We start from the raw sequence: 55,925 nt of genomic DNA on the forward strand, positions 1-55,925 counted from the left end.
TGTTACCCATGCATGATCGTTCCTCGATCATTGCGGGCCAATTATGACCATCGCTGGCCGAACGAGGGGGGACCGAAGCCCCGCGCCCTGATCTCGGCACCGCCTCAACCTCCTGGCATGTGTTGCCAGCCGGCTAACAGGCGCCAAATATTCTTCGCGGCGCGTAGGGCTTCGATTGACGCGCCGAGATGTCCGCCTTTTGATTGCAATAGCGCGGCACCGCCGCCACCCGCCGCCGCCTGCTCGCCGAGGCACTGGCGCCGGCCGTTGCGCGCGAGATGGAGGCGGCGGAATGAGCGCGCTACTCGAAAACGCGGTTCTCACGATTCAGCTCGGGCTTGGCAGCTGGCCAACATTTCGCCGAGAGCTTAATCGATCATCGGCCAACCCTCTGGGGTGGCCAGGAAGCAGACACGGCCCGTCGCCGATCCCTTTGTCCCCCCAAGGCCAATCGTTGGGGCGCCGCGATGCGACGACGAATCCTTGTGGCCTACCGATTCCGTTGGGTTGACTCAAGATTGCAGGTTTGATTGCCTGATCGTCCAAGTATGGGGGGGTGATCATGCTTAAATGCTTGCGTCTACCACGAGCCGCCGTTTTGAGTACGGCGATCGGTTTGTCTGTTCTCGCCGCGGTGCCAGCGGGAGCCTTGGCCGACGAAATATTCACCTACACAGGCAATTCGCTGTCTGCGATAGGCCGTGTGGGGGATTACATCACTGCCTCAGTTACATTGAGTTGCACCACATGCTCGGCCGGAACCCAATACAACTATGGGACGGGCAACGACACCATCTCTGTTTTTACGTTGTCCGTCTTTGACGCCTCTAATATTTTACTATTGTCACTAACATCCACTCAGACACCGGATATTCATTCGCAAGGATTTATATCGTTAGATGCGGCAGGGCAGATAGCGACTTGGGATCTATCAATTCAACAAACAGTTCCAAATGCATCTCCCACGCTTCTTTATGGGCTTTTCACCAACGGGGCGGTCCAGGGTGGGGCGCAGGACCAGTTCGCTTGCTTTAACAATGTGACGTGCCATTTTGACGAGTTAAGTAATACGCCTGGATCGTGGTCATCGCCCGCGATAATTCCCGTTCCCGGTCCAAGCGTGGGTACTGGCCTGCCCGGGCTAATTATTGCAGGCGGCGTCGTTCTCGGCTGGTGGCGACGCAAGCGGAAGACTGCGGCGGCGACTTGAGCGCGTAGTGACGCCAGCGAAATCAGAACTCCCGGTTCATAGCGAGATGCTTCCGGCGAAGCCAGACCCTTCAAGACCCATCCGAACGGATATCCCGGCTTAGACTACCTTTTGTGCTTCGGGATTTTCGCATATTTCGAAATGGCGCGAGATTGCCTATCCGGCAGGTCGCACGGTCGTGGGCCGCCTCACGAGAGGCCGTGCATTGCTTTTGTTGATTGCAACGATCTCATTGGGCCAAGTTTCCAACGGGGCAGGTAAGCCACTCCCATTTGCCGTTTCGAACGTTCGTGGCGAACTGGCAAAAGATGGTGCAGTGCGTTTCCTCGAATGTCTGATAGACGAGACATCCCCGAGCGATCAGCAGATGCGTACCGGCCTGTATGCCAGTCTTATCAATTGGGATAGTTGGTCCCGCGACCGCATTAGAGCCGATATTACTAGCATTTGGATAAATAGTGGCCCCGCCCATGATCGACTGATTCAAGAGGCACGAGGTCCGCAATTCTATGTCAACAGCGGGCCACTGCTTACTTTCCGGCCAAACGTGCGGGCCAGTGATTTTTTTGTCCAACTCTATCGATGTGAGAGACAGGGTTGTTTTGGAGTTGAGGGCCGGGAATCTTCCAACGTTTTGGTATGTCGCGATAACGAGGGGGCCATCGTCAGCGTCAATCGGCTTAAGGAAATCGACGGACATTGGACCCAGCCACGCGCGGTTGGAAGCCTCCATTGTTGCACGGTAAATTTTATTGGCATCAACAGCCGCATTGGCCTGTCGCTGAGTTTCTTTGAAGGCACAAAAAGCAGTGTAAGCGCCAAGTACAACAAATAGGAGCGTGGCAACGGCTATTCCAACGCTGCTCCAGAGTGCCCAAACTTGATGGCGCCAATAGCGGCGCTCATCAGCCTGATAATCGCTATTGTTTGCATAGCAGTGTGGATACTGGGATTGAGAAGGGACGATCGAATTCTTATCGTCCCATCCGTAGTCGGGTTCATTTTCGGGAACGGAATTTTCTTCGCTTGGCTCCTTTTTTGGTTCTTCAGCCAACGTCATTGCTCCGAATATCGCGAGGCCTATCAAGAATTTCCGTATGTCACGTTGTCTGAGAACGTCTTCGCCGCCCCGGGGATCGACGTCTCAGCAACGCGCTATCGCTGCTCCAAAGATATCAGCGTTCTCCCTGTTGTTGTGCCGGAATTGAAACTCCGCAACATATATAACGGCATGTACTTCTTGCTGACCTTGTGGAAGGTGCCGACAACGCCGCGCGAACCAGACACCTGGTGATCGGGTTCTCCCGCTGCGTACTTCAACATGCGGCATCAATACCGTCCGACTCGGGGATCGGAAGCCGCCCCCACCGACTGCGTTGGTCGCTTGCTGAAAGCTGTCAATCAGTCTTGGCGGGTTTTCGGGTCTGGTGAGCCTGATTTGGGGACTTACTTGGGGACCAAACGTTACTCGCCTTCACAATGTTCTATAAAATCAGATGCTTGGCAAGATGACTGGCGGAGCCGGAGGGATTCGAACCCTCGATAGGGCTTTACAACCCTATAACGGTTTAGCAAACCGCCGCCTTCAGCCACTCGGCCACAGCTCCGTTGCGGCGGATATGCCCGAGGAGGGCGCAAGCCGCAAGCAGCAGATTCCAGATCGCCCGATTCCGACGCTGTTCGACTTTGTCGGTGCGTCGGATTTCGGCTTCAGGTGAGGTTTGCGTGCCTTTTGTGCAACAGCTTTTGGAAATCATCCCTTCGGAACCCTGCCGGAGGCCGCCTTTATATTGCGCGCGCCGGGAGCTTCGGTAATTTCCTCGTCGCGACGGAGGGGGGCACCTGAAGTCGTCCCGTTCTTAGGTGGTTCGCTGGAATTTTCCGCTTTCGAGCGGAAGGGGCGAGGGCGCTAAGATGCTGAGCAGTGTCCCGGGGGGACATATCTGGGGACATGGGGGACCTGCTCAGCACCCACGGGCACAGGCGCCAGCGGACCTCGCTTGAGAAGCCCCTTCTCTTCATCACCATGAAGTTCCTTAACGTCACGCCTCGCTCGATGCGGCGTACGATCTCACTTCAGGATGATCAGTTCCCTAACCGCGGCGGCAGATTCCACGAAGTTTGGGGGGCATTCGTCGGCTGCAAGCTTGAGTAGGCGCTGGGCCTCCTTCCGGTTTTTATTCAAGAGCGCAAATTCGCCGGTATAGAAATTGGCCTCGCAGGTCTGTGCCTGCTTGGTCTTCGGATCGGTGTCGAAGGCCGCGGCGAAGGTCTGTTCGGCGTTGGCTTCGCCGAGGAAGTGGTGGATCACCGGCGCCGGCCACACCGTCATATCCAACTGCTTGGCCGCCTCCGCCAGATGGCTAGGCGCGCCGTTGCGCCGCTCGGCGAGATCGCGCCAGAGCGCGGCATAGGCATCCTTCGGGTTGATTTCGAGAGCCTTCCTGAAATCGGCCGCAGCGTCCGCAGTACGGCCGCCAACGACGTAATACGCAACACCCCGATTGAAGTAGGCCGCACCATTTTCGGCATCGAGACGGATCGATTTCGTGAAGTCTTCGATTGCCGCCGGACTATTGCCGAGAATGTTGGACAGACGGCCGCGGGTGAAGTAAGCCGGGGCATAGTTGGGATCGAGCCGAAGCGACTCGTTCATGTCGGCCATAGCCCCGCTCAAATCGCCTTTGCTCCTGTACAAGTCGCCGCGCGAGAACAGTGCCAGCGCATAAGTTGGGTCGAGACTGATCGCCTCATTCAGATCGGCAAGGGCACGATCGAGGTCGCCCTTGTTCCTGTAGAGGTTGCCTCGGGCCGCATAGGCCCAGGCGCTTTTGGGATCGAGGCGAAGGGCGGCATCGAAATCGCCAAGAGCGTGCTCGGGATCGGATTTGCTCAAATAGGCATTGCCTCGATTAAGGTAAGCGCCGAGGTTGCCGCTGTAGAGACGGATGGCTTCGCTGCAGTCCGACAAGGCACGGTCGAAATCCTGCTTGGTCCACCACCATCCGCATCGGCTGCTCAGCGCGGCCGAGCGGTCCTGTGCGTTCGCCTTGGGATCCTTGATCACACGGTCACAAGCCGCGATGCTTTCGCTGGCCTTTCCCAACTGCCCAACAAATTTGCAAGCTTCGAGATCATTTTGGCTGTCGGCCCGCGCCGGACCCGACAGGGCTATCAGTACGGCGAAACTTGCGAGGAGCACCGAAATACGCATCTTCCCTCCAGTCCTGGCCCCCGCCAGTTGGTTACGGTCCTGACTACCTACGTCGTCAGGCAAGCGATCGGCAATATCCTTGAAGAGAGCCGGCGAGGACCATCAAACATCACTTCGGCGTCGGCGTGTGCATGCCGAAGATGGCGTCATTTTGCATTTGCAGAGGAGGCAGACCCTGGCTGGCGTGAAATCCGCCACCTGCAGGGATGCGCTTGCTTCAATTCGAGGCAGGGCTGGGGAAGCTTGGAATTTTGGTCGACGACGCAAACGTTACGGCAAGTAGTGGTTCTCGCGATGCATGGATTTCTCACTCGCGAGTTTTATCGCCTCTACCATACATTGTAACATAGTATTTTTTCCCTCATTATAAGAAAAAAATATTCGCCCACTTTGCGCAGCGGTAATTATGTAGTGAAATATTTTGGGAGTCAGAGGCATAGATACTATTTCGGCTTGACCGAAGGTATTTTTGATCAGCCGTATTTGCAGATTTGCAACACCTTTAAGAAAAAGGACCATCACAGCTTTTTACAAGCCAAGTTTAAATTGCCTTTGCTTGGTTAACCGGCAACTCTCGCGACATGAATAGGCATTGGATTCGCCGCGCGGGGACGTAGCCGGCGAGACTTTGCGGCGAATTTTTGGGGGGCCCGGAAGGACAAGACGGGCTCGAATTTCACAGGACTTGTTAGGGGGACCACATGAGATCGAACATCAAGGCTCTTCTTGCAGCAGCAGGTGTGGCCGCCTTCGCGTTCTCGCCGGCAAACGCGTATGAAGCATTATACCCGGGCTGGTCTCAGAAGCCGGGCGCACTGATTGGCTCCAGCGCCGGCGTGCCGCCGCCGGGCATCTACATGATCAACCAGGTGTTCACCTATCAGACCAACCTGTCAGGTCCCGGCACCCAGAACATCCCGCTTGGTAACCATAACGCCGTCCAGGCTGCAGTCGACGTGCAGGCCTTCCTTTTCGTTCCCGGTTGGACCTTCCTCGGTGGGAACTACGACTTTATCATCGGGCAGCCGTTCGAAATGTTTAGCATAGGCGGGCCGCTCAGCGTCATCAACCCGGCCGTTCCAAGCGCCAATAGTGGGGTTGTACGCACCTTCATCATCAATGAATTGAGCTGGACCAAGATAGCGGGTACCGGCTTTGGGGTGAAGACCGGCTTGAATATGTATGTTCCGACCGGCACCATTCAGGGCCCGACTGGCCTCGCCAACGTCGGCGCACCTTTCACGACTTTCAACCCCGAATTGTTCCTTTCATATTTAGGGGGCGGCTGGAATCTCACCTCTGCTATGTTTCTTGAGATCAACACCGCGAACACCCGAACCAACTACACCACCGGTGACATTTTCCATGCAGACCTAACCGCCACCTATACCCTCGGAAAGTGGACGTTCGGGCCTGTCGGCTATTACGTCGCGCAGGTTTCAAACGACAAGTGCCCGATCGGCGTCTGCACCGCCTTCTATCCGGCGGGCACTTTGGGGAATGCCTCGAGGTTCCAACTGTTCGCCGTCGGCGGCCTGATCGAATACAACTTCGGTCCGGCGAGCTTTTCGGTGTGGGCGACGCAGGAGGTCTTTGCGAAGGCCTCTAACTCGGCCGCCGCGGCGCTGGGGGCCACGACCGACGTCTCTCTGATCACCCGGGGTATGACGGTCTTTGGAACGCTGAGCTATGCACTGTGGAATCCGACGCCGCCGGCGGCGGCGCCAATGATCCACAAGTAGGAACTGACGCATAAGTTCTAAAGCAACGAAAAGCCCCCTTTCGACACGATGTCGGAAGGGGGATTTTATTTGGCCAGATCGTCACCTAAGTCGGAAGCAGCGCAACGGCAGGTCGATAGTGAAACAACTCTTTTCGATTGAGGCACTTGTTACCGACCGCCCCGCCAGAGTCCCGCCCAAGGTTTCCGTCGCTCGAGACACTGCAAGATGAATAGGATCTGACAAGCTTGCCGCCACAGCGTGGCCTCATAGCGGCTCAACCGATCGAGCGGATAGGTCGGCAGGTTTGACAGATGGACAAAGGAGCGCGTGACCTTGTCAAATTGATCAGCCGGCACCGTGGTCGATTGTAAGCCAATATCGACACCGCCCGCGCGGTCAATCTCATTCTGTCGCGTTTCGTCTTCGGTCCCGACCGTATCCCGGTACATGCCGTCGACGACATTAGGGCGCTTTTGATACGCCTTTCTTTGCTGCCGGCATTGCAGCAGTTGTCGGGCCTGGATCTTGAACAGGCCGCTCTCGATCGCGGTAGCGCGACGCAGCCGCCATAACATGCTCGCCAATCTGAGCACCAGTTCTCTCTCGACCGCCGATTGCGCGTCATAGTCGGCCGTAATGGCCATTTCGAAGGCCGCATAGTCTTCGGCATCTTCCAGCGCATCGATCACCGTTTCCGCGGTGAGCCCATGACGAACGGCATTTTGTCGCGACGTTCCCTTGCCTTCCTCGGTCACAGGTCCGGTGCTGTGCTGCGCATTGCGGCGGTTGGCTTGGATTTGCCGGAACGATGTCATTCTGCGTCCGGGCCAAGAATTGGCTTCGTTTCGTCAATTTGAAGCCGGACGACCGCGCCGGAATTGCTTCCGTTGACGTTGGCCGGCCGTTCGATGTCGGCTGCGAGCCCTGTCGTTGGCGTTGCCGCATGCGTCATTGCCCACAGGCTCGCGGCAATGACCAGAGGATCGATTCCCTGTTTCTGCCACCAGGCGCGCTCGTTGCCCCGCCGGTGAAGTTCGCGATGGTGCAGCCTGCAGATAGGAACGGTGAAGCGGTCGCTGACCTTCCGCCCCATCGCGCGCTGCTCGGCAAACTTGATGTGGTGGGGATCCGACGGGGTGCGGCCGCAGACGAGGCAAGGCTGAGCGGCTACGAGCCTCAGATGCTCGCGATCGCGTTCGCGCACGGGCTTGCTGATGACCGTGACCGTCTGCTCGGCAGGATCGACCTGTGATGGCTGGTTGCCCTGCCCATTGGCATCCTGATGTTTGGGTGCGGTCAGCCCAAATTTCTCGAGCTGGTTCAGCCTGGTGGTGAAGGCATCCTCGATCGCTTGGGCGTCCGCCTTTGAAAGCTGGTTTTTCAGGGGCAGGCCATTGTGGGCCCAGCTGGCGAGAACCCCGGTGTCTTCGAGCTGCTCAATCTCTGAGGCCAGCCGCCGACGTAGATCAGCCGATGCTTCAGCCGACAAAGTTGGTGGCCTCGACCTTTCCGATCGGGCTCGCTTTTCCGCAGCGTGCAGCGGCCGGCCAGCGGCTTGCGTGCCTCCACCTTCCTGACAGGGCCTCAGCGGTCGATCTTGGGAGCCGGATAGGCCACCTGCTGGCAAAATGTCGGGCGCATCGAGGTCATCCTCGCCGGCAATCCCCACCAGGGTGAACAGGGCATAGCGGCGGGCGTAGGTGAGGGCGGCCCCTAACCGATGCGGCGCGGCCGTTTCGCTGACCGGGCAGACCGGCCAGTCGGAGGAGACCCATTCGCCGGAGGCGTGGACCAGCGTGGTGGTCAGCCGGATCAGGCCGCTCTTGCCGTCGATGGCGGTGGCCTGCACGGTGGCGATCTCGTGCTGGCCCAGACATTTGCGGACCAAATCGAGCCCCGACGACAGCGACGCATAGCGAAAGCTCCGCACCGCCTCGCGTGGGAAGGGGGAGACGATGGTTGCGGTCAAGGATTTTTCCGGGTTTTGGATCTCGGCTTGCGCCTTGGCCAGCGCTGCCGCGAGCGCTCCGATGCTTTCACTAGAGCGTTGCATGGCTGGCCTCCGCTGCTAGAACCTCGAAACTGATGGCGCCGGATTTTGATCGTTTGGCCCGCAGCCCATGACCTGAGGCCTCTCTGGCGTCCTCAGGCACTAAGGCCTTCAGTTCAGCCTTGGCGCGGCCATGGTCAACCGCCGCGTCGTGGGTCACCCGGTAGAGGTTTGCAAACTCCGCCCACGCGTTCGACCCGCTCATGTCGACGGTCCTCACAGCTTCAACCCTCGGCCGAGGTGGTTCGACGCCGAAGAGGTGAGGGGGCTCACCGCTTTCGACACAACGCCAGAATTTCCGTTCTGCGGTCAGCAGCAGGTGCTGGTAGAGCGGATCGGCTGAAATCGCGATCTCCACCCATTTGCCGCCGCCGGTGATGATGGACAGCACCGCCGTCCGCGACGCCGTGACCCACATATTGTGCTGCAACTGCGCCATGTGTTTTTCGGCAGCCGCTTCCTCCGAAAAATTCCACGGCAGCATGAACTTGGCTTCGAACACGGCGCCGGTGGCCTCAATCCTGCCGTCGAGGGTTGCTGCCATCCAGCGGTGTACGGCATGAAACACCTGCCGCTGTACCTCCGTGACGGCGTGGCCGGTGTTCTTTTCGTACCAGCGCCGGTTCAGATGCTCGGTAACGCTGCCGAGCTGGACCAGGAGGTCGCCCGAAAGGTCCTCGGGTTCGACCTCGCCGCGCTTCTCCCGCCAAAGACGGACCAGCGCCGCCTCGTCCTCGCCCATGATGGTCCGGGCGTCGGAGCCGCCAATAAAAGAGCGACGATTGCGGGAATCGGGTATCTCATCTGCCGAAGTCATTTTTTTGCAAACACCCTAAAGTAACACGCCCTTCGTCATCAACAATAATTATTGATACTCGAATGGTTAGGCCATGTCAACAATATTTGTTGATATTCCGATGACGCCGGCCCAGTCACGAGCCGCTCGAGCTTTATTGGAGATCAATCAGTCAATCCTCGCCCAAAACGCGGGATTAGGCCTTTCTACAGTTGTCGATTTTGAAAGGGAGCGGCGACAGGTTTCGGAGGATGCGGTACTCGCAATGAAGGCCGCACTTGAACGAGCGGGAGTTATTTTTATCGAAAAAAACGGGGGTGGGGAGGGCGTCCGGCTTCGAAGGCCAAGTCGAAGTCATGGCATGAAACGGAAATAGGTTCCGCTGCGATTCCGCCGCAGTCCAGAACACCGACGTGCTCGTTGAGTTAAGCTGCGATACCTGCTTGTGGCCCCTGCAAATAATCCTGCCGCTCCTTAAGCCAGTGAAGCGATTGAGCATTTGCACGCGCAGCAAAAAAGCGCCCCTCCTGCAAATGGCTAAAAGCCCGCTGCCAAAGAGAAATAGAGGAGCACCGGCTTCATTGCCCTATAGAAAGCTATTTTTGCAAAACGAAGCCAATTTTCTGCTTTGGAATCATGTTGGTAGGTTTTTCAGCCCGCTGATACATTGACGAGACTCGGCCATGTCGGGTCCGGGCAACTTAAAGCTCTCAGGTGACTCCCGTACGAAACGGGATCATCCGACTTCCGGTTTCTTTGCGATCCCGCCACGGCAATGACCGGCTGAAAGAGGCTGCACAATCCTCGGCAAGCGCTGGCCACCGGTCACGCGACTGTTCGCTACGGGCGAACAAGACCGCATAGCATGCATGCCTGCTGATGTCGGCTGCGTGAACTCAAGCTACCCGCTCAGACAGGTGCTGGTACCGCGAAGTCGATGACCGGTCCGAGCGGCACCACACCTGTCGGATTGATGTTCGTATGGCTCTCGTAGTAGTGCCGCCGAATGTGGTCGAGGTTAACCGTCTCCGCAACTTTTGGCAGGCTGTAGATATCTCGGGTAAAGCGCCAGAGCGCCGGATAATCGGCGATGCGCCTCAGGTTGCACTTGAAATGCCCATGGTACACGGCATCGAACCGCACCAGCGTGGTGAACAGCCGTATATCGGCTTCGGTGAGCCGGTCGCCAGTCAGGAAGCGTGTTTTTGAGAGCCGCCCCTCCAGCCAATCGAGCGCCTCAAACAGCGTCACGGCGGCTTCTTCATAGGCGGTCTGCGTGGTGGCAAAGCCAGCGCGGTATACGCCATTGTTGACTTCCCTGTAGATGCGCTCATTGAGCGCGTCTATCTCCGCTCGCAAGGGCGCAGGGTAGTAGTCGTCCGATGCCGCCCCAATGCCGTTGAAGGCGCTGTTGAACATTCGGATGATCTCGGAGGATTCGTTGTTGACGATGGTGCGACGCACCTTGTCCCAAAGGACCGGCACCGTAACGCGACCGGTGTAGTGCGGATCCGCCGCAACATAGATCTGGCTCAGTGTTTCCGCGCCGTTGATCGGATCGCCCGTCACGCATGGGCCAGGAGTGAAGGTCCAGCCGCGCTCGCGCATGTGCCAGTGCACCACCGAAAGCGAGATGGCGCTTTCCAGTCCCTTCAGCCGCCGCATGATCAGCGTCCGGTGCGCCCAGGGACAGGCCAAGCTGACATAGAGGTGATAGCGTCCCGGTTCGGCCGGAAAGCCACCCGCCCCGGTCGGACCTGCCGCGCCATCGTTTGTCACCCAATTGCGAAAGGTGCTGGGTTTGCGCTCAAAGCGGCCGCCAGTACCCGTTGTATCGTACCAGACGTCGCGCCACTCGCCGTCGACCAGCATTCCCATCTCAAGTCTCTTGCTTCGTCAGGTTGCCGCCGGGGAAAATCCACCGCTCGAGCCCATTCTAGATCATGATGCGATTGGTTGCATCATGATCTCATCTCTTTGTTCAAGCATGATCTCCACGCAAGCGCCTTCCGCGTTTGTTGGCTAAGGGAAAACCGGTTTCCAAAGCGCTGACGCATAGCTTTTAACACGACAAGATTCCCCCTTTCGAGGATGTCGGAAGGGGGATTTTTCGTGGCCAAAGCTGTGCAATCATTTCGCCCGAATTAATGCTGAGCACATGGACGCCCCGCCGGCTAATTTCCGGTGACAGGACCGCATCGAGCCCCCATCTATTTCCTCGGGATTTCAGCACCCATGTAGCCGAACAGAAATCCCGCCACCTTTCGCATCTGGATCTCCTCGCTGCCCTCGGTGATGCGGTAGCGGCGGTGGTGGCGATAGATGTGCTCGAACGGCTTGTGACGTGAATAGCCCATGCCGCCATGGACCTGCATGGCGCGATCGGCGGCTTCACAGCACAGGCGGTTTGCCCAATAATTGCACATTGAGACCTTATCGGAGAGCGTTCGCTCGATCTGCTGTTCGCTGAGCTCGTCCATCTCGCAGGCCGTCTTGCGGATCAAAAGGCGCAACATTTCGGCTTGGGTCGCGAGCTCGACCAGCGGGAACTGGATCGCCTGGTTTTCAGCCAGCGGCCGGCCGAAGGGTTTGCGCTCGCGTGCGTATTTGACACTTTCCTTGATACAATAGACCGCAGCACCCAGCGAACTCGCCGCTTGGCGAATCCGGTTCTCATGGACGAAGCACTGTGCGAGCGACAGTCCACTTCCAACCTCGCCGAATAGGGCATCCTCTGCCACGAACACGTCGGTAAAGCTGACGCGCGGATGATCGGTTGGCATGTTGAAGGTCCACAGATACTCCTCGACCCTGACGCCGGCGCTATTCGCCGGCACCAGAAAACAGGTGATGCCGCGCGCATCGCCGTCCTTGCCTGAGGTGCGCGCGAATAGTGCGCAATGCGTGGCGGTGTGCATGCCGGTCGTCCACATCTTCTCTCCGTTGATGAGCCAGCCTTTGAAGTTGCCGCGCGTGGCCGGAATTGCCCGCGTCTCCATATGAGTGGCGTCCGAGCCGTGATATGGCTCGGTTAAGCCGAACGTTATGCGGTACTTTCCGGTAATCGAGCCGTTGATCATCTCCTTCTGGTCCTCGCGGCCGTAGCGGTCGAGCATAGTCACGATGGGAAAATTGCCGACGATGGAATGCTCGTTCTGCAGATCGTTGTGCAGGCCCAGGCCCTTGGATGCAAAATGCTCGCGGATCACGGCCATCCAGAGGTTGGAGCCGTCCTTGCCGCCATAACGCTTGGACAAAGCAAAGCGCAGATGACCGGCGGCATCGGCGAGGTCCTTGGCCTTGCGCAGCAGCGCTTCCCATTCGGGTCGGGGCAGTCCGCCGCCCTCGTAATCCGTGCGAGCCCATTCGCGCCGATAGTCGAAGAACCGAATGTTGTCGTCGGTTTCCTCCAGCGGCTTGATTTCGCGCTCGATAAATCGGTCGAGTTCCTCGAGATAGGCGGCAAGACTGGGCGGCAGCGAAAAATCCAAGGCGGTCTCCCACGAAGCATGAGAAGGGGTTTTCGTTCAGATTAATTTTAGGCGAGAAGCCGACGCGTGAGTCAAGTAGTGTCCCGGTTCTGACATTCGTATCCTATCGCGGCGAGTTCGTTTACGAATGTCAGAACCAAAGGGACGCTAGAGCTCCGATTCCGAAGTTCGCAAGCTAACGCGGCGACCTCTGATGCGAACTTCGGAATCAAAGGAGCTCTAGCAACTTTTTAATTCTAGTGCGGCTCTGAATTTGAAGTTCCTATCACGAACTTGCCGCGATACCGATAGCAAGTTCAAATTCGCCGCACTAGCAAATATTGGATTCTAGTGTGGCTCTGACTCTGACGTTCCTTTGACGAGGTCGCAGCAAAAATGAAAGGAACGTCAGAGTCGCCACACTGGCGCCTTGCGCGTTTCGATGATACCGGGTGGTCGTAGCGGATAAAGTGCCGATTTTCCTCGTTGCGGTTGCGGAAACCGGGGCGGGAGCAAAATGGAGCTGAAATTTACCCGAATGAAGCGTAAGGGCGCTATCACCATGGTGATGCCATCGGCCCGCTCTGCCGGCGGCCCGCCGCCAGTCGAGAGAGGATGATGGAGGAAAAACTCGCTCGTGGCGTTGGCTCCTGGTTTCCCGGTGCGATTGGAGTCGCCGATGCAGAGAAACTTTCCGGCGGGGCCAGTCAGGAAACCTGGCGCTTCGACATCGTGCATCCGGAAGGGAACTTCGGTGCGATTCTGCGTCGGGCGCCCAAGGGCTATGGCGCGGCACCGTCCCGCGCGGCGGGACTCAATGCTGAAGCCAAACTTATGCAGCTGGCGTTCGACGCTGGCTTACCGTCACCACGAGTGCTGCATGTGCTGACGACCGAGGATAACCTCGGTACGGGCTTCATCATGCAGCGGGTGGATGGCGAGACCATCGCGCGCAAGATTTTGCGCGAGGAGGAATTTGCCGACGCGAGGCCGAGAATAGCCCATCAGCTCGGCCGTGTGCTCGCCGGCATTCACAGTTTGCCGGACACGCAATTGCCTGAGCTGCGCCGCATGACTGCCGCGAAGGAGCTCGATGAATTCGAGCGCGACTATCGAAGCCTGAACTGGCCGAAGCCCGTGTTCGAACTGGCGCTACGCTGGCTACGCGACAACGATCCCGGGGTGTCCACGGAGGTGACCTTGGTGCATGGCGATTTCCGAAACGGCAATCTCGTCATCGACCGCGACGGAGTTCGGGCGGTGCTGGATTGGGAGCTCGCGCACCTTGGCGATCCCATGGAGGATCTCGGCTGGGTCTGCGTCAACTCCTGGCGTTTCGGCGAGATCGACAAGCCGGTCGGCGGCTTCGGCTCGCGCGAGGAGCTGTTCGCGGGCTACGAGGCGGCCGGTCGCCGCGTCTATCCTGCGCGGGTGAGTTTTTGGGAAGTTATGGGCACGCTGCGCTGGGGCCTGATGTGCGGCGGTATGATGCAGCGTTTCCGCGAGGGTCCGGATCATTCCATGGAACGCGCGATGATCGGACGCCGCGCGTCCGAAACAGAAATCGATTTGCTGAGGCTATTGGCTTCGCGCGGACATTGACCATGCAGGATGAACCGACACCGATCGAGCTGACCAGGGCAGTCGCCGATTTCCTACGCAACGAAATCACTCCGATTATTTCAGGCCACCATGCTTTCAAGCTGCGGGTCGCGATCAATATCCTCGATCTTGCGACGCGGCAATTGATGTTGGAAAAGGACAGCGACAGGGAGGAAGTGGAGCGGTTGACCAATCTGCTGGGAATGAAGGGCACGGTGATGGAACTCAACCGCGTGCTGGCCGAGCGGATTGCGAAGGGCGAGTTAGATCTCAGGACCTCCGGGCTCGCCGCGCATCTTTGGCAGACGACGATGGAGAAGCTTGCTGTCGATCAGCCGAACTACGCATCTTACAAGCGGGAGCTCGCAAGGGACAAGGGCGCATAGTGTCTTTCTCCGGGTGCTGGTTTTTCCGCCGTGCGTAAGACTTTTCGTACCCGAACCGAAGAGCCTTACTCGATCTTGCCGCGATGCAGGTCGGCCTCGATCTGCAGCCGCGTTCCGCCGCCGAAGCGCGCACGATAGACCTGCAGATTCTCCATGATCCGCTGCACGTAATTTCGTGTTTCGGAGAAGGGGATCAGTTCGACCCAGTCGACCACGTCGACTTCTGGATCGCGCGGATCGCCGTAACGGTCGATCCATTTCTTCACGCTGCCGCGCCCGGCATTGTAGGCGGCAAAGGTCATGACGTAGGAGCCGCGGTAATCCTCGATCAAACCGCCAAGCTCGGCCGCTCCCAGTGCTGCGTTGTAGACCGGATCGGTTTTCAGTCGGCGGAGATCGAAGGTGGCGCCATATTTCTTGCAGACATATTGGCCGGCGTCCGGCGTCACCTGCATCAAGCCGTAAGCCTGCGCCGGCGACACCACGGACGGATTGAAGGCGCTCTCCTGGCGCGCGATGGCATAGATGATGCTCTGCTCGACCTCGGGACCAATCGATCTGAACGGCGGAATTCCGGTCACCGGATAGGCATAAAAATCGAATGGCAACCCGCGATTGAGCGCGGCCTTGCCCAACAACAGCATGGCACGCGCATCGCTATTGCGTGACGCCAGCTGGCCCAGTCCCACCAGTGCATCGGGATCGCCGTTTTCGCCCATGTCGGCAAAAATGGGAATCGCGATTTCACCTTCGTCGAGTTCATAGAGCAGTTGCACTGCGCGGACGATCTCGAGCCGTTCCACCGCGCGGCCGCGCGCTGTCGGCGCGTCGTTCAATTCGAGCTGCGGCAAGCCGAGTTTTGCTCGCGCCAATTGGCCGTAGTAACTGGTCGATTGTTCCGCGGCCGCAGCGTAGGCGGCGCGCGCTTCCTGCGAACGGCCCGCGGCTTGGGCGGCGCGGCCCTGCCAATAACCGGCGCGTGCCAGCGTGGTAGGGTTGGCGCTGCCTACGCCGATGCGCGCGAAATGCTGCGCCGCGGTCGAGGGGTCATTGAGCAGGCGCAGCGCGATCCAGCCGGCGGTGAACTCCTGTTCGGTCTTGTAGATGTCGCGGCTCGGCAGTGCGGCGTCGCGTGCAACGAGATAGGCGGTGCGATGATCGCCGACATCGATCAGCTTGCGCGAGATCAGCCGTCGCTCGATCCACCATTCATCGAGGTTGTAAAGGCGGTTGGGGTCCTTCGGCACGCTCATCATGAGCTGCGCGGACTCGGCGGTTTTTTCTTCGCGACGCAGCAGCTGGATCTTGCTGAAGATGTAGCCGGGATCGCTGTGCAGCTCGTGCGGAACCGCCTCGAGCAGGGCACGGGTGTTGGGCGCCTTGCGGTACGCCGCGATACGCGCTCTGGCGAGCGCAACATAGGCGCCGCCGAGCCGCTTGGCGGCCCGCATCGCCGCGTCATGCTCGCTGCCGTAAAGCAGAGAATCCATCCGCGCCTTATGATCGCCCGCCGTGATCAAGGCCCCAAACTGATCGAGGGCGGCATTCTCGGTATCTTCCGACATGGAATCGTTGCGCCAGGCATCCCGCACCAGGCGCTCTGCATTGGCCTTGTCGCCACGCGCGATCATGACGCGCGCCAGCGAAAACTTTCCCTTGCCCGATATCGGGGATTCGTTCTCGAACCACGCCCATACCGTTGCATCGTCGCGATGGTCATCCCACAGCGCAGCCTCGAGGCGCCGACGCAGGAAAGTCTGCGAAGGCCAGCTCGGATTGGCGGAGAGGAAGGCGCGATAGCGCTCGACGGAAGCGCCGTTATCGTCGCTGCGCAGGATAATCCACTCCGCAAGCTTTCGCGCCACCGGATCGGAAATGGACGCCTCGACCTGCGAGGCGTCGGAGGGCTTGTGCTTGCGCACGAGTTCGATGACGTTTTCGAGCGTGTCCTTGTCGGCCTGGGAGGTCGACGAGGTCGCGGCGACCGCAGCGGGAATAGCCGGCTTTTGCGCCGCTGGCGAAGCATGGCGCCGGGTTGCCGCAGCGAGCGGGACGGCTGGCGCGGCAGGCACGGCGGCATTCGTCACGGCTGCGGTTCTTGCGACTATTTTCGCCGGGTTCCTCTCTGCGCTTTTCTCCGTATTCCCGTCCGCATGCCTGTCCGCACCCTTGGCGACACTCTTGTCCGCGCTCTTTTCTGCGTTCTTGGCGGCGTTCTTGGGCACGACATTGCGTGCGATCGGCCGCGGCTTCGGCAGCGGAATTTTGGATTTGTCGGAGGCCTCGGTTTTCCACGCCGAAGAAAGCAGGGCGATCGCCAGCGTTGTGACGATGGCAGTCGATCGCAACGAGGCTGCGCGGGTAGATTGGATCACGGCATTCCTTTGCGGCGAATCACGGGACAGCAGTCGTCCTTAGGTCTATTTGATTGAATTTGTGGAAAAAATGCGAAATTACGCCGCCAACCTGCCGGGTCCGAAGGTCACCTTATTGTGCGGCGTGCTCGTGGCCGGTTCTGCTCTTTCGCGAGCGCGCCATACCCGTTATGAATCACCAGATTGGTCAATCATGTAGCGGCAGAGCCGTAAACCTTGCGCGTTTGGAGAGAAGTCCATGGCAGCCAAGACGAATTTCCGGGGTTCCTTTACCGCCTTGGTGACGCCGTTCAAGAACGGCTCCCTTGACGAGGCGGCGTTCCGTTCCCTCGTGAGCTGGCAAATCGCCGAGGGCACCCATGGTCTGGTGCCGGTCGGAACTACCGGTGAGAGCCCGACGCTAAGTCACGACGAGCACAAGCGTGTCGTCGAATGGTGCATCGACGAGGTGGCCGGCCGCATTCCCGTGATCGCGGGCGCAGGCTCCAATTCGACGAAGGAGGCGATCGAACTCGCCGAGCACGCCGAGAGAGCCGGCGCCGATGCGGTGCTGGTGGTGACGCCCTATTACAACAAGCCGACCCAGGAGGGCATGTACCAGCATTTCAAGGCGATCAACGACGCCATCGGAATTCCGATCATCATCTACAATATCCCGCCGCGCTCGGTGATCGACATGAGTGTGGACACCATGGCGCGGCTGTTCGAGCTCAAGAACATTGCCGGCGTCAAGGATGCGACCGCGAGCATGGTGCGCGTTTCGCAGCAGCGCGCGAGGCTGGGCGAGGATTTCAACCAGCTCTCCGGTGAGGATGCCACCGTGATCGGTTACATGGCCCACGGCGGCCACGGCTGCATTTCGGTCACCTCCAACGTCGCGCCGCGGCTGTGTTCGGAGTTTCACCTCGCCTGGCAGAGGGGCGACCTGGCGACCGCACTCAAGCTGCACGACAAGCTGATGCCGCTGCATATGAATCTTTTCATCGAGTCCAACCCGGCGCCGGTGAAATACGCGCTGTCGCTGCTCGGCAAGATCGAAGAGAAGCTGCGCCTGCCAATGGTGCCGGTCAGCGAGCCCACCCGCGTGGCCGTGCGCGGCGCGATGGTGCATGCGGGGCTGATCAACTGAAGTCCAGATCGTTCCCCCTTGAGGAGTGCTCCGGCTCGCGAGGTTGAACAGAAGGGCGTTCAAGATGCTGAAGGAATTTCGCGACTTCGCGATGAAGGGCAATGTGGTCGACCTCGCCGTCGGCGTCATTATCGGCGCGGCCTTCGGCGCTATCGTGAATTCGCTGGTTGCTGACATCATCATGCCGATCGTTGGCGCGATCACGGGCGGCCTCGACTTTTCGAACTATTTCACCGGCCTGTCGAAATCGGTGACGCAAGGCAACCTGGCGGATGCAAAAAAACAGGGCGCGGTGCTTGCGTGGGGCAATTTCCTCACCATTACGCTGAACTTCATCATCATCGCGTTCGTGCTGTTTCTGGTGATCCGCGCCATGAACCAGCTCAAGCGCAGGGATGAAGCGCCGCTGAAGCTCAGCCGGGAGGAAGAGCTTTTGACCGAAATTCGCGACCTCCTGAAGAAGGGATAAAGTGGCCGAAAAGAACGAGCGCGCAATCAAGGTCGTTGCCGAAAATCGCAAGGCGCGGTTCAACTATGCCGTCGAGGACACGGTCGAGGCGGGGATTGCGCTCACCGGCACCGAGGTCAAGTCGCTGCGCAGCGGCAAAAGCACGATCGCCGAATCCTATGCCGATTCCAAAAATGGCGAGATCTGGCTGCTCAATGCCAACATTCCGGAATATCTGCAGGCCAACCGCTTCAACCACGAGCCGAAGCGGCCTCGCAAACTCCTGTTGCACAAGAAGCAGATCAGCCGCCTGATGGGCGCGGTCGATCGCGAAGGCATGACGCTGATCCCGCTCAAGCTCTATTTCAACGAGCGCGGCCGGGCCAAGCTCCTGCTCGCGGTGGCCAAGGGCAAGAAGCTGCACGACAAGCGCGAGAGCGAGAAAAAGCGCGATTGGGGCAGGGAGAAGGGTCGCTTGCTGCGGGCCCGGGGATAGGACGTCACAGCAATGACGACCAACGGAGAGTGCACAGATGAACCAGAAAAACCTGTTGGACGTCGACTGGAGCAAGATTCCCGCGCCGATCGACGATGGCGCCGCCACCCATCTGGTCGGTCTGAAGATCCCGCCGGTCAGCCTGGTTGCAACCGACGATACTTCGGTAACGCTGTCAGCGCTGCGGGGGCGCAGCGTGGTGTTCGCGTATCCCAGGACCGGCGAGCCCGGCAAGATAGCTTTGGTCGATGACTGGGATATGATTCCGGGCGCCCGCGGCTGCACGCCGCAAACCTGCTCCTTCCGCGACTTGTTCGCGGAACTTAAGGCCGTCGGCGCTGCTCACGTCTTTGGCCTCTCGACGCAGAGCAACGCCTATCAGGCCGAGATGGCCTCACGGCTGCATTTGCCGTTTCCAGTGCTGTCGGATGAGAAGTTGGCGCTGACGCGCGCGTTGGGCCTGCCGACCATGGAGGTGGCCGGCCTGACCCTGATCAAGCGGCTGGCGCTGATCATCGACGGCGGGCGCATCACACAGGTGTTTTATCCGGTGTTTCCACCCGACCGGAATGCCAGCGATGTGCTGGAATGGCTGAAGGAAAATCGGATTTGAACGCGCCGGCCGGACCGACCTTGCTCATTTGAGGTCGGCGCGGACCTTCGCGAAAACATCCCGAAACATTTTTGGGGTCAGCACACCCGTATTGGTGTTGTATCGGGAGCAATGATAGCTGTCGTAGAGCTTCAGCCGGCCTGCCTGATGAATCGCCCCATGGGCAAAGGGCGCCGCAGAGCCGCGGAGACCTAACGCCTTCACGGTCGATTCGTGCGCGACCCGGCCGAGTGTCACAATCGAGCGCAGCCTGGGCATGGCTTCGATCGTCGCCAACAGGAAGGGCCGGCAATTGTTGATTTCGGCTGGCAGCGGCTTGTTCTGCGGCGGCACACAGCGCACCGCGTTGGAGATCAGGCAATCGACCAATGTCAGCCCATCATCGGGCCGGGCCTGATAGACGCCCCTGGCAAAGCCATATTCGATCAGCGTTGCGTAGAGCAGGTCGCCTGCGTAGTCGCCGGTAAACGGCCTCCCGGTACGGTTGGCGCCCTGCAGTCCCGGCGCAAGCCCGATGATCAGCAGCCGCGCATCGGCGTCACCGAAAGAGGGTACCGGCGAATTGAACCACTCGGCTTCGCGGGCCCGCGTAGCCGCCCGGAAGCTCGCAAGCCGCGGACAGAGCTGACAATTGCGATCGGGTTCGGCGCGCAGGCTGGCGGCGGAGGGTTTGGTCGAGCCGGAAGCCGCCCCCATCTCAATCGTCGAAATCTTCACCGCCCCTTGGCGCCATGGTGGTCGCCCGCTGCAGGAATTGTGGCGCGTGGTGTCGCGGTTCGCGCGGCGCCGGACGCTCCGACGGGTCGCGGCCGAGCTTGGGTTGCAGCTCCACGAGATCAGTAAAAACGTCGGCCTGGCGCCGTAATTCGTCAGCAATCATCGGCGGTTGACTTGAGATGGTCGATACCACCGTCACGCGCACCCCCCGCCGCTGGACGGCTTCGACCAGGGAGCGGAAGTCGCCATCGCCGGAGAACAGTACGATCTGGTCGACATGTTCAGCCAGTTCCATCGCATCCACCGCCAACTCAATATCCATATTGCCCTTCACCTTGCGCCTTCCGCTGGCGTCGATGAATTCCTTGGTGGCCTTGGTAACGACGGTATAGCCATTGTAGTCGAGCCAGTCGATCAAGGGCCTGATCGATGAATACTCCTGATCCTCAATGATGGCCGTGTAGTAGAACGCCCGGACCAGGGTTCCCCGGCTTTGAAATTCCTTGAGGAGGCGCTTGTAATCGATGTCGAAGCCTAGCGTTTTCGCCGTCGCGTATAGATTGGCGCCATCGATAAACAGGGCGATCTTATTGGAAGAAGGGGACATTCAGAGTTCTCACGTGGTTATTCTCGATGGACTCTAAGGCTTGGCGGCAGCGGCACGAATAATTCGAGGTGCTGCCAAAAGCCCAGCGGGTTCGAACGGGCGGACTCGCCGCTAGAAATAAGGAAGGTCACTGCTATCGAAGGTAGATTTTGATGACGCCATAAAGCGTCTTCGTGTCCGGGCAGCCGATTGTTACGGCTTAAATGCTGCCGTACCCCCCAAAACGCGTTATCAGAGCAAATCATCAAGGCCAAATCACAATTTAGTCTTGCGAAAAGAGCCCCATAGTTATAACTACCCCGGACCAATCACCATATTCCGTCCCATTTAGCGGAGCGACAATTAATGGCGCGCGTCACCGTAGAAGATTGTATTGATAAGGTCGACAATCGGTTCGATCTGGTTCTGTTGGCGGCACATCGCGCACGCATGATCTCCTCTGGATCGCAACTTACGGTTGATCGTGACAATGACAAGAACCCGGTCGTGTCATTGCGCGAAATCGCTGAATCGACGATTTCGCCGGAGGATCTGCGGGAGGAACTGGTGCATTCGCTGCAGAAATTCGTCGAAGTGGACGAGCCGGAGCCCGATACGGTTCCCTTGATCGGATCCGATGGCGCCAGCGTGGACGCCGACGACACCGAGGTCGCTGTCGAGCGCATGACCGAAGAAGAGCTCCTCAAGGGCCTCGAGGGCCTCGCCCCGCCCGAGGAGCAGCCGGAGGAAGACGAGTAGTCTTTACGCCTTGCATCCAGTGGTTTAGTTAGGTGCTGCCATTTGAATCGGCAGGGGGCCCGGACATTGGTCCGGGCCTTTTGCATTCCATGTCTTCATCGCTACCAGGCACGTACGGGGCGAATTCTGCCGAGCTGGCTCCAATTTGATCGGAAGATCGGCGGTTTTCGCGTTAGACTGAGTATGGTCCCGAAATCGAGTGTTCCCGGTCTGGAATGGTGACGTTCCGGCTGAAAACACTAGATTATCTAAATCCTGCTAGAAGGCGGGCGAGCCCCCAGCTCGCGAAGGCATGGTTTCATGGCGTATTGGCGCCGCAACTCGGAGCAGATGCAAGCCGCGACCGATTCGGTCGCCGTGGCGCCGCAATCGGCCGTGTCGGCGCAGACCAGATCGGGCAAGTCGCCCCGCGCGCGAATGATGCGCCAGTACGATCTGGTCGAACGCGTCAGGTCATATAATCCCGACACCAACGAGGACCTGCTCAACCGCGCCTACGTCTACGCGATGAGGGCGCATGGTTCGCAGACCCGCGCCTCAGGCGACCCGTTTTTTTCCCATCCGCTCGAAGTTGCCGCCATCCTGACCGGTCTGAAGCTCGACGATGCGACCATCGTCGCGGCGCTCCTCCACGACACCATCGAGGATACCGAGGCCACCCGCGCCGAAATTGACCTCGTGTTCGGAAAGGAAATCGGCGCGCTGGTCGAAGGTCTCACCAAGTTGAAGCGGCTTGAGCTGGTGTCGCGCGAGGCCAAGCAGGCCGAAAACCTGCGCAAGCTGTTGCTGGCGATATCGGACGACGTTCGGGTTCTCCTGATCAAGCTCGCCGATCGCTTGCACAACATGCGCACGCTCGAATTCGTATCGCCCGCGGCGCGCCAGCGCGTCGCCGAGGAGACGCTCGACATCTACGCGCCGCTCGCCGGCCGCATGGGCATGCAGGAGATGCGGGAAGAACTCGAGGATCTTTCCTTCCGCACGCTCGATCCGGACGCCTATTCGGTGGTTCGGCAGCGGCTGGATTCGCTGGCTGAGCGCAACCGCAACCTGATTGGCGAAATCGAAAGCCAGCTCTCGAAAAACCTTCAGAAGAACGGCATGACCGCGCATGTCTTCGGGAGGCGGAAGCAGCCGTTTTCGATCTGGACCAAAATGCAGCGTAAGTCGGTCGGCTTCGAGCAACTGTCCGACATTTTCGCCTTCCGGATCGTGATGAACAACGTCGAATCCTGCTATCGGGCGCTCGGCATCGTGCACACGACCTGGCCGGTGGTGCCCGGCCGGTTCAAGGACTACATCTCGACGCCCAAACAGAATGATTACCGGTCGATCCACACGACCGTGATCGGTCCCGGCAAACAGCGGGTCGAACTGCAGATCCGTACCGAGGAAATGGACGAGATTGCCGAACTCGGCATTGCCGCGCACGCCTTTTACAAGGACGGCGTGGGTTCGCCGACCGAACTTCTGAAACGCGAATCCAACGCCTTCGCGTGGCTTCGCCACACCATCGCCATCCTCTCCGACAGCGCCAATCCCGAGGAATTTCTCGAGCACACCAAGCTCGAATTGTTCCACGACCAGGTGTTCTGCTTCACGCCCAAGGGCAAGCTGATCGCGCTGCCGCGGCATGCCAACGTGATCGACTTCGCCTATGCGGTGCACACCGATGTCGGCAACAGCGCGGTCGGGTGCAAGATCAACGGCAAGTTCTCGCCGTTGTCGTCCGAACTTCAGAACGGCGACGAGGTCGAGGTGTTGACTTCGGAAGCCCAGTCTTCGCCGCCCTCGGCGTGGGAATCGCTGGCCGTCACCGGCAAGGCGCGTGCCGCGATCCGGCGCGCCACGCGCACGGCGGTGAGGGATCAATATGCCGGGCTTGGCCGGCGCATCGTGGAGCGGCTGTTTGCCCGTGCCAAGATCGACTATGCCGACGACAAATTGAAGGGTGCATTGCCGAGGCTGGCGCGGGGCTCGGTCGACGACGTGATGGCGGCCGTCGGACGCGGCGAAATGAAGGCTTCCGACGTCGCCCGAGCCATGTATCCCGATTACAAGGAGGAGCGGGTCGCCCGCTATGGCGCGAAGAAGGGGCTTGCGGCCAAGCTGAAGCTGAAGTCGCCGCCCGAGCCCGTACGAAGCCCTTCCGCCATTCCGATTCGGGGCATCAATTCGGATTTGCCGGTCAAGTTCGCGCCCAATGGCGGCGCCGTGCCCGGCGACCGCATTGTGGGCATCGTATCTCCGGGCAAGGGAATTACGATTTATCCAATTCAATCGCCGGCATTGAAGGATTTCGAGGAGGAGCCGGAGCGGTGGCTCGACGTGCGCTGGGACGTCGACGACTCAACGCCGCAGCGTTTTCCGGCCCGCATTCTCGTCGACAATGTCAACGAGCCCGGAAGCCTCGCTCAGGTCGCCACTGTGATTGCTGAGCACGACGGCAATATCGACAATATCAGCATGTTCCGTCGCTCGCCCGACTTCACCGAGCTCACCATCGATCTCGAGGTCTATGACTTAAAGCATCTCAGCGCTATCATCGCGCAGTTGCGTGCCAAGGCCGTGGTCGCCCGGGTGGAGCGTGTCAACGGCTAGTTTCTTGCGTCGCTGTCCGTTCAGCGTGAACGGCACTCTTGCGCCGTCCTGAACGATGACCAGAATGTAACTCCTTTCCGTCCGGCGAGCTTTTCCATGGCCACTCCTGCGCTCCGTCTCGGGGTTAACGTCGATCACGTGGCGACCCTCCGCAACGCGCGGGCAGGCGCGCGGCCCGATCCGGTGCGGGCCGCGCTGCTGGCGATCGAGGCCGGCGCCGACGGCATCACCGCGCACCTGCGCGAGGATCGCCGCCACATCCGGGACGAGGACATGGCGCGGCTGAAGGCCGAAATCTCAAAGCCTCTGAACTTCGAAATGGCGGCGACTTCGGACATGCTGCGCATTGCGCTCGCTACCAAGCCTCACGCCGCCTGCCTCGTGCCCGAGCGGCGCGAGGAACTTACGACGGAGGGAGGACTCGACGTGGTCGGGCAGCACGATGCGCTTGCGCCGTTCATTGCCCGCCTGGGCGAGGCCGGCGTGCGGGTGTCGCTGTTCATCGCCGCCGATCCGCGGCAGATCGAAATGGCGGCGAAGCTGCGCGCCCCTGTCATCGAGATTCACACCGGCGCATGGTGCGACGCGGTGGTCGATGGCCATGCGGCGAAAGCGGAATCCGAATGGCGGCGCATCGTGGAGGGCGCAAGGCTTGCACGGTCGATTGGTCTGGAGGTGCATGCCGGGCACGGTCTCGACTATGCAACTGCCGAGAAGATCGCCTCGCTCTCCGAGATCGTCGAGCTGAATATCGGATACTTCATGATCGGGGAGGCACTGTTTACGGGTCTTGCCGAAACGGTTCGGGCGATGCGGGCGGCGATGGATCGCGGCCGCAAGAGCGCTGGTTCCGCGTCTTCGGGCAAGACACAGGCGGGCAGGGCATGATCCTTGGCATCGGCTCCGACCTGATCGACATCCGTCGCGTCGCGAAGGTCATCGAACGGCACGGCGATCGTTTTATCGACCGGATTTTTACCGAAGCCGAGCGCACCAGGGCCGAACGCCGGGCCAAAAACGAAAAGATGGTGGTGGCGACCTACGCCAAGCGTTTTGCCGCCAAGGAGGCCTGCTCCAAGGCGCTCGGTACTGGTATCCGGCGCGGGGTCTGGTGGCGGGATATGGGGGTCGTCAATCTGCCGGGGGGGCGCCCGACCATGCAACTGACGGGCGGGGCGCTTGCGCGTCTGGACGCGCTGACGCCCGAGGGCTTTGTGGCCAGCATCGACCTCAGCATCACCGACGACTGGCCGTTGGCGCAGGCCTTCGTCATAATTTCGGCCGTCGAAGCCCGCAAAGCCTGAGCTTATGCGGCTGGCAGGCTCGCGCCAAGCGCGGCAAACCAAAGTCTGTGACTTTTCAGTATCTTGCGAACTTTTGATGCGGCCGTTGATTGCGTGGTTGCGAACAACCGTCTAAAAGCCGCAGGGAACAGCGAAAAGGGCGAATTCGGCTTGCGCCGGAGCTCGCCGCAACATCAGAACCAGGCATTTTTCCTGACGCGAAGCGAAGAACGATTCGCGAAGAAAAATGTTCTGTCACGGCGCAGGCACCAAGAGACCGCTGGCGAAAACAGATTTGGTAGTGGAGTTTTGGATTTGACATCCGCTGGGCGAGTTCGGACTGGGTCGGGAGCGAATGCCAGATCCGCTCCACCAATCGGCGGGGAAGTAGGAAAGCAATGAGCGTGACCTCCGGTACGAAATCTGAAAGCGGCTTAGGTGAAACGATCCGCGTCGTCATCCATGCTCTCCTGATCGCGCTCGTGATACGCACCTTTCTCTTCCAGCCTTTCAACATCCCCTCGGGATCGATGAAGGCGACGCTTCTGGTCGGCGATTATCTTTTCGTCTCGAAATATTCGTACGGCTACAGCCATTACTCGTTGCCGCTGTCGCCGCCGCTGTTTTCGGGCCGCATCCTCGGCTCCGAGCCGTCGCGCGGTGACATCGTGGTTTTTCGCCTGCCCAAGGATGACTCCACCGATTATATCAAGCGCGTGATCGGGCTGCCCGGAGACCGCATCCAGGTAAAGGAAGGGCTCCTCCATATCAACGACGTTGCGGTCAAGCGTGAGCGGCTGAGCGATTTCATCGGCGAGGATCCGTGTGGGTCGGAGGCAACCGCAAGGGTCAAGCGCTGGAAGGAGACGCTGCCGAACGGCGTCAGCTATGAGACGCTCGACTGCGTCGACAACGGCTTCTACGACAACACGATCGTCTATACCGTGCCGCCGGGCCATTTTTTCATGATGGGCGACAACCGCGACAACTCGACCGACAGCCGGGTGTTGTCGGCGGTGGGTTACGTGCCGTTCGAGAATATCATCGGCCGGGCGCAGATGATCTTCTTCTCGATCGCCGAGGGCGAGCACGCCTGGATGTTCTGGCGCTGGCCGGTCGCGGTGCGCTGGAATCGCCTATTCACCATTGTGCGATGAACGAAGACGCACCGGATATCCACACCTCCTCATCGCCAGGCGAAGCGAGCCTTCAGCCTGACCCAGCGCGCGAGTCTGTACCGCGCAGGAAAAAACGCTCCAGGGCCGGCGCCAAGGCGGCCACCGCCGCGCTGGAGGCGCGTATCGGCCACAAGTTCGCCGACCCCGCCCTGCTCGCCACCGCCTTCACCCACGTTTCCGCCCTGAAATCCGCGCGCAAGCGCGGCGAAAGCTATCAGCGATTAGAATTCCTCGGCGATCACGTTCTGGGCTTGATCGTCTCGGACATGCTGTATCGTGCGTTCCCGGGCGCCGATGAAGGCGAGTTGTCGAAACGGCTGGCCGACCTCGTGCGCAAGGAAAGCTGCGCGGATGTGGCGAAGTCGCTCGGATTGCTCGACGACATCAAGCTTGGCGCGGTCGGGGCCGGCGCAGGTGCCCGCCTGCGCAAATCCGTGCTTGGCGACATCTGTGAGGCGGTGATCGGCGCGGTGTTCCTCGACGGCGGCTACCAGGCGGCCGCGCAATTCGTCCTGCGAAACTGGACGGAGCGGATGCACAAGCCGCGCCGTCCGCTGCGCGATCCCAAGACCGTGCTGCAGGAATGGGCGCAAGGCAAGGGATTGCCGACACCGGTCTATCGAGAGATCGAACGCACCGGACCGCATCACGACCCGCAATTTCGGGTGGCGGTGGAATTGCCGGGCCTGGCACCCGCGGAGGGCGTCGGCGGCAGCAAGCGCGCCGCCGAAAAGCTCGCAGCCTCGGTGATGATCGAGCGCGAAGGCGTCGGTGGCGCCGGCAATGATTGACGCCTCGCCCGCCGTAACGGCGAATGAGCCGAGGCGTTGCGGCTTTGTGGCGCTGATCGGTGCGCCCAATGTCGGCAAGTCGACGCTGGTCAACGCGCTTGTCGGCTCCAAGGTGACGATCGTCTCGCGCAAGGTGCAGACCACGCGCGCGCTGATCCGCGGCATCGTGGTGGAGAACAACGCGCAGATCATCCTGGTCGATACGCCCGGCATCTTTTCGCCCAGACGCCGGCTCGACCGTGCCATGGTGTCGACCGCCTGGAGCGGGGCCCATGACGCCGATCTCGTCTGTGTGCTCATCGATGCCCGCGAAGGCATTGACGAGGAGGCCGACGCCATCCTCACCAGGCTCGCCACGGTCCGGCACGACAGGATACTGGTGCTGAACAAGATCGATCTGGTGGCGCGCGAAAAATTGCTGGCGCTCGCGAAGGCTGCCAATGATCGCCTCAAATTTGCCGGGACGTTCATGATTTCGGCGCTGTCCGGCGACGGCGTCGACGATTTGCGTCGCACGCTTGCCGAGATGGTTCCGCGGGGGCCGTTTCACTATCCGGAAGACCAGATGTCGGATGCACCGTTGCGGCATCTGGCGGCCGAGATCACGCGGGAGAAGATCTTCCGGCAGCTGCATCAGGAATTGCCCTACCAGTCCACGGTCGAGACCGACAGCTGGACCGAGCGCAAGGACAAATCGATCCGGATCGAACAGACGATCTTTGTGGAGCGCGAAAGCCAGCGCAAGATCGTGCTCGGCAAGGGCGGCGCCACCATCAAGTCGATCGGCGCGGAAGCGCGCAAGGAGATTGCGGAAATCCTCGGTCAGCCCGTGCACTTGTTTCTTTTCGTGAAGGTGCGCGAAGATTGGGGGGACGATCCCGACCGCTACCGCGAAATGGGACTTGAGTTCCCCAAGGAATAAACAACTAAATCCAGCAATTACCGGCGTCGAATGAAAATTCCCAAAAACGTGTTGCGCTTCGAGGTGCTGTTGTATTCGTCGCTGATTCTCGACGCGCTGTCGGTTGCCTTCCAGGACCGCACGCCGAGCGCCGACATGACGGAATCGACGATCGCCGCTGCGACCGTGCTTGCGGCCGGCCTGATCCTGCTGCTGTTCTACTTCGTCTGGCTTGCCGCGCGGCGGCGGAAAAACTGGCCGCGCTGGGTGCTGCTCGCCACATTGGTGCTTTCGGTGATCTCGTTGTTCCAGATCGTCGACGAGAGCGGTCTGCAGCTCGACACCGCCATCGAAGTCGTCTCCTGCGCGCTCACGGCGGCCGGGCTGTATTGTTCCTTCACCGGTGATGCGCGGGGCTGGTTCAACGCGTAGCTGCGCGCTGCAGCGGAATCCTGTAAACTCGAAGCCATGGAATGGACCGACGAAGGCATTGTGCTGGGCGTGCGGCGGCATGGCGAATCCTCCGCCATTGTCGAGCTTTTGACCCGCAGCCATGGCCGCCACCTTGGTCTGGTGCGCGGGGCTGCGAGTTCGAGGATGCGGCCGCTGTTGCAGCCCGGCAACGGCGTCAGCGCGGTGTGGCGGGCGCGGCTCGACGAGCATCTCGGCACCTTTCAGATCGAAGGCACGCGGCTGCGCGCGGCCGCGCTGCTGGGGTCATCGCACGGGGTCTATGGCGTGACCCAGCTCGCCGCACTGGCGCGGCTTCTGCCCGAACGCGATCCGCATGAAGAGATTTTCGAGATGCTCGAGCGGACGCTGGACGATTTCGACGATGCGAGGGGCGCGGCTGCCCATCTGATCAGGTTCGAGCTGGCGATGCTTGCCGAACTCGGTTTTGGGCTCGATCTGGAAACCTGCGCCGCGACCGGGGCGACCGCCGACCTGATCTACGTTTCGCCCAAATCCGGCGGTGCGGTGTCGCGCACGGCTGGCGCGCCCTTTCACGATCGGCTGTTGCGGCTGCCGACATTCCTGCGCCAGGACGAGGGGGCGAACGGCTGGTCGGACCAGGACCTGAGCGATGGTTTTGCGCTCACGGGCTTTTTCCTGTTGCGCCATGTGCTGGAGCCGCGCGGGCAGGGTCATTCCGACGCCCGCGAAGGTTTTGTCAATGCGGTGATGCGAGCCCGTGCGAAAATCGGCTCCGCGGTTTGAGGGGACGGGCCTCGTCGAAGTTGGTCTCTGCCCGCGGCCATCGACGGGCTCGCTTGGGCGCCTCATCCACGGTCGTCGGGTGATCTTCATGACGATGGCCTTGGTCGGCTGCTATATACTGGCGCGAATCATCGCCAATCGAGGGCAGCTGCAACCGTCCTGGGAAAGCCCCACCGCAAACCTTTGAGAGCCAACGGCTATGGGCAAAACACTGATTCCGCCGGATCCCGCCGAAGTCCACGAGGTCATGCTGCGTGACGCGCTCGAAGAGCGCTATCTCGCCTATGCCCTCTCGACCATCATGCACCGCGCGCTACCGGACGCGCGCGACGGACTGAAGCCGGTGCATCGGCGCATTCTCTACGGCATGCGGCTTTTGCGGCTTGATCCGGGCGCGGCATTCAAGAAATCCGCCAAGATCGTCGGCGACGTGATGGGTTCGTTCCATCCCCATGGCGACCAGGCGATCTACGACGCCATGGTGCGCCTGGCGCAGGATTTCTCCTCGCGCTATCCGCTGGTCGACGGCCAGGGCAATTTCGGCAATATCGACGGCGATAATCCGGCCGCCTACCGCTACACCGAAGCGCGCATGACCGATGTCGCGCGGCTTCTTCTCGACGGCATCGACGAAGACGGCGTCGAGTTCCGGCCCAATTATGACGGCCAGTCGAAAGAGCCGGTGGTGCTGCCGGGTGGCTTCCCGAACCTGCTCGCCAACGGCGCGCAGGGCATTGCGGTCGGCATGGCCACTTCGATCCCGCCGCACAACGCCGCCGAACTCTGCGACGCCGCGCTGCACCTGATCGACAAGCCGGAGGCGAGATCGAAGACGCTTCTGAAATGGGTCAAGGGCCCGGATTTTCCGACCGGCGGTGTCATCGTCGATTCCAAGGAAAGCATCGCCGAAGCCTATGTGACCGGCAAAGGCTCGTTCCGTGTCCGCGCCAAATGGAAACAGGAAGAAGGCGCGCGCGGCACCTGGGTCATTGTCATCAGCGAAATTCCCTGGCTGGTGCAGAAATCGCGTCTGGTCGAGAAGATTGCCGAATTGCTCAATGAGAAGAAGCTGCCGCTGGTCGGTGACGTCAGGGATGAATCCGCCGAGGACATCCGCCTCGTCATCGAGCCGAAATCGCGCAGCGTCGATCCCGAATTGCTGATGGAATCCCTGTTCCGGCTGACCGAGCTGGAAAGCCGGATTCCGCTAAATCTCAACGTGCTGGTGAAAGGCCGCATCCCGAAGGTCGTGGGTCTGGCCGAGTGCCTCAAGGAGTGGCTCGATCACCTGCGCGACGTGCTGATCCGCCGGTCCAACTACCGCAAGGCGCAGATCGAGCACCGGCTGGAGGTGCTCGGTGGCTACCTGATCGCCTACCTCAACATCGACAGGGTGATCAAAATCATCCGCACCGAGGACGAGCCGAAGCCGGCCCTGATCAAGGCATTCAAGCTGACGGAAATCCAGGCCGAGGCCATCCTTAACATGCGCCTGCGCAACTTGCGCAAGCTCGAGGAAATGGAAATCCGCACCGAGGACAAGGACCTTCGCACCGAGCTCAAGGGCATCAAGGCGATCCTTGCCTCCGAATCCGAGCAATGGTCGAAGGTCGGCGAGCAGGTGCGCAAGGTGCGCGACATGTTCGGGCCGAAGACCCCGCTCGGCAAGCGGCGGACGCAGTTTGCCGACGCGCCCGAGCACGATTTGGCCGCGATCGAGGAGGCCTTTGTCGAGCGCGAGCCGGTGACGGTGGTGGTTTCCGAAAAGGGCTGGGTGCGCACGCTCAAGGGCCACGTCGCCGATCTCTCGGGGCTTGCTTTCAAGACCGACGACAAGCTCGATCACGCGTTCTTCGCGGAGACGACTTCAAAACTGCTATTGCTCGGCACTAACGGCAAATTCTATTCGCTCGAAGTGGCAAAGCTCCCGGGCGGGCGCGGCCATGGCGAGCCGATCCGGATGTTTGTGGATCTGGATCAGGACGCAGCGATCGTCTCGCTGTTCGTCAACAAGGCTGGCCGCAAATTCCTGGTCGCAAGCCACGAGGGCCAGGGTTTTATCGTCAACGAGGACGATTGCGTCAGCAACACGCGCAAGGGCAAACAGGTCCTCAACGTCGAACTGCCGAACGAGGCCCGCGCGATCGCGACCGTTGCCGGCGATATGGTCGCCGTAATCGGCACCAACCACAAGATGGTGGTCTTCCCCATCGACCAGGTGCCGGAAATGGCGCGCGGCCGCGGTGTGAGGTTGCAGAAATACAAGAGCGCGGCGCTGTCGGATGTCGTCACCTTCGATTCGAAAAGCGGCCTGACCTGGAAGGATTCGGCCGGGCGCGAGCAGAGCATGAGTTTCAAGGAATTGTCCGATTGGCGCGGCAACCGCGCCGATGCCGGGCGCCTGGCGCATGGCCTGCCGAAGTCGAACAAGTTCGGGCTCGCGATCGAGTAGGGTCCTCCCGCCAAGGCACTCGGACTCAACGTGTCCTTCACTGCTCGCCCGCGTCGATGAGGTGATCGAATGAGGCGGCGGGAGTTCGTGGCAGGAATGGAGACGTAGGGTGGGCAAAGGCGCACCTGCGCCGTGCCCACCATGATGGGGTAAAAGCTGATGGTGGGCACGCTTCGCTTTGCCCACCCTACGACTGCTCGATTACCCGGCATTAGGGAGTAACGCGCAGTTGATCTCGGAACATTCTCGGGAGACGGTATAGCCGATCCGAAGCGAAAAATTTGCGCGCCGTAACGGAGGAAGAAAATGAAAAGAGCGATTGCCGTGGTGATGACAGTTTCGTCCCTTGCTTTGTCAGCCACCGTGGCTCACGCGCAATCCGAAAAGCCGGGCGTGGAAAGACTCTACATTCTCAACTGCGGCGAGGGAGTCGCCGGCGACATTTCGCGGTGGTCACCCGGCGTCAACGAAGGCAAATCGATGGATTTCGTCGACAACTGCTATCTCATCAAGCATGCGCAGGGCTGGTTCCTGTGGGACACCGGCATCGCGGATGCGGTAGCGGACATGCCGAATGGCCTGGCGCCGGCCGACCCGAGAGCCACGACCTGGCGCCGCCCGAAGACGTTGGCCGCCCAGCTCGAGCAGCTTGGGGTGAAACCATCCGACCTCAAGGCAATGGCCGTCTCGCACACCCATCCCGATCATATCGGCAATGTCGAGATGTTCCCGAACACGATGCTTTACGTCCAGAAGGCCGAATATGAATGGCCGGGCACCAACAACGCACCTCGATTCAAGCCGGAGCATCCCGTCACCAAGCTCGAAGGGGACAAGGATATCTTTGGCGATGGCAGCATCGTCATTCTCTTCACGCCCGGCCACACGCCGGGTCACCAGTCCCTGGTGGTGAAACTGCCCAAGACCGGCGAGGTCGTGCTGTCCGGCGATGCCGTCCACTTCAAGAGCAACTGGGAAAATCGCGGCGTGCCTTCCAACAACGTCAGCAAGGAACAGACGCTGGCCTCGATGCAAAGGATCGCGGATACGCTGACCAGGGACAAGGCGCAGCTCTGGATCAATCACGACAAGGCGCAGCGCGACACCTTGAAAATGTCGCCCGAATTCTACGATTGAGCAGGCTGGCTTCATCTTGGGCCGGATCGTTGCAGCCGTCGCTTCGGCATTGATGGCCTTGAGCACGGCGGCGCGGGCTGAGCCGGCCCGACAAATCGTCGCTTACGAAGACGTGCGTATCGAAGTCATCGTGCAAGGCAGCGGACCCCTGGTCGTCATGCTGCCGTCGCGCGGCCGCGGGGCCGAGGACTTCGATGCCGTCGCAACAGGATTGGCCAAAGCGGGCTTTCGCGTTTTGCGCCCGCAGCCGCGCGGCGTAGGTGGCAGCCGCGGATCGATGACGGGGCTCTCGCTCCACGATTTTGCCCGCGATACGGCGGCGGTTATCCGGCACGAAAAACGCGGCCCCGCTGTCCTGGTCGGCCACGCCTTCGGCAGTTGGGTCGCGCGCGCCACCGCCGTCGATCATCCAGAGCTCGTTCGCGGCGTGGTGCTGGTCGCCGCGGCGGCCAAGGGCTATCCGTCCGGGTTTTCCGGCGCGAAAGAACTGTCGGAAGCGGTGAGGAAGTCGGGCGACCCTTTGCTTCCCGAGCGCGAGCGGCTGAAATACCTGCAACTGGCTTTCTTTGCGCCGGGTAACGACGCCGGCGTGTGGCTGAAGGGCTGGCATGGGGAAGCGGACGAGGCGCAATCAGCGGCAGGCCGTGCGACCAAACAATCGGAATGGTGGTCCGCCGGCAGCGTGCCGCTGCTCGACCTCCAGGGAGCGCTTGATCCCTTCAAGCCTCGCAGCGCCAGCAACGAGCTGGTTGAAGAGTTCGGCGACCGGGCGACGATCGTCGTGATCGAAAACGCCAGCCACGCGCTGCTGCCCGAGCAGCCGGCGGCGGTCGTCGAGGCAATCGTTGCCTGGATCGGCAGGTTGCCGTCCGCCGAACCGCGATGAGGCGACCGGCTATCTTTTCGGTCACGCCGCCGCGATGGCCTCGATCTCGATCAGGAAATCCGGACCATAAAGTCTGGATACCTCGATCAGAGTCACAGCCGGAGCCGCCCGTGGTGTGACGGATGCGAAGAACTGGTTTCGCGCTTCGCGATAGGAACTGAGGTTATTCATGTCGGTGAGGAACACCGTCATTTTCACCAGATTGGATGCGTTGCATCCGCGCGCCTCAAGTGCGCTGGCAAGGTTGCGAAACACCTGAGCCGCCTGTGCGGCGAAATCGCTCTTGCCGACCAGATTGCCGTCGCGATCGAGCGCGGTCTGGCCCGATATGAAGATGATGCGGTTCGCTGTGACGTCGACGATCTGGGAGTAGCCCGGAGGCGTACCGAGTTCGGGCGGATTGCTGCGGACGATCGACGAATTTGTGTTGTGCGTCATCTATGCCCCTTTTCGTGAACGCGATTGACTGAATCTCTTGCTGCCATCTGCCGCCGCCTGCTGACACTTGCCGCCACTCGCGCGCGGCGATGTGGAGCAAACATCCACCATGGATGCTCGGGCCTTGCCTGCGTTTTCTTTCCTGTACCAATATCTGAGAACGATGATCCGGAAAGCAAGGGAGCAAAACGTGGGCGAATGGATCGGTGTATCGATCGCGCTGCTGTCGAGTTCGCTCGGCGGCACAGCGGCGGCAATCACCCGCTATCTCGTGTCCGGCGCCGATCCCGTCGCGCTTGCGATCCTGCGCTGGGGTATCGGTTTTCTCTGCGTGCTGCCGGCAGCACTCTTGATAGGGGTGCGCTGGCCCGAGCGTGGTGACTGGCTGCAGGTCGCTGCCCTCGGGCTCAGCTTCTTCGGATTGTTCTTCATCCTCTACAACATCGCCATCAGCTATACCACGGCGGCGCGCGCAAGCCTGGCACTGGCGACGCTTCCGTTGCACACCATGGTGGTTGCGGCCCTTCTCGGCGTCGAGCCCCTGACCATGCGCAAGACGGCTGGCGTCTGCATCGCGGTCGCAGGCGCAAGCGCAGCGCTTGCCGCAGGATTGGGGTCGGCGCCGGCAGGCGCGTGGCGCGGCGAACTGATCATGACGGCCGCCGTATTCTGCATGGCGTTCTACAATGTGCTGTCGCGGCCGATCATTCGGCGTTCCAGCGCGCTCGGCTTCCTCACCGTCGGCATGGGCACCGGCGCGGTGGCGCTGGTGGCGGTCGGACTGTTCACCGGCAGCGCCGAGGCCTTGAAGGATTTCGGAGCGGGGCAATGGCTCGCCGGAATCTATCTCGGCGTCGGCGGCGGGGCGGCCGCCTTTATTCTCTGGGTGATGGCGCTCGAGCGGGCGACGCCGACCCGGGTCGCCAACACCATGACGGTCAACCCGATTGCCGCGGCGCTGCTGGCGGCATGGCTGATCGGAGAGCCGATCACGCCTGACCTTGTCGTCGGATTGATCGCCGTGTTTGCCGGGATCTGGCTCGCCACCTCGGATGTGCGCAAGACTTGAATCAGTGAATTTCGAATAGAAGTAGTCCCGCCTATTGCGGCCTGGGCCGTTGCCGCAGCAGGCAAAGCGCCAGGAGCGCCGAAAGGCTGAGCGCAGAGGAGACGATCAGCACGCCGCGTCCCAGCACGTCGATCAATAAACCGAACACCAGCGGCGCGAACGCCTGCGCCATTCGCGCCGGTGCGCCGATCAGGCCAAGGCGGTAGCCATAATTCTTCGGGCCGAAGATCGCGAGCGGCAACGTGCCGCGCGCAATGGTCAGGATGCCGTTGCCGAGGCCGAAAGTGATCGCAAAGACGCTTGAAGCGGCGCCACCCGCCACGGCGAAGATTGCAGCGCCGATCGGGTGTGTCACGCATGCAAGCCGGGTCGAGAACAGCGGATGATAGCGGCTGAAGAAACTCGCCTCGATGATCCGCGCCACCACTTGCGATGGACCGAACAGGGCGCCGGCGGCCACGGCCTGAACGGCGCTCGCCCCGCCAGCCTCGAGGATGCGCGGCATGTGCGCCGCCATCGCGCCGGTGACGCTCCAGGCCGCGGCGAAGGCAAAGGCGAGCAGGATCATCGTCCGGTCGATCGGGATATGCGGCTTGACCGGTGTCGCCGCCAGAACCTTCGCTTCGCTGACCGCGGGCAACATGAAGAAATTGAGCGGCAGGCCGATCAGGAGATGCGCCAAGGCCCATGCGAAGCAGGTGTCGCGCCAGCCGATGGTCTCAAGACCCAAGGCAGTGAGCGGCCACCCGACCGTGCTGGCAAAACCTGCGAGCAGGGTAATGCCTGTGATCGACTTGCGGGCATTGTCACCGTAGATCCGGCCCAGCGCGCCGAAAGCGGCGTCGTACAGGCCGCACCCCATGCCGATGCCGAGCAGGATCCAGGCGAGGACCAATACGGGGATCGAGGTGCTGATGCCAAGCAGTGCAAGGCCGGCGGCCAGCGTCAGATTGGACGCGGTCAGCACCGGCCTGCCACCAAAGTGATCGATCTGGCGCCCCACGCGCGGACCGATGATCGCCGCGATCACAAGCGAAGCGGAAAAGGCGGCGAAGATCCAGTTCGAGGATACCCCGAGGTCGCGCCCGATCGGATCGGCCAGGATTGCCGGCAGATAATAACTCGAGGCCCACGCCAGTGTCTGCGTCGTGCCGAGCGCCAATATGATCGGCAACTGGTGAATGGTCTTTTCAGGCGCCATCAACATTCCCTAACCGGCGCCGTTCGCACCCGAAGGTTTTCCTTCTAGTTTCTCTCCTTGACGAATAGGAGGAATTGGCGTTTGAGGCAATCGCCATCACAAGAGGCCAGCCATGAGCGTGACGATCTATCACAATCCTGCGTGCGGCACCTCGCGCAACACGCTGGCGATGATCCGCCAGAGCGGTGAGGAGCCGGAAATTATCGAATATCTGAAAAACCCGCCGGATCGCGCGCGGTTGCTTGAACTGATCGAGGCGATGGGAATTTCGGCTCGCGCACTGCTGCGGCAGAAGGGTACGCCTTACGCGGAACTGGGGCTTTCCGATCCGAAATGGAGCGACGACGAACTGATCGATTTCATGCTCGCGAACCCGATTCTGATCAACCGGCCGATCGTGGTGACGGCGAAGGGAACGCGGCTGTGTCGGCCGTCGGAAACGGTGCTCGATCTGCTCGAGCATCCCCTCGAGCGTTTCGTCAAGGAAGATGGCGAGGTCGTCGCGCGGAAGAAACCTTGAGAAACCCCGGCGGCCTTTCGCCGCTCGCTATTGCGCGGCATAATGGCGTATGGATCTTGAACCGCGCCTGCGCCTGATGAACTGGCTGGTCAGCCAGGGCCTGACCGGCTTGTCCGAAAACGACCTCATCCGCGGTTTCTGCGAGCGCTGCCGCGCCGAAGGTCTCGAACTGTCGCGCGGCATCGTCTTCATCGATACGCTGCACCCGATCTTCGAGGGGCGTGGCTTTCGCTGGAACGATACCGAGACCAACGAAAGCGAGAGTTTCGAATATGGGTCGACGAGTGCGGGCGATGCCGCACAGAACTGGCGTCGCTCGGTCTTCTACCACATGCTCGAACACGGCCATCAGGAACTGCGGATCGATCTTGCCGAGACCGCTTCGCTTGGCTTCTCGATTCTGCCGGAGCTTGCCGAGAAAGGCCACCGGGATTCTCTGGTTTTCGTGCACCGGTTCGGCGAAAGTGGCAGCATCGGTCAGATGGACTGCGTTTATTCCTATTGGCTGACCCGTCGGCCGGAGGGTTTTGGCGAGCAGGAATTGTCGGCACTGCGCGATCTGGTCCCAGTGCTGGGGCTGGCGATCAAGTCTTTGGCGCAAGCCGATATCGCCCGGACCCTTGGCCGCGTCTATCTCGGGCGCGACGCCGCCGGACAGGTGCTGCGCGGGCGCATCTTCCGCGGCGTGACCGAGCGCATCAATGCGGTGCTGTGGTTTTCCGATCTGCGCGGCTCGACCGCGATCAGTGAAAGCATGGCGCCCGGCGAGATCATCCCGTTCCTCAATGACTACGCGCAGGCCGCGATCGACGCCATTCACGACGCCGACGGCGACGTGCTCAAGCTGATCGGGGACGGCGTGCTCGCGATGTTCACAAATGCGGACCTGGCGGTCGCCCGGCGCGCGGCGCTGCGGGCCGAACATGGCTTTCGAAAAAATATCGCCTCGCTCAGCGCTCGCCGCGCCGCCTACGACCGGCCGACGACCTCGGCCTATGTCGGCCTGCATGTCGGCGAGGTGTTCTATGGCAATATCGGCAGCGAGGACCGGCTCGATTTCACCGTGGTGGGGCCTGCGGTCAACGAGGTCAGCCGGATCGCCTCGATGTGCCGGTCGGTCGACCGCGAACTTTTGGCATCGTCTGCGTTTCGCAGCGGTCTGGATGCGGCAGGGCAGCGCTATCTCGTTTCCACCGGCCGCTTTGCGCTGCGCGGCATCGGCCATGCGCAGGATCTCTTCACCCTCGATCCCGACATTGCCGCGAACGAAGCGCTGGGTGGCGGCTACGCGCGTTATCTGGCGGGCTAAAATCCTTTTGCCCTGCCTTATGCCTTCGCAGCCTCGCTGCTCGTCATCTCGGGCTGGCGCGCCAGCGCGACCGCCGGCGAGATCAGGATTACCAGCGCCTGCGCGGCGAAAATGATGACCGCGAGGCAGAGACAGGCTTCCGCGCCAAAGACCCCGCCAACCAGCGCGCCGAGCGAGGCTCCAAGCGGGCGGGCGCCATAGCTCATGATGTTGATCGCGGAAACCCGTCCCAGAAGCTGCGGCGGCGTCACCGATTGCCGCAGCGTCGTGGTCGAGATCACCCAAAGGATCGGGCCTGCGCCGAGCAGGAAAAAGCTTAAGGCGGCAAGCCAGGGCGAGGCAACAAGGATGGTCAGCGCCATGAAGGCGGCGGCGACAAAGCCCGCAATGGGGCCGAGCGCAATGACGACGCCGAAGGCGAGGTGCCGCATCACGCGCGTGGCCAGCAGCGCACCGCCGACCATCCCGACGCCGTACATCGCCATCGTCGTGCCGACGCCAGGCGCCGACAGGCCGAGATGGCGCACGGCATAGGGCACGAACACGGCGAGCATCAAAAACCATGCGGTGTTGAAGATGAACTGGGTGGCGAAGACCGGCCGCAGCAGTGGGTGATGCAGCACGAAAGCGGCGCCCTCGCGGATCTCCTGCAGCGGATGACGGCGCGGCGCCGGCTGGCGCGCGGGCTCGGAAATTCCCGAAAGCAGCACCACCGCAATGGCCGACAACGCGGCGGCGCATCCAAAGGCCGGCTCCGCGCCAAGCCATCCCACCAGAAATCCGCCGATCGCAGGCCCGCTGGCAAAGGCAATGGTGCGCGCGAGTTCGATTCGGGCATTGGCCGCGGGGAGATCTTTCGGCGCCACCAGCGAAGGCACCAGCGCCGGCGCGGCCACGCTGAAGGCGACCGTCCCGCACACGGCGATGAAGCCCAATAGCGCGAGCAGGGGCAGCGAGAGCAGGTCGAACCAGATCAGGAGGAGGATTTCGAACAGGGCGAGCGCCCGCACGGCCTCGGCGCCCGCCATCAGCCAGCGCCGGGGGATACGGTCGGCCAACAGGCCGGCCGGAATTGCGAATACCACGAAGGGCAGTGTCAGCGCCGTCTGCAACAGCCCGCTCTCACCTTCCCCGATGCCGAGCCAGAGCACGGCCACGATCGGGGCTGCGGCCAGCGCGACTTGTTCGGCGGATTGCGCGGCAAGATTGGACCAGGCCAATCGGTTGAAGGTCGAGGGAAGGTGCGGTGTTCGGTCGGCGGACATGGCGGCTCTCTGAAACAACTCGGCTTTCTCGATGTCGTCCGGATGCACCTTCGACGGCCCGGGGATGCCAGAGCCACCCGCTTTCCGAGTTCCACACGCTGCGGTGATCCAGATGCTCTTGCAAATGAGTTGCAATAAAAGAAAGAGTCAGCCATCTTTTGGCAATGGACGCTCAATCCCCTGATTTGCCGCCCCGCTCGCCTTCGGGGGAAAAACCACCGGGAACAGGCGGCTGGCGCAGCGTGCGGGGCGAGCCATCGCTCGCGGACGTGTTCGGGACCGTGGCGACGGCAAAGCGGGGGCCGTTCTGGCGCAAGCTGCTGGCCTTCTTCGGCCCCGGCTATCTGGTGGCCGTCGGCTATATGGACCCCGGCAACTGGGCGACCTCGCTCGCCGGCGGATCCAAGTTCGGCTACGCGCTGCTCACGGTGGCACTGTTTTCCAACCTCATGGCGATCGTGCTGCAATCGCTGTGCATCCGGCTTGGCGTCGGCGCCGGCCGCGACCTCGCGCAGGCTTGCCGCGATTCCTTTCCGCGCTTCGTCTCGCTTCCCCTCTGGCTGTCGGCCGAAGTCGCGATCACCGCGACCGATCTCGCCGAAGTCATCGGCACGGCCATCGGCCTCAATCTCCTGTTTCATATTCCGCTCGAGATTGGCGTGATCATCACGGGCGCTGACGTGCTCCTGATCCTGGCGCTGCAGGCGTTCGGCTTTCGCTGGATCGAGGCTTTCGTGGTGGCGATGCTGGGCGTGATCGCGGCGTGCTTTGCGGTGCAGATCGCACTTGCCGATCCCGACTGGGGCGCGGTGATCCGCGGCTTTGCGCCGACAACGGAAATCTTCGCCAACCGCGAGATGCTGTACCTGGCGCTCGGCATTCTCGGTGCCACGGTGATGCCGCACAACCTCTATCTGCACTCAGGTCTGGTGCAGACCCGCGGCTTCGGCGAGGAGATCGATGAAAGGCGTGAGGCGATCAAGCTTGCGACCATCGATTCCTCGATCGCGCTCTGTTTTGCGCTGACCATCAATGCCTCGATCCTGATCCTGGCTGCGGCGACATTTCATCACTCGGGCCGGACCGACGTCGCCGAACTGGATCAGGCGCACGCGTTTCTGTCGCCGCTGCTCGGTTCGACATTGGCGCCGACGCTGTTTGCGATTGCCCTGTTGTGCTGCGGGCTTAACTCCACCATCACCGCAACCCTGTCGGGCCAGATCGTGATGGAGGGATTTCTGCGTTGGCGGATCGCGCCGTGGCTGCGACGCCTGGTGACGCGGGCCATCGCCATAGTGCCGGCGGTGCTGGTGACGATCTGGGCCGGCGCAAAAGGGACCGGCCAGCTTTTGATCCTGAGCCAGGTGGTGCTCAGCCTGCAATTGCCGTTCGCAGTCGTGCCGCTGGTGATGTTCACCTCAAGCCGCCGCAAGATGGGACCGTTTGTGGCGCCGCGCTGGCTGACCGCGCTCGCCACCGCAACGGCGGTGCTCATCATCGCGCTTAACGCGAAACTGGTGTGGGATTATGTGAGCGGGTGACAGGGCTGCCGTCATGGTGAGGAACGCGGGCTGCGCGTCTCGAACCATGCAGCGCTCATCCTTCGAGACGCCGCTTCGCGTCCCTCGGGATGAGGTTCAATCCTGCGGCTCGGTCAGCGCCTCGCCCGTGGCCTCCACGCGCATCCACCCCGACGGCGCCAGCCGCTGCTGGGGCAGGAAGCGGCCCTTGTAGTCCATCTTTTTCGAGCCCTCGATCCAGTAGCCCAGGTAGACGTAAGGAAGTCCCAGTCTCCTGGCGCGATGGATGTGGTCGAGGATCATGAAAGTGCCGAGCGAGCGGCCTTCCTCCGACGGCTCGAAGAACGAGTAAACCATCGAAAGGCCATCGCTGAGCACGTCCGTCAGCGCAACCGCCACGAGTTCGTTGCCGCGGCCGGTGATGCTCGCCTCGCCTTGGCGGCGGCGGTATTCGATGATGCGGGTTTCGACGTGGCTGTCCTCGACCATCATGGCGTAGTCGAGCACCGTCATGTCGGCCATGCCGCCGTGGCGATGCCGATGGTCCAGGTAGGCACGGAATACCGAATATTGCTCGGAGGTCGGCACCGCGCTGCGCTGCTCGCCGACGATGTCGGCGTTGCGGGCGAGAACCTTTCGAAAATTGCGGGAGGGGCGGAATTCGTTGGCGATCACGCGCACCGAAACGCACGCACGACACTGGTCGCACGCCGGGCGGTAGGCGATCGACTGGCTGCGGCGGAAACCGCCATGGGTCAGAAGATCGTTGAGATCGCCCGCTTTGTCGCCGACCAGATGCGTGAACACCTTGCGCTCGTGCCGGCCGGGCAGATAGGGGCAGGGCGAGGGCGCCGTCAGGTAAAACTGGGGAGTATCACGCGAATGCTGGGTCACGGGTTCACAGGATTTCGAAAGCTACAGATAAGCGAGCCGGCCTCAAGCATCGCGCCGACCAGCCTAACGGTCAATTGGTTTGCAAACCGTTTGCTGCCAAGGCCGCGAGGTCAGAAAGTTCGGGCCGGCTGCGCAACCGGGTTTCGGACGGAACTGTTAATGATCACGGTTCCCAGCACAAAATCGTGCAACAGGCGCCGCCGGCTGTTGAACACCCCGACCAGCAGCACCAGCGGCGACAGGAATGAGATCGAAACCCAGAACAGCACCGCGTGCATGGCGCCCAGTACAAAATAGCCGGGGGCGCCGTACCAGGTGCGCAATTCCAGGTCCATCACGCGCATGCCCAGCGTTGCCGAATGCGGACCGCCAAGGGAGGCGCCGTAATAGACGACGGCCCAGAGCACCGAAGCCGGCCACGCCAGCCAGAACAACGCCCAGCCGAGCCCAAGCGTCAACAGGCCGAACAGCGCAATGAACAAATAGCCAAGGATCACCGGTACTGAAAGCACCACAAGGTCAATCAGGAATGCGAACACCCGGCGCGTCAGCACGCCGCGAAACAATTCGGGTTGCGACAGCGGATCGAAAGCATGCGGCGGAACTCCGCCATCGCTGCGCCAGGCATCACCGGTATTTCCATAGCCGCTGTTGGACATCTCGTTTCTCCCAATGTCCGGATTCCCAATTGGTCGCCGAAAGCGCCTCCGGCGAAACATGGGAACCGCGAAGGCGCTTGCAAGGCCTCGCTTGGTCATGACGGAACGGCAATCGAGGCCGAGGGTTTGTTCCGTCAGCTCTCGTTTTTCAGCTTCTCGGCGGCGTGCGGCGCGAAATAGGTGAGGATGCCGTTGGCGCCCGCACGCTTGAACGCGAGCAGGCTTTCCATCATCGCCCGCTCGCCGTCGATCCAGTTGTTGTGGCTCGCCGCCATGATCATCGCGTATTCGCCGGACACCTGGTAGACGAAGGTCGGCATTCCGAACGTGTCTTTGACCCGCCGCACAATGTCGAGATAGGGCATGCCCGGCTTCACCATCACCATGTCGGCGCCCTCGGCGATGTCGAGTTCGACCTCGCGCAGCGCCTCGTCCGAATTGGCGTTGTCCATCTGATAGGTGCGCTTGTCGCCGGTCAGCGTCTTGGCCGAGCCGACCGCATCGCGGAACGGGCCGTAGAAGGCGGAGGCATATTTCGCCGCATAGGACATGATTTGCACGTCGAGGAATCCGGCAGCGTCCAGCCCTTCGCGGATCGCACCGACCCGGCCATCCATCATGTCCGATGGCGCGATGATGTCGCAACCGGCTTCCGCCTGTACCAGCGCCTGCCGCACCAGGACTGTCACCGTCGCATCGTTGAGGATCTTGCCATCCTCGATCAGGCCGTCATGGCCATGGCTTGTGAAGGGATCGAGCGCCACGTCGCAGAGCACGCCGAGCTCCGGAAATTCCTTCTTGATCGCGCGCACCGACTGGCACACGAGATTGTCGGGATTGACCGCCTCGGAGCCGCGCTCGTCGCGCAAGCCTGGGTCGGTATAGGGGAAAAGCGCGATGCAGGGGATGTTGAGCTTGACGGCCCGCTCGGCCTCGCGCACCGCCTGATCGACGCTGAGCCGGTCCACGCCGGGCATCGAGACAACGGGTGTGCGCTTGTCGTGGCCGTCGGCCACGAACAGGGGCCAGATCAGGTCGTCGGTGGTGAGGACGTTTTCGCGCACCATGCGGCGCGCCCATTCTGCCTTGCGGTTGCGGCGGGGACGAACGACCAGGTCAAGGCTTGGGGCGGAGAGGGCTGTTTCACGGCGCGGCGTATCGCGCATTTCGATCGGACGCCCGAATTTGATCGCCATTTGGTATTCTCTCCCGGGATTGCAGGCTGGTGGCCCGATTTGGACGATTTTTAGCACTTTGGGGGGCTTTCGTCACTTCAGCCTTACGAATGTTGATTTTGCCGCGCCGAGCGGTCATGAGTGACGCAAACCGGTTGTTTCTTCAGCTTGGCATTTTCTGATGTCTGAAACCCCAACGCGCGACCCCTCGCAGGACCACGCCATGTCGGTGGCGGCAATCTGGTCGGAACGGATCGAATCCGAGGACAATGTGTGGACCCGCCGGCTGGTGCTGTTTCTGCGCATCATGGCCGTCATCTCCGTCCTCAAGGGTCTCTACCACTGGGCGCAGGTCACGGGCTTCATCGGCGGCGAGGAGGAGGCCTTCGAGAACCAGCCGCTCGCCTGGCAAACCGCGACTGTGTATTTCGCGGTCATCGAGCTTGTCGCCGGGGTCGGGCTCTGGCTTGCGACGCCGTGGGGAGCAGTGGTGTGGCTGACCACCGTGGTGTCGATGGCGGTGATCGAACTGATGTTTCCGGCGATCTACGGTGGCAGCATGGTGGTGGTGACGTTCGAGGCCTTGATGCTGGCCGCCTACCTCATACTGGCGTGGCTGGCAGCGCGCGAACGGCCGCCATAGCGCGGACATCGTGAGGCGGCCTGGTGTCCCGAATCCGAAGTTCGTACTCCCTTGCAGCGCCCTCTTTTACGAACTTCGGATTCGAGAGGACACTGGCAATCTATGATTCTGGTGTGGTTTTGGTTCAGAAGTTCTCTTGGTGGATTCGTCGCACCAATGAAGAGAACTTCTAAACCACCACACCAGCGCAAAACCGGTTTTGGATTTGCGAGAGTTTCACGGTAACCTTTCAGTCACCTTCAGCGCCGGTCACACCTGTTACGCAGGCGTTTCGAATTTTAACGACACTGTTCCCATATGCGACAGCGCTTTTAGACGAAGCGTGAACAGCGTCGTGCGAGCGTCAATGAAAGGTTGCGAAAAGCCCTTGTCTTGCAGGCTTAATCGGCGATTCACTCTCTTAAATTCATGATCTCTTTATTGTCTTATTTAAGCTGATCTTCAAACGATCCCCTTAAGTTGCAGCTTACAGGCGGGACAAAAGTTTCGTCGAATAAGTCGATAAAACGACAACAAGGGAAGTGTCATGATGAAAGCCGTTGCAACGGCGGTGGAAACCGCTGAGCGCGCTCCCGGCCAGGCATCCGTGCAGCCGCTCTATCTGGAAGCGTTGACGTTGGTCGAGCGGCTGCATCGCCGCCTTCTCGACGTCATCAAGGATGAGTTCGATCGCCGCGGCCGCTCGGATATCAATTCGGTGCAGGCGCTCTTGCTCTACAACATCGGCGACAAGGAGTTGACCGCGGGCGAGCTGCGCACGCGCGGCTACTACCTCGGCTCCAACGTCTCCTACAATCTGAAGAAGCTGGTCGAACTCGGCTTCCTCGACCATCAGCGTTCGCGCGTCGATCGCCGCTCGGTCCGCATTCGCCTGACCACGCAGGGCCAGGAGATCCGCCGCGTCGTGGACGCGCTCTATCAGAAGCACGTCAAGACCGTGGAGCAGGTTGGCGGCATTTCGAACGAGGAGTTCGCAACGCTGAACAAGTCGCTGCATCGCCTCGAGCGCTTCTGGACCGACCAGATCCTGTATCGGCTCTGAGGTTGTTTCGGCCAAGCCGGCCTCGACAAGACCGGCGGCCAGTTACATACCAAGCCTTGCAAACGCATCGACCCGGCACTTTCCGGATCGGTGCGTTTGTCTTTTCGAAAAACGTTCCTCCCGCAAAAGCAAAAATGCATTTGGCCGGATGGAACTTTTTGGGCGCAAAAACGCTTGTCCGTCTGTGTTGGAGGATGGTCATGCTGGTTGAGCGCGGATTGCGGGTGATGAACGTGGGGGTGGTGGGCGAAGCCTATGCCATTGCCGCGCATTACCTGTGTCGCTCGGGCGCCATCGCCGACGACTTTGTGACGAACGAACGGCTGCTCGCCATCATCATTCAGATGTTCGAGCACGGCGAATTCAACAAGATCAAGCTCGCCAACAAGGCAATCGCGCAGTTCGAAGCCGAAGAGCTGGTCTAACCCGAGAGGAAGATATGGAAGCCGCCATCGACCGCATCATGATGACTTACGATCTCCTGCTCAATCGCTCTGCCGCGGCGAGCGCTGAGGCACGCATAAAGGTGACCAAGTATGTCACGAAGCTGTTCGAGGCCGGCGAAACGGACATGCATCGGCTCACGGTGTGCGGGCTCACCTATTTGCGCGAGCTCGACGGCTCGAACGATCCGGTCAAGGCCGGGTATACCGGGCTCTAGCGCTCGGCTTTCGCCAGCAGGCCGGCGCGTGCATCCATGAAACCGTCAACCGGTGGCATGGAGATGTCGTGCAACGGCGGCTGACGTCTGCGGTGGCGCATGTTGTCGGTAATTCCGTCAAAGCACTGGCTCAGGATGTTTCTGGCTCAATTTCCAGGCAGTTGCTTGTAAAACATCAGCTACCCAAGCGAGGTTGTTGGCTCAAACGACAATAACCGACGTTTCCCGCAACGCGGCGCAATGCAAATGTCCGACGTATGGTCATTTTGCAGACATTTGGCGAGTCGAGGCTGATGTCCGCCCTTGCGCGGAAAGCCGACGTTTGAGGCATGCACCATACATTTCATCACCCTTTATCCGCATGTATGCTGCGTGCGACACCCGCCTCGGATTTTCGGCTTCGAATGCCTGAATGCCGCGTCTTGCGAGAGAGGTCACACTTTGCCACCATACCGTTCAAGGGGGAGAAACGATGACCAGAACTCTGGACCATACTCGCTGCCGGCATCGGCCTTTTCGCTGGTCTTTCGGTGCCCGCGCAAGCGGCTGACGTGTCACTGGCGCGCCTCGACTGCGGCACGCCACAGGCGCCCACAGCCGTCAATCAGCGCTTCTCGGATACATATGCCTACGGCGAGCTGAAGCTCCAGTTCGTCTACAGTTGCTATCTCGTCAAACATGGCGACGATTATCTGCTGTGGGACACGGGCCATGCCATGACCATGCCCAATGTCGCGCCAAAGGTGAGCCTGGTCGATCTGCTGGCAAAGATCGACGTCAAACCCGATCAAATCAAATATGTCGGCATCAGCCATTATCACGCCGATCACACCGGCCAGATCGCCTCCTTTCCGAAAGCAACCCTGCTGATCGGCACCCGGGAATGGGACGCGATCTCCGCCCCCGAGCCTGCCCAGGGCGTGAACTTCAAGCCGTTCGAGAGCTGGCTCAAAGGTGACAGCGCGGTCGACGCGCTGGCACTGGGCCCCGACAAGGACGTCTTCGGCGACGGGACGGTGATCGTGCTGCGCACGCCAGGGCACACGCCGGGTCATTCCAGCCTGCTGGTCAAGCTGGCGCAGATGGGGCCGGTCATTCTCAGCGGCGATGCCGTCCACTTCCGCGAGAATTACGATTCGGATGGCGTGCCAATATTCAACTACGATCGGGCGCAGACGATTGCTTCGATCCAGCGCATGAAGCAGATCGTATCGAATTTGAAGGCGACGCTGATCATCCAGCACGATGCGCGCGACGTCGGCAAATTGCCGGAGTTCCCTGCATTCGCGAAGTAATTGCCGGCTCAGCGATTGAATGCGAGGAGCGGCCCCCGAAGCGTGATCGAGCCCCCGCGGCCGGTCCCGGACGAACCGTCGCGGGCGGCCGAAGCGCTCTTCGTCGGGATACGGATTCGTCCATCGTGCTGCCTTTTTCCGAATGCCTCTGATAAACATCTGCGATCGAAAACCTCCGGGAAACCCTCCATGCTCGTCCTGCATCATCTCAACGACTCCCGCTCGCAGCGGATCTTGTGGCTTCTCGAAGAGCTCGGAACTCCCTACGAAATGAAGCGATACCAGCGCGATGCAAAGACAAGGCTGGCGCCGGTCGAATTGACCGCCGTTCATCCGCTCGGCAAGTCGCCCGTGATTATCGATCGCGATATCAGAATTGCGGAATCCGCGGCGATCGTCGATTACCTCATTCGAACCTACGGCAAGGGCGCCATGATGCCCGCTATCGGTACGGGCGAATACGAGGCCTACAATGAATGGCTGCACTATGCCGAAGGCTCAGCTATGCTGCCATTGATGCTCAACCTCTATGTCTCGAGATTGAAGGAGGCAGGCAAGCCGTTGCATCCGCGGATCGACAGCGAGATCGCCAACCATCTCGGTTATGTCGAGGGCGCACTTAAGGGCAGGGAGTTTCTCGTCGGCAACGCGCTCACGGGAGCCGATATCCAGATGAGCTTCGTCGCCGAAATGGCCAAAATATTCGAGAAGCTCGCACCGTATCCGAACCTTGCCGGCTGGCTCGCGCGCATGCATGCCCGTCCGGCGTTCCGCCGCTCGGTCGAAAAAGGTGGCGCCTATCGCTTCGCGGATTAGGACTAGTGCGGCGAATTTGAAGTTCCTATCGGTATCGCGGCAAGTTGGTGATAGGAACTTCAAATTCAAAGCCGCACTAGAATTAAGGAGTTGCTAGAGCTCCTTTGATTCCGAAGTTCGCATCAGAGGTCGCCGCGATAGCTTGCGAACTTCGGAATCGGAGCTCTAGTGCGGCGAATTTGAAGTTCCTATCGGTATCGCGGCAAGTTGGTGATAGGAACTTCAAATTCAAAGCCGCACTAGCATTAAAAAGTTGGTAGAGCTCCTTTGATTCCGAAGTTCGCATCAGAGGTCGCCGCGACAGCTTGCGAACTCCGGAATCGGAGCTCTAGTGCCGATGAGGAAGCTGGAAAATATGAGACGCTGGTCCCGACTGGGTTTGCTGCCTCTGTTCGCGGTCGCCGCTTGCACGCAGTCAGCGATTTTCAACTCGTCCAGCACGAGCCCGCCCGGCAACGATGCTTCGGCCAGCAATGGCCCGGCCGCCGGCAAATCCTATGCGGCGTCTTCCGATAAATCGATCGGAAACGCCTCCCCGGACCGGTGGCAGCCCCCGCCCGATCCAGTGATCAACGAAGACCTGCCCGGCACCGAACGGATTTCCCTCCTGCCCGCCAAGGTCGGTGAATGCGCCGACACCACCATCACCTCGATCACTGATCGGTATGGCGCTGACTTGGCGCCGGCGAATTCCAAGAAGGGAGCTGACAGCGGCACGATCGTCAGATTCAGCAACTCCGGCGTTCAGGTATCCCTTGTGAAGGAACGCGCAATCGCCCGCTCGCAGGTGTTTGACAAGGTCAACATGTGCCTCGTCGAGATCCCCAGGGATTGTCCAGCCGAAATCCGCGGGCGGGTCTACAAGACGACCAATCTGAGGACCGGGGAGAGCTGGAGCCTGGCCAATGATGTCAAGAGCTGCGGCACCTGAGCCAAGGGGCGGCGGGCAGAACGCGTGGCGCGAAAGCAAAAAAGACGACTCGGGCGACGGGACGAATGCCTGGTGCCGCGCCGGATCAGCCTGCGAAGCGTCGAGGGTTCCGCATATCCGACCTGCCGGGCGATCTGCTCGACCGACAGGCGGGTGGTCTGCGGTCTCAAGCCTGATCTGCTGGACGAACTGAATTGGTGAAACACCGCATGTCGCCGGGACGCGCCGGGCAAACGTTCGGGGCGCCAGCGCGACGGCTTCGGCAAGCTCCTGGATCGCAAAGTCGCGCGCGATGTTATCGCGCACCCAGTGTGGTTTGCGGTAACGGCACGCCGAAATTGGGTCGGCTGCCCGACGGGCAATTTTCGAATGCGTGTTATGCGAAATTTGCCCGTCGTGCCAATCTGCCGCATGCACGCGGCATTGTTCGGGACCCCAAATCACCAGCATGATTCGCGCCGTCCCGCACCCCTCAAGAGGGGCGCTTCGCGATCGTCACGAACGTCGGTTTCGGTTTGATGGTGACCCGAGCCGGCCACAGGTCGTTCATCCTTCAGTATCGCGCAAGCCATCGGTCGCGGCGGATGTTGATCGGCGACACCAAGAAGATCGGTCTCGACAAGGCCCGCAAGGAAGCCCGCAAAGCGCTTGGCGATGTTGCAGGCGGCGGCGATCCGCTGGAGGAACGTAAAAGGGCGGAGTGGCAGGCGGAAAACACCCTTGAGGCGATCTGCAAGGAATACCTGAAGCGAGAGGGGGTTCGGCTGCGAAGCAAGAGCCAGATCGAGGGCGCTCTCAGGCGGGTTGTCTATCATCCCAATAAGATCGGTTCCCGCCAGATCGAGGATATCCGGCGATCCGATATAGTCCGACTTCTAGACCAGATAGAGGATGAGCGCGGCCCGGTGGCCGCCGATTTCTCGCTTTCGATTGTCCGAAAGATCATGAATTGGCATGCCCGCCGCTCGGATGATTTCCGGTCCCCGATTGTAAGCGGCATGGCGCGGTCTAATCCAAATGAGCGCAAGCGCGAACGGGTGCTATCCGATGACGAATTGCGCGCCTTCTGGAAGGCTTCAGGGGAACTTACCGGGCCGTTCGGGCCGCTACTGCGGTTTATTTTGCTGACAGCCGCCCGTCGAATGGAGGCCGCCTCTCTGACCTGGAACGACATTGTGGGCAACGACTGGATTATCCCGGCTGTCAGATACAAGACCAAGAACGAAACCGTCCTGCCGCTTTCCAGGGCCGCCCTAGAGGTGCTGGCGTCAATCCCCCGAGTCGATGGTGTGGATTATGTTTTCAGCACCGGCACAAGGCCGATAGGCGGATTTAGTCAGTTCAAGGCCAAATTTGACAGCAATTCCGGCCTTACTAATTGGACGATCCACGATCTGAGGCGGACGGCGCGAAGCCTGATGTCTCGGGCAGGGGTTTCAACCGACCACGCCGAGCGCTGCTTGGGGCATGCAATGGGTGGCGTTCGCGGCACCTATGACCGTTACGCTTACCATGCCGAGAAAAAGCGAGCGTTCGAGGCCCTGGCCGCCCAGATCGATAGAATCATAAACCCTCAGCACAACGTAGTGCCGATGAGGAACACTGCGGCCGTCGAACTCGACTGTGCAAACAAAAGCCCCGCGGGCGAGGGCGGGGCTAGGTAGGGGATGCGGTGCGAGCACCGCAAGCCGATCATATTTGCTGTGGCCCACAGCGTCCACACACATTTGCCGCGGCGCCGGGGCTATTTCACCCGCTTGCCCCGCTTCATGCGGCTCCGCGGCGGTGGCGGGACTCGGGGGCCTTTTTAGGGATGCCTTATGTCGAAACAACAATCCAAGCTAGCGCTGTCAGCGCGACGGCGAAAGCAAGCATTAAAACGACGCCTAGAAGGTCTCGGTTTAGCACGGCGCTGCTCCCTTGCTAGAGTAGGGCGGGAGCGCGGACTGGTCTCTCTGTCACCGATAGGGGGCCAGAAGGCAGCGCGGTGATGTCCACGACTAGGCGCTTCTTGTATGCTTAAGTCCATCTAATTCGCATTTGCCGCGGGCGGGTTAGTCCCGCCAAAAGTCCCTGAATCGCGTCTGGCTTAGCGCCGGGTACCGAGTCGTATGCGTGATCGAGACGTGCCCGAGCCAATCCTGAATTGCCCGCGTGTCGATGCCGTCGTTGGCCAGCTTGTAACCGCAGCTATGCCGCAGCATGTGGAAATGGACCGGTAGCGCCAGGCTGGCACGCTGGCCGATAATCTTGACCAGCCGGTTGATGGCATCCGGCGTGAACGGCGTGCCGCGCTCGGTGCTTCACTGGCCCGTGTTCACAAGAAATCGGCTCCAAATCACAAGACGTGATCGCAGCGTGTGTTGTACCGCAGAACAGATGGCTAAGATGAAACCTGTTCCGTAGCCGGGGGGACAACTACACAATGCCGAAACTCGCGACGTGCAAATCGTGCGAGCGTCAGATCAGCACGAATGCCGGGTACTCGTACTATTGTCCGCATTGCGGTCACACCTACCGGCGCTCGTTCTTTCAGACTTACCGCAGATTCCTTTGGATGATGCTCGCCCTGCTGGTGGTCGGGTTCGGTTACGCTTTGATTGCCTCTTGACTGCGCTAAGCGGCCTTCTACGCAGACGCCACGCTTATCAAGAAAAGCCGTTTGCTGAGTCAGGGAAGGCTCAGGATTCAGTTTGCGTACTGGCGGTACATCCCTAGCCCTATTTTTAGCCTGTGGTTGGCGCACCCGGTTTGCATTTGTGCCCCACCGTAAGGCAAGGTGCCTGATTTTAGGCACGCTTGTCGCATCAGAAAAAATTATTGGCGGTTCTAGGAACTACTGCCTTCGCCCAGCACTTCCTGCACTCACCTACAGTGTGCGGGGCTGCGTCATGGAACCAAGATTTATTCAGTTGCGTGCACATCAGAAGAATATTGATCGTTATAAGCTCAAAACCAGGTTGAGCGAGACTCTTCTGTTAGTGCTGTTCGCCATCTTCAACTTCGTCCTATTCATTTCGACGTTAATCTCTCCACCCCGAAGGCAAAACGCATGCCGCGTAAACCGTGAAGAGTCACGGGAAAACCTGTCCATTCAGCGAAGCGCAAACGCACCACCAAGCCTCTGAAGCCAAGGACAAAGGCTCATCCTGGAACGGCGGCTGGCGCTAATTTCCAGGATGGAACGTGAGCTGGAGAAACTGAGAAACTCCGTAGGAGGTGCTCGCTTATCCCATACCCTGTTCGATAAAAGCCATATCGTTCGCCGTCGGGCGACTCATTTTCCCCAGATGTTGCGGATCCGCTTGTCAGCAATCGCCGTATAAACGACAGTATTCGCGATCGAGCGATGCCCCACGAACGCCTGAAGAGTGCTTGTATCGACTCCGCGGGCCGCCACCCGAGCATTGAAAGTCTAATCCTTAAATCGCTTTATGATGAGAATGGAGAGAATGGCGCTCACATAAAGCCAGCACAGGACCAGAAGCGGGATCAGGATAAAAGCAGACAGTCCAAGTACCACAGAAACAATCCAGCCGAAGCCAAAATAGAAGTGCAAACCGCGAAGCCAACCAATGCGGCAGCAATGTCAAAATCAATGAGATGGTCGTTGAGGAATTGCTTCACCGCGCTTTCCTCCTCACACGCTTGCGCTTGCCTCGAAGTAGCCAGCCGTTTCCTGAAGCTGGGAGGCACGCTACAGCGCGTTTGCCGCGGCCGAATTATCTCACACCCTAGCTACGGAAACGCGCCCGCGTGGCAGCGGAGAGGCTGGGGCATGTGATTTCACTTGTCATCGGCTGCTGATGCGGGACCCGGCAAAAGAAAACCCCAGCTTGGGCGAACCGGCTGCTAGTAGGTAGCGCAAATCACTGATGCCATCAGCAGCGGAAATGACAGTCTGGAATGTCGTCGTGAGTAGAGGCTGATGATCGCTGCAGCGAAGAAAGGGACCGAAAGGATATGTAGGATCGTCGTCATGGCGAGGAACCTAGCACATGTTGTAAGGCGCCGGGCAGGTCCGATTCGCCACGCGGACCGGGCTATTTCACCCGCTTGCCGCGCTTCAGGCGGCGCTTGCGACGAAAGGGGAAACGACGCCATGCACCAAACCGGTGCCGACACCGAGCTCCTTGCCGATTTTCAGCACGCCCATGCCGCCCTTGTGGAGGCTCAGGATTCGCTTTTCGAGTTGGGCCCTTGTCATGCCCCAGCGTTCCTCATCGAGGCTCCGGGCGCCATCCTTGCGACGGCCACGGCCTAGCTTCACGCCCTGTGCCTTGGCTCGCTTCAGGCCGGCGTTGACGCGCTCGACAATCATCGAACGCTCGAACTCGGCGAAGACGCCGCACATCTGAAACATGGCGCGCCCCGACGGCGTGCTCGTATCAAGCGCTTGCTGGTGCAGGTAGAGATCGCAGCCGAGCGCCTGCAGCTCGTTCAAAAACCCGACCAAGTGTTGCAGGCTGCGGCCTAGCCGATCGACCGACCAGGCGGCCACCATGTCGATCTTGCGGGCAGTGGCGTCCTTGAGCAACCGATCGAAGCCGGGGCGCCTGTCCCGACCCTTGGCGCCGGAAATTCCGGCGTCCTCATAGATCCCGACCACTTCCCAGCCTGAGCGGGCAGCAACCGCCTCGAGCTCGCGCCTTTGGTTCGCCGTGGTCTGTCCGTCCGTGCTGACCCGAATGTAAATTCCAACCCGCTTTGTGATGATCGCCTCCAAGGTCGGAAGCAGCAGATCGGAAGCAGCAGAATAGATTTGCGACGCCCAAAAACAGCAACGAAAACAGCGACCGGAGTCGGCAGAAAACGGGGGTGTTTCCTCTTGATCCGGCCGTACGGCGCACCAGGGCGCGAAAATCCGCGGTCGCGCAAAAGCGCGGGCCCCGCGACATGCAGCCGCCGCAGCAGCGCAAGGCAGAGCCCGTGCCGACCCGATGGCAGATTTGCGATGCCAGGGGTCTGGCGGGAAGCCTACCACATGGTGCGACGGGCGACGGCTCGGCGTGGTGCGCGTGGGGCGACACAAGAAAAGGCCCGGCGATAACACCGGGCCAGTCACATTGCGGATGCGACAAGTTTATCACCGCCATGTGACAGTCGGACGACGGTGCGACGGCCCGGCGGTTCAGCGTGGCGCGCTCAGGCAGGCACACAAAAAGGCCCGGCACGCTTGGCTCGCGCCGGGCCCAAGTCAGGGAGGAAACCGCCCAGCCTGAAGCTAGGCCCTTCGATTGATGCAAGCTGCATGCCGCGCGGCCGACCGTGCCGCGGCCGATCGGGTTCCAGCGCGGAACCTTCACACCCTTGGAAGGGTTGTGATTCAGGAGGAATTTATCGCGGCTGAAACTGTCTCTTAAGGGGGGCTCGAGCAGAATGAGCACTCATGAAGGCCATATTGGCGATATTGGGCGTTTGGTTCGCGTCGAATCTGGCGATCTTCGCTTTCATCCTTTGGCGTCGGTCGCCGCACTTTCGGCAGCGTGTGTTTCGTCTGACCCTTAGCGCTTTCGTGCCGGTCGAACGTAAGCAGGCGCATGGCCACCGCCGGGATTGACCGCCGATCCGCATAATATCGCAATGCCGCCAAGCGGACCGTTGCGGGCGCGAGGGCGAATTAGGCGAATTCCAACTGAACCGAACGCCTGCCGTTCCCCTGCAGCAAACGGCCCCAGGGAACTGTTTTGACACCTGCCGATTGATTCCTCTCCAACACGCGAGGAGGAAGAGCTATGCGCCTTCATAGCCACCCCTAGTCAATTGACGTGGTCACCGTAATAGCCGCTGGCCTGTTGTCAGTGGGCTTCGCCTGTGCCCTAGCATCCCTGTGGATCGAGCTGGCCCACTAGACCGCGACCAATCCGACCCCGCCGCAGAGGCAGGCGCAGCGGAAACAAGAGCGAATTCGGTTCCTGTCAAAAGTGCCCAAGCGACGCAATAAACATTGCGAGACTCAACGCAAGCGTTAACGCCATGATGCTCCATTGCAGTAATACAATCGTACTCATTCCCAGTCTCCCTGAGCGACTGTGAAAAGCCGATGCGGTCTTGATGCGACACATCAATTGGCTCGAACGTAAGCCACGCGTTCACGAGCGATGTGTTAGCCATCCCACATTTCACGAAGACTTGATGGCCACGCGAGGCGTGCCGGATCATCGATGTGGCGAGCGGCGAGGTGGTCGGAGTGTGTTGCGCCGCGAGGGCAAAATCGGTATTTTTTAAAGTGAGGCGGGCGTGCGTGATGGGAGAGAGATGCGGGCTGAAGCAGATTGGATCGTTGCGATTGCTTTTCGGGGCTAAACTTTTGAAGTAGGCGACAGGATGATTCCGAATAGGCCCTTTTTGTTGAAGCGCCTTAGATCGGGACGGAGCGGTTCGGCCTCGCAAATCAAGGAAACCTGACCAGGAATGGTTTGAACAAACGACTGAAAGCCCCAATTGGCATCAATGTCGTCAACG

General features: G+C 60.5%; 50 protein-coding genes, 1 tRNA gene and 1 pseudogene. 33 read left to right on the forward strand and 19 right to left on the reverse strand.

Annotated elements, in window-relative coordinates; translation table 11 throughout:
* Positions 1-598: 598 nt before the first annotated feature.
* On the forward strand, positions 599-1,210 hold the full coding sequence (locus tag VNX23_RS02995; RefSeq protein ID WP_325627690.1) for a hypothetical protein: 612 nt from the start codon (positions 599-601) through the stop codon (positions 1,208-1,210).
* Between the two features lie 229 nt (positions 1,211-1,439).
* Here VNX23_RS02995 and VNX23_RS03000 read toward each other — a convergent pair whose 3' ends face one another.
* Positions 1,440-2,264 carry a hypothetical protein gene (locus VNX23_RS03000; protein WP_325627691.1) on the reverse strand — a complete coding sequence of 275 codons (825 nt, stop codon included), beginning with the start codon at positions 2,262-2,264 and terminating at the stop codon, positions 1,440-1,442.
* Positions 2,265-2,315: 51 nt separating this feature from the next.
* On the opposite strand from VNX23_RS03000, the gene VNX23_RS03005 reads away from it, so the two are divergent.
* Positions 2,316-2,504: a hypothetical protein gene (locus VNX23_RS03005; protein WP_325627692.1), complete on the forward strand. Its 189-nt coding sequence runs from the start codon at positions 2,316-2,318 to the stop codon at positions 2,502-2,504.
* 219 nt (positions 2,505-2,723) lie between these two features.
* Here VNX23_RS03005 and VNX23_RS03010 read toward each other — a convergent pair.
* Positions 2,724-2,817: transfer RNA gene (locus VNX23_RS03010), tRNA-Ser, on the reverse strand.
* A 464-nt stretch (positions 2,818-3,281) separates the two neighbouring features.
* Positions 3,282-4,424, reverse strand: a complete 1,143-nt coding sequence (locus VNX23_RS03015; protein ID WP_325627693.1) for a tetratricopeptide repeat protein — start codon at positions 4,422-4,424, stop codon at positions 3,282-3,284.
* Positions 4,425-5,125: 701 nt separating this feature from the next.
* On the opposite strand from VNX23_RS03015, the gene VNX23_RS03020 reads away from it, so the two are divergent.
* Positions 5,126-6,166, forward strand: a complete 1,041-nt coding sequence (locus tag VNX23_RS03020; protein WP_325627694.1) for a transporter — start codon at positions 5,126-5,128, stop codon at positions 6,164-6,166.
* A gap of 149 nt (positions 6,167-6,315) precedes the next feature.
* On the opposite strand, the gene VNX23_RS03025 is transcribed toward VNX23_RS03020, so the two are convergent.
* The 5 genes from VNX23_RS03025 to VNX23_RS03045 all read right to left on the reverse strand — a co-directional run bounded on the left by VNX23_RS03025 (position 6,316) and on the right by VNX23_RS03045 (position 12,485).
* Complete coding sequence (locus VNX23_RS03025; RefSeq protein WP_325627695.1) at positions 6,316-6,903, reverse strand: hypothetical protein; 588 nt, start codon at positions 6,901-6,903, stop codon at positions 6,316-6,318.
* Between the two features lie 56 nt (positions 6,904-6,959).
* Positions 6,960-8,117, reverse strand: a complete 1,158-nt coding sequence (locus tag VNX23_RS03030) for an ERF family protein (protein WP_414642940.1) — start codon at positions 8,115-8,117, stop codon at positions 6,960-6,962.
* 70 nt (positions 8,118-8,187) lie between these two features.
* A complete protein-coding gene (locus VNX23_RS03035; RefSeq protein WP_325627697.1) occupies positions 8,188-9,015 on the reverse strand; it encodes a YqaJ viral recombinase family protein in 828 nt (275 codons plus the stop codon).
* Positions 9,016-9,903: 888 nt separating this feature from the next.
* A complete protein-coding gene (locus tag VNX23_RS03040) occupies positions 9,904-10,872 on the reverse strand; it encodes a glutathione S-transferase family protein (protein ID WP_325627698.1) in 969 nt (322 codons plus the stop codon).
* Positions 10,873-11,204: 332 nt separating this feature from the next.
* A complete protein-coding gene (locus VNX23_RS03045; RefSeq protein ID WP_325627699.1) occupies positions 11,205-12,485 on the reverse strand; it encodes an acyl-CoA dehydrogenase family protein in 1,281 nt (426 codons plus the stop codon).
* 594 nt (positions 12,486-13,079) lie between these two features.
* Between VNX23_RS03045 and VNX23_RS03050 the strand changes: the two genes are divergently transcribed.
* Both VNX23_RS03050 and VNX23_RS03055 read left to right on the forward strand, forming a co-directional pair.
* Positions 13,080-14,066, forward strand: coding sequence for a phosphotransferase family protein (locus tag VNX23_RS03050; RefSeq protein ID WP_325627700.1), 987 nt, complete (start codon positions 13,080-13,082; stop codon positions 14,064-14,066).
* Between the two features lie 2 nt (positions 14,067-14,068).
* Positions 14,069-14,452, forward strand: coding sequence for a DUF6285 domain-containing protein (locus VNX23_RS03055; RefSeq protein ID WP_325627701.1), 384 nt, complete (start codon positions 14,069-14,071; stop codon positions 14,450-14,452).
* A 65-nt stretch (positions 14,453-14,517) separates the two neighbouring features.
* On the opposite strand, the gene VNX23_RS03060 is transcribed toward VNX23_RS03055, so the two are convergent.
* Positions 14,518-16,716 (reverse strand): lytic transglycosylase domain-containing protein, encoded by a 2,199-nt coding sequence (locus VNX23_RS03060; protein ID WP_414642941.1) that lies wholly within the window; start codon positions 16,714-16,716, stop codon positions 14,518-14,520.
* A 349-nt stretch (positions 16,717-17,065) separates the two neighbouring features.
* Between VNX23_RS03060 and dapA the strand changes: the two genes are divergently transcribed.
* The 4 genes from dapA (at position 17,066) to VNX23_RS03080 (ending at position 19,513) form a co-directional block, all read left to right on the forward strand.
* The gene (dapA, locus tag VNX23_RS03065) at positions 17,066-17,956 is read left to right on the forward strand and encodes a 4-hydroxy-tetrahydrodipicolinate synthase (protein ID WP_325627703.1); all 891 of its coding nucleotides are present in this window, start codon (positions 17,066-17,068) and stop codon (positions 17,954-17,956) included.
* A gap of 64 nt (positions 17,957-18,020) precedes the next feature.
* A complete protein-coding gene (gene mscL / locus VNX23_RS03070) occupies positions 18,021-18,425 on the forward strand; it encodes a large conductance mechanosensitive channel protein MscL (RefSeq protein WP_325627704.1) in 405 nt (134 codons plus the stop codon).
* A 1-nt stretch (position 18,426) separates the two neighbouring features.
* A complete protein-coding gene (gene smpB, locus VNX23_RS03075) occupies positions 18,427-18,900 on the forward strand; it encodes an SsrA-binding protein SmpB (protein WP_325627705.1) in 474 nt (157 codons plus the stop codon).
* Positions 18,901-18,937: 37 nt separating this feature from the next.
* Positions 18,938-19,513 carry a peroxiredoxin gene (locus VNX23_RS03080; protein WP_325627706.1) on the forward strand — a complete coding sequence of 192 codons (576 nt, stop codon included), beginning with the start codon at positions 18,938-18,940 and terminating at the stop codon, positions 19,511-19,513.
* Between the two features lie 24 nt (positions 19,514-19,537).
* Here VNX23_RS03080 and VNX23_RS03085 read toward each other — a convergent pair whose 3' ends face one another.
* Both VNX23_RS03085 and VNX23_RS03090 read right to left on the reverse strand, forming a co-directional pair.
* Complete coding sequence (locus tag VNX23_RS03085; RefSeq protein WP_325627738.1) at positions 19,538-20,209, reverse strand: uracil-DNA glycosylase; 672 nt, start codon at positions 20,207-20,209, stop codon at positions 19,538-19,540.
* Position 20,210: 1 nt separating this feature from the next.
* The gene (locus VNX23_RS03090; protein ID WP_325627707.1) at positions 20,211-20,837 is read right to left on the reverse strand and encodes an NYN domain-containing protein; all 627 of its coding nucleotides are present in this window, start codon (positions 20,835-20,837) and stop codon (positions 20,211-20,213) included.
* 345 nt (positions 20,838-21,182) lie between these two features.
* Between VNX23_RS03090 and rpoZ the strand changes: the two genes are divergently transcribed.
* From rpoZ to VNX23_RS03150, 12 genes are all read left to right on the forward strand, one after another.
* A complete protein-coding gene (rpoZ, locus tag VNX23_RS03095; protein ID WP_325627708.1) occupies positions 21,183-21,575 on the forward strand; it encodes a DNA-directed RNA polymerase subunit omega in 393 nt (130 codons plus the stop codon).
* Positions 21,576-21,875: 300 nt separating this feature from the next.
* Positions 21,876-24,176 carry a bifunctional (p)ppGpp synthetase/guanosine-3',5'-bis(diphosphate) 3'-pyrophosphohydrolase gene (locus VNX23_RS03100; RefSeq protein WP_325627709.1) on the forward strand — a complete coding sequence of 767 codons (2,301 nt, stop codon included), beginning with the start codon at positions 21,876-21,878 and terminating at the stop codon, positions 24,174-24,176.
* A 96-nt stretch (positions 24,177-24,272) separates the two neighbouring features.
* Complete coding sequence (locus tag VNX23_RS03105) at positions 24,273-25,064, forward strand: pyridoxine 5'-phosphate synthase (RefSeq protein WP_325627710.1); 792 nt, start codon at positions 24,273-24,275, stop codon at positions 25,062-25,064.
* A complete protein-coding gene (gene acpS, locus VNX23_RS03110; RefSeq protein ID WP_325627711.1) occupies positions 25,061-25,480 on the forward strand; it encodes a holo-ACP synthase in 420 nt (139 codons plus the stop codon). The genes VNX23_RS03105 and acpS overlap by 4 nt, the downstream gene beginning before the upstream one ends.
* A gap of 377 nt (positions 25,481-25,857) precedes the next feature.
* Positions 25,858-26,616, forward strand: coding sequence for a signal peptidase I (gene lepB / locus VNX23_RS03115; RefSeq protein WP_325627712.1), 759 nt, complete (start codon positions 25,858-25,860; stop codon positions 26,614-26,616).
* On the forward strand, positions 26,613-27,428 hold the full coding sequence (gene rnc, locus VNX23_RS03120) for a ribonuclease III (protein WP_325627713.1): 816 nt from the start codon (positions 26,613-26,615) through the stop codon (positions 27,426-27,428). The genes lepB and rnc overlap by 4 nt, the downstream gene beginning before the upstream one ends.
* A complete protein-coding gene (gene era, locus VNX23_RS03125; RefSeq protein ID WP_325627714.1) occupies positions 27,421-28,350 on the forward strand; it encodes a GTPase Era in 930 nt (309 codons plus the stop codon). Before rnc ends, era begins: the two co-directional genes overlap by 8 nt.
* A 30-nt stretch (positions 28,351-28,380) precedes the next feature.
* The gene (locus tag VNX23_RS03130; RefSeq protein ID WP_325627715.1) at positions 28,381-28,761 is read left to right on the forward strand and encodes a hypothetical protein; all 381 of its coding nucleotides are present in this window, start codon (positions 28,381-28,383) and stop codon (positions 28,759-28,761) included.
* A 36-nt stretch (positions 28,762-28,797) separates the two neighbouring features.
* On the forward strand, positions 28,798-29,547 hold the full coding sequence (gene recO / locus VNX23_RS03135) for a DNA repair protein RecO (RefSeq protein ID WP_325627716.1): 750 nt from the start codon (positions 28,798-28,800) through the stop codon (positions 29,545-29,547).
* A 199-nt stretch (positions 29,548-29,746) separates the two neighbouring features.
* The gene (parC, locus tag VNX23_RS03140) at positions 29,747-31,999 is read left to right on the forward strand and encodes a DNA topoisomerase IV subunit A (protein WP_325627717.1); all 2,253 of its coding nucleotides are present in this window, start codon (positions 29,747-29,749) and stop codon (positions 31,997-31,999) included.
* A gap of 330 nt (positions 32,000-32,329) precedes the next feature.
* On the forward strand, positions 32,330-33,136 hold the full coding sequence (locus tag VNX23_RS03145; protein WP_414642942.1) for an N-acyl homoserine lactonase family protein: 807 nt from the start codon (positions 32,330-32,332) through the stop codon (positions 33,134-33,136).
* Positions 33,137-33,152: 16 nt separating this feature from the next.
* Positions 33,153-34,022, forward strand: a complete 870-nt coding sequence (locus VNX23_RS03150) for an alpha/beta hydrolase (protein ID WP_325627719.1) — start codon at positions 33,153-33,155, stop codon at positions 34,020-34,022.
* Between the two features lie 21 nt (positions 34,023-34,043).
* On the opposite strand, the gene VNX23_RS03155 is transcribed toward VNX23_RS03150, so the two are convergent.
* Positions 34,044-34,460 (reverse strand): RidA family protein, encoded by a 417-nt coding sequence (locus VNX23_RS03155; protein ID WP_325627720.1) that lies wholly within the window; start codon positions 34,458-34,460, stop codon positions 34,044-34,046.
* Between the two features lie 190 nt (positions 34,461-34,650).
* Between VNX23_RS03155 and VNX23_RS03160 the strand changes: the two genes are divergently transcribed.
* Positions 34,651-35,529, forward strand: a complete 879-nt coding sequence (locus VNX23_RS03160; protein WP_325627721.1) for a DMT family transporter — start codon at positions 34,651-34,653, stop codon at positions 35,527-35,529.
* 31 nt (positions 35,530-35,560) lie between these two features.
* Here the strand turns inward: VNX23_RS03160 and VNX23_RS03165 are convergent, their stop codons facing one another.
* A complete protein-coding gene (locus VNX23_RS03165) occupies positions 35,561-36,730 on the reverse strand; it encodes an MFS transporter (RefSeq protein WP_325627722.1) in 1,170 nt (389 codons plus the stop codon).
* A 112-nt stretch (positions 36,731-36,842) separates the two neighbouring features.
* On the opposite strand from VNX23_RS03165, the gene arsC reads away from it, so the two are divergent.
* Both arsC and VNX23_RS03175 read left to right on the forward strand, forming a co-directional pair.
* Positions 36,843-37,250, forward strand: coding sequence for an arsenate reductase (glutaredoxin) (gene arsC / locus VNX23_RS03170; RefSeq protein WP_325627723.1), 408 nt, complete (start codon positions 36,843-36,845; stop codon positions 37,248-37,250).
* Between the two features lie 49 nt (positions 37,251-37,299).
* Positions 37,300-38,559: an adenylate/guanylate cyclase domain-containing protein gene (locus VNX23_RS03175; protein WP_325627724.1), complete on the forward strand. Its 1,260-nt coding sequence runs from the start codon at positions 37,300-37,302 to the stop codon at positions 38,557-38,559.
* Between the two features lie 17 nt (positions 38,560-38,576).
* Here VNX23_RS03175 and VNX23_RS03180 read toward each other — a convergent pair whose 3' ends face one another.
* Positions 38,577-39,824, reverse strand: coding sequence for an MFS transporter (locus tag VNX23_RS03180; protein WP_325627725.1), 1,248 nt, complete (start codon positions 39,822-39,824; stop codon positions 38,577-38,579).
* A 164-nt stretch (positions 39,825-39,988) separates the two neighbouring features.
* Here VNX23_RS03180 and VNX23_RS03185 point away from each other — a divergent pair, with 164 nt between their 5' ends.
* Complete coding sequence (locus VNX23_RS03185; RefSeq protein WP_325627726.1) at positions 39,989-41,365, forward strand: Nramp family divalent metal transporter; 1,377 nt, start codon at positions 39,989-39,991, stop codon at positions 41,363-41,365.
* A gap of 96 nt (positions 41,366-41,461) precedes the next feature.
* Here VNX23_RS03185 and VNX23_RS03190 read toward each other — a convergent pair whose 3' ends face one another.
* The 3 genes from VNX23_RS03190 to hemB form a co-directional block, all read right to left on the reverse strand.
* On the reverse strand, positions 41,462-42,238 hold the full coding sequence (locus VNX23_RS03190) for an arginyltransferase (RefSeq protein ID WP_325627727.1): 777 nt from the start codon (positions 42,236-42,238) through the stop codon (positions 41,462-41,464).
* A 110-nt stretch (positions 42,239-42,348) separates the two neighbouring features.
* The gene (locus VNX23_RS03195; protein WP_325627728.1) at positions 42,349-42,897 is read right to left on the reverse strand and encodes an RDD family protein; all 549 of its coding nucleotides are present in this window, start codon (positions 42,895-42,897) and stop codon (positions 42,349-42,351) included.
* A gap of 134 nt (positions 42,898-43,031) precedes the next feature.
* Positions 43,032-44,093 carry a porphobilinogen synthase gene (gene hemB, locus VNX23_RS03200; RefSeq protein WP_325627729.1) on the reverse strand — a complete coding sequence of 354 codons (1,062 nt, stop codon included), beginning with the start codon at positions 44,091-44,093 and terminating at the stop codon, positions 43,032-43,034.
* A 160-nt stretch (positions 44,094-44,253) separates the two neighbouring features.
* On the opposite strand from hemB, the gene VNX23_RS03205 reads away from it, so the two are divergent.
* From VNX23_RS03205 to VNX23_RS03240, 8 genes are all read left to right on the forward strand, one after another.
* A complete protein-coding gene (locus tag VNX23_RS03205; RefSeq protein WP_325627730.1) occupies positions 44,254-44,715 on the forward strand; it encodes a DUF6163 family protein in 462 nt (153 codons plus the stop codon).
* A 526-nt stretch (positions 44,716-45,241) separates the two neighbouring features.
* Positions 45,242-45,757, forward strand: coding sequence for a transcriptional regulator LdtR (gene ldtR / locus VNX23_RS03210; protein WP_325627731.1), 516 nt, complete (start codon positions 45,242-45,244; stop codon positions 45,755-45,757).
* A gap of 200 nt (positions 45,758-45,957) precedes the next feature.
* Positions 45,958-46,182 carry a hypothetical protein gene (locus VNX23_RS03215; RefSeq protein WP_325627732.1) on the forward strand — a complete coding sequence of 75 codons (225 nt, stop codon included), beginning with the start codon at positions 45,958-45,960 and terminating at the stop codon, positions 46,180-46,182.
* Between the two features lie 14 nt (positions 46,183-46,196).
* Positions 46,197-46,418, forward strand: coding sequence for a hypothetical protein (locus tag VNX23_RS03220; RefSeq protein ID WP_325627733.1), 222 nt, complete (start codon positions 46,197-46,199; stop codon positions 46,416-46,418).
* A 530-nt stretch (positions 46,419-46,948) separates the two neighbouring features.
* Positions 46,949-47,713, forward strand: coding sequence for an N-acyl homoserine lactonase family protein (locus VNX23_RS03225; protein ID WP_325627734.1), 765 nt, complete (start codon positions 46,949-46,951; stop codon positions 47,711-47,713).
* 189 nt (positions 47,714-47,902) lie between these two features.
* Complete coding sequence (locus tag VNX23_RS03230) at positions 47,903-48,529, forward strand: glutathione S-transferase (protein WP_325627735.1); 627 nt, start codon at positions 47,903-47,905, stop codon at positions 48,527-48,529.
* A 355-nt stretch (positions 48,530-48,884) separates the two neighbouring features.
* Positions 48,885-49,460 (forward strand): hypothetical protein, encoded by a 576-nt coding sequence (locus VNX23_RS03235; RefSeq protein ID WP_325627736.1) that lies wholly within the window; start codon positions 48,885-48,887, stop codon positions 49,458-49,460.
* Between the two features lie 491 nt (positions 49,461-49,951).
* Complete coding sequence (locus VNX23_RS03240; protein WP_325627739.1) at positions 49,952-51,124, forward strand: tyrosine-type recombinase/integrase; 1,173 nt, start codon at positions 49,952-49,954, stop codon at positions 51,122-51,124.
* A 390-nt stretch (positions 51,125-51,514) separates the two neighbouring features.
* Here the strand turns inward: VNX23_RS03240 and VNX23_RS30955 are convergent.
* Together VNX23_RS30955 and VNX23_RS03245 are read right to left on the reverse strand one after the other, a co-directional pair.
* A pseudogene (locus tag VNX23_RS30955) lies at positions 51,515-51,742 on the reverse strand (tyrosine-type recombinase/integrase); the annotation flags it as partial.
* A gap of 1,784 nt (positions 51,743-53,526) precedes the next feature.
* Positions 53,527-54,186 (reverse strand): recombinase family protein, encoded by a 660-nt coding sequence (locus VNX23_RS03245; protein WP_325627737.1) that lies wholly within the window; start codon positions 54,184-54,186, stop codon positions 53,527-53,529.
* Positions 54,187-55,925: the final 1,739 nt, after the last annotated feature.

Source organism: Bradyrhizobium sp., from assembly GCF_035570375.1.
Taxonomy (GTDB): domain Bacteria; phylum Pseudomonadota; class Alphaproteobacteria; order Rhizobiales; family Xanthobacteraceae; genus Bradyrhizobium.

Excerpts from the sequence above, each read along its gene's own strand:
- VNX23_RS03055 (WP_325627701.1), top strand. The coding sequence starts at position 14,069 with ATGCAGGATGAACCGACACCGATCGAGCTGACCAGGGCAGTCGCCGAT.
- VNX23_RS03015 (WP_325627693.1), bottom strand. The coding sequence starts at position 4,424 with ATGCGTATTTCGGTGCTCCTCGCAAGTTTCGCCGTACTGATAGCCCTG.
- VNX23_RS03130 (WP_325627715.1), top strand. The coding sequence starts at position 28,381 with ATGAAAATTCCCAAAAACGTGTTGCGCTTCGAGGTGCTGTTGTATTCG.
- hemB (WP_325627729.1), bottom strand. The coding sequence starts at position 44,093 with ATGGCGATCAAATTCGGGCGTCCGATCGAAATGCGCGATACGCCGCGC.
- VNX23_RS03085 (WP_325627738.1), bottom strand. The coding sequence starts at position 20,209 with ATGGGGGCGGCTTCCGGCTCGACCAAACCCTCCGCCGCCAGCCTGCGC.
- VNX23_RS03195 (WP_325627728.1), bottom strand. The coding sequence starts at position 42,897 with ATGTCCAACAGCGGCTATGGAAATACCGGTGATGCCTGGCGCAGCGAT.
- VNX23_RS03230 (WP_325627735.1), top strand. The coding sequence starts at position 47,903 with ATGCTCGTCCTGCATCATCTCAACGACTCCCGCTCGCAGCGGATCTTG.
- lepB (WP_325627712.1), top strand. The coding sequence starts at position 25,858 with ATGAGCGTGACCTCCGGTACGAAATCTGAAAGCGGCTTAGGTGAAACG.
- VNX23_RS03220 (WP_325627733.1), top strand. The coding sequence starts at position 46,197 with ATGGAAGCCGCCATCGACCGCATCATGATGACTTACGATCTCCTGCTC.
- VNX23_RS03155 (WP_325627720.1), bottom strand. The coding sequence starts at position 34,460 with ATGACGCACAACACAAATTCGTCGATCGTCCGCAGCAATCCGCCCGAA.
- VNX23_RS03105 (WP_325627710.1), top strand. The coding sequence starts at position 24,273 with ATGGCCACTCCTGCGCTCCGTCTCGGGGTTAACGTCGATCACGTGGCG.
- rnc (WP_325627713.1), top strand. The coding sequence starts at position 26,613 with ATGAACGAAGACGCACCGGATATCCACACCTCCTCATCGCCAGGCGAA.
- parC (WP_325627717.1), top strand. The coding sequence starts at position 29,747 with ATGGGCAAAACACTGATTCCGCCGGATCCCGCCGAAGTCCACGAGGTC.
- VNX23_RS03050 (WP_325627700.1), top strand. The coding sequence starts at position 13,080 with ATGATGGAGGAAAAACTCGCTCGTGGCGTTGGCTCCTGGTTTCCCGGT.
- VNX23_RS03145 (WP_414642942.1), top strand. The coding sequence starts at position 32,330 with ATGACAGTTTCGTCCCTTGCTTTGTCAGCCACCGTGGCTCACGCGCAA.
- VNX23_RS03020 (WP_325627694.1), top strand. The coding sequence starts at position 5,126 with ATGAGATCGAACATCAAGGCTCTTCTTGCAGCAGCAGGTGTGGCCGCC.
- recO (WP_325627716.1), top strand. The coding sequence starts at position 28,798 with ATGGAATGGACCGACGAAGGCATTGTGCTGGGCGTGCGGCGGCATGGC.
- mscL (WP_325627704.1), top strand. The coding sequence starts at position 18,021 with ATGCTGAAGGAATTTCGCGACTTCGCGATGAAGGGCAATGTGGTCGAC.
- VNX23_RS03175 (WP_325627724.1), top strand. The coding sequence starts at position 37,300 with ATGGATCTTGAACCGCGCCTGCGCCTGATGAACTGGCTGGTCAGCCAG.
- VNX23_RS03180 (WP_325627725.1), bottom strand. The coding sequence starts at position 39,824 with ATGTCCGCCGACCGAACACCGCACCTTCCCTCGACCTTCAACCGATTG.
- VNX23_RS03040 (WP_325627698.1), bottom strand. The coding sequence starts at position 10,872 with ATGGGAATGCTGGTCGACGGCGAGTGGCGCGACGTCTGGTACGATACA.
- VNX23_RS03090 (WP_325627707.1), bottom strand. The coding sequence starts at position 20,837 with ATGTCCCCTTCTTCCAATAAGATCGCCCTGTTTATCGATGGCGCCAAT.
- ldtR (WP_325627731.1), top strand. The coding sequence starts at position 45,242 with ATGATGAAAGCCGTTGCAACGGCGGTGGAAACCGCTGAGCGCGCTCCC.
- dapA (WP_325627703.1), top strand. The coding sequence starts at position 17,066 with ATGGCAGCCAAGACGAATTTCCGGGGTTCCTTTACCGCCTTGGTGACG.
- VNX23_RS03215 (WP_325627732.1), top strand. The coding sequence starts at position 45,958 with ATGCTGGTTGAGCGCGGATTGCGGGTGATGAACGTGGGGGTGGTGGGC.
- VNX23_RS03235 (WP_325627736.1), top strand. The coding sequence starts at position 48,885 with ATGAGACGCTGGTCCCGACTGGGTTTGCTGCCTCTGTTCGCGGTCGCC.
- acpS (WP_325627711.1), top strand. The coding sequence starts at position 25,061 with ATGATCCTTGGCATCGGCTCCGACCTGATCGACATCCGTCGCGTCGCG.
- VNX23_RS03080 (WP_325627706.1), top strand. The coding sequence starts at position 18,938 with ATGAACCAGAAAAACCTGTTGGACGTCGACTGGAGCAAGATTCCCGCG.
- VNX23_RS03185 (WP_325627726.1), top strand. The coding sequence starts at position 39,989 with ATGGACGCTCAATCCCCTGATTTGCCGCCCCGCTCGCCTTCGGGGGAA.
- era (WP_325627714.1), top strand. The coding sequence starts at position 27,421 with ATGATTGACGCCTCGCCCGCCGTAACGGCGAATGAGCCGAGGCGTTGC.
- arsC (WP_325627723.1), top strand. The coding sequence starts at position 36,843 with ATGAGCGTGACGATCTATCACAATCCTGCGTGCGGCACCTCGCGCAAC.
- VNX23_RS03205 (WP_325627730.1), top strand. The coding sequence starts at position 44,254 with ATGTCTGAAACCCCAACGCGCGACCCCTCGCAGGACCACGCCATGTCG.
- VNX23_RS03100 (WP_325627709.1), top strand. The coding sequence starts at position 21,876 with ATGGCGTATTGGCGCCGCAACTCGGAGCAGATGCAAGCCGCGACCGAT.
- VNX23_RS03165 (WP_325627722.1), bottom strand. The coding sequence starts at position 36,730 with ATGGCGCCTGAAAAGACCATTCACCAGTTGCCGATCATATTGGCGCTC.
- VNX23_RS03035 (WP_325627697.1), bottom strand. The coding sequence starts at position 9,015 with ATGACTTCGGCAGATGAGATACCCGATTCCCGCAATCGTCGCTCTTTT.
- rpoZ (WP_325627708.1), top strand. The coding sequence starts at position 21,183 with ATGGCGCGCGTCACCGTAGAAGATTGTATTGATAAGGTCGACAATCGG.